The sequence below is a fragment of the Pseudomonas sp. PA-5-4B genome, from assembly GCF_021606215.1.
GTDB classification, from domain to species: Bacteria; Pseudomonadota; Gammaproteobacteria; order Pseudomonadales; family Pseudomonadaceae; genus Aquipseudomonas; species Aquipseudomonas edaphica.
The window spans coordinates 1-57,508 of record NZ_WKDB01000027.1 but is presented as its reverse complement, the minus strand read 5'-3'; the positions used below and the strand labels follow the sequence as shown (position 1 = coordinate 57,508).

General features: G+C 59.1%; 50 protein-coding genes and 2 tRNA genes (1 of these 52 cut by a window edge). 33 read left to right on the top strand and 19 right to left on the bottom strand.

The annotated features are described in order from the left end of the window. The 3 genes in view from carB to GIW28_RS15330 are tightly spaced (at most 28 nt apart) and all read left to right on the top strand, a layout consistent with a single transcriptional unit that may run on beyond the window. Positions 1-1,576 carry the final stretch of a carbamoyl-phosphate synthase large subunit gene (carB, locus tag GIW28_RS15340; protein WP_017139259.1) on the top strand. The gene continues 1,646 nt to the left of window position 1, outside the view, so the window shows 1,576 of its 3,222 coding nt (coding positions 1,647-3,222); its start codon lies off the left edge, out of view; its stop codon occupies positions 1,574-1,576. Beyond that, positions 1,573-2,049, top strand: a complete 477-nt coding sequence (gene greA / locus GIW28_RS15335) for a transcription elongation factor GreA (protein ID WP_017139258.1) — start codon at positions 1,573-1,575, stop codon at positions 2,047-2,049. The genes carB and greA overlap by 4 nt, the downstream gene beginning before the upstream one ends. A gap of 28 nt (positions 2,050-2,077) precedes the next feature. Beyond that, the gene (locus GIW28_RS15330; RefSeq protein ID WP_026013857.1) at positions 2,078-2,482 is read left to right on the top strand and encodes a hypothetical protein; all 405 of its coding nucleotides are present in this window, start codon (positions 2,078-2,080) and stop codon (positions 2,480-2,482) included. Between the two features lie 8 nt (positions 2,483-2,490). Here GIW28_RS15330 and GIW28_RS15325 read toward each other — a convergent pair whose 3' ends face one another. After that, positions 2,491-2,799 (bottom strand): YhbY family RNA-binding protein, encoded by a 309-nt coding sequence (locus tag GIW28_RS15325; RefSeq protein WP_017139256.1) that lies wholly within the window; start codon positions 2,797-2,799, stop codon positions 2,491-2,493. A gap of 105 nt (positions 2,800-2,904) precedes the next feature. On the opposite strand from GIW28_RS15325, the gene rlmE reads away from it, so the two are divergent. The 16 genes from rlmE (at position 2,905) to GIW28_RS15245 (ending at position 19,103) form a co-directional block, all read left to right on the top strand. After that, positions 2,905-3,555, top strand: a complete 651-nt coding sequence (gene rlmE / locus GIW28_RS15320) for a 23S rRNA (uridine(2552)-2'-O)-methyltransferase RlmE (RefSeq protein WP_017139255.1) — start codon at positions 2,905-2,907, stop codon at positions 3,553-3,555. A 200-nt stretch (positions 3,556-3,755) separates the two neighbouring features. Beyond that, the gene (ftsH, locus tag GIW28_RS15315; RefSeq protein WP_032865933.1) at positions 3,756-5,666 is read left to right on the top strand and encodes an ATP-dependent zinc metalloprotease FtsH; all 1,911 of its coding nucleotides are present in this window, start codon (positions 3,756-3,758) and stop codon (positions 5,664-5,666) included. An 8-nt stretch (positions 5,667-5,674) separates the two neighbouring features. Further along, positions 5,675-6,526, top strand: coding sequence for a dihydropteroate synthase (folP, locus tag GIW28_RS15310; protein ID WP_017139253.1), 852 nt, complete (start codon positions 5,675-5,677; stop codon positions 6,524-6,526). A 16-nt stretch (positions 6,527-6,542) separates the two neighbouring features. Continuing rightward, positions 6,543-7,880, top strand: a complete 1,338-nt coding sequence (glmM, locus tag GIW28_RS15305) for a phosphoglucosamine mutase (RefSeq protein ID WP_017139252.1) — start codon at positions 6,543-6,545, stop codon at positions 7,878-7,880. A gap of 66 nt (positions 7,881-7,946) precedes the next feature. Then, positions 7,947-8,702, top strand: a complete 756-nt coding sequence (gene tpiA / locus GIW28_RS15300) for a triose-phosphate isomerase (RefSeq protein WP_003194193.1) — start codon at positions 7,947-7,949, stop codon at positions 8,700-8,702. A 4-nt stretch (positions 8,703-8,706) separates the two neighbouring features. Beyond that, positions 8,707-9,090, top strand: coding sequence for a preprotein translocase subunit SecG (secG, locus tag GIW28_RS15295; RefSeq protein WP_010206600.1), 384 nt, complete (start codon positions 8,707-8,709; stop codon positions 9,088-9,090). Positions 9,091-9,111: 21 nt separating this feature from the next. Beyond that, positions 9,112-9,197: transfer RNA gene (locus GIW28_RS15290), tRNA-Leu, on the top strand. Between the two features lie 96 nt (positions 9,198-9,293). Next, positions 9,294-9,370, top strand: a tRNA-Met gene (locus GIW28_RS15285). A 140-nt stretch (positions 9,371-9,510) separates the two neighbouring features. Beyond that, entirely contained in the window at positions 9,511-9,969 is a 459-nt protein-coding gene (gene rimP / locus GIW28_RS15280) for a ribosome maturation factor RimP (protein ID WP_032865935.1), read from the top strand. A 47-nt stretch (positions 9,970-10,016) separates the two neighbouring features. After that, the gene (nusA, locus tag GIW28_RS15275; RefSeq protein WP_017139250.1) at positions 10,017-11,498 is read left to right on the top strand and encodes a transcription termination factor NusA; all 1,482 of its coding nucleotides are present in this window, start codon (positions 10,017-10,019) and stop codon (positions 11,496-11,498) included. A gap of 27 nt (positions 11,499-11,525) precedes the next feature. Continuing rightward, positions 11,526-14,045 (top strand): translation initiation factor IF-2, encoded by a 2,520-nt coding sequence (infB, locus tag GIW28_RS15270; RefSeq protein ID WP_017139249.1) that lies wholly within the window; start codon positions 11,526-11,528, stop codon positions 14,043-14,045. A gap of 159 nt (positions 14,046-14,204) precedes the next feature. Next, positions 14,205-14,600, top strand: a complete 396-nt coding sequence (gene rbfA, locus GIW28_RS15265; protein ID WP_003176137.1) for a 30S ribosome-binding factor RbfA — start codon at positions 14,205-14,207, stop codon at positions 14,598-14,600. A gap of 3 nt (positions 14,601-14,603) precedes the next feature. Then, a complete protein-coding gene (gene truB / locus GIW28_RS15260) occupies positions 14,604-15,521 on the top strand; it encodes a tRNA pseudouridine(55) synthase TruB (RefSeq protein ID WP_017139248.1) in 918 nt (305 codons plus the stop codon). A gap of 115 nt (positions 15,522-15,636) precedes the next feature. Continuing rightward, a complete protein-coding gene (gene rpsO, locus GIW28_RS15255) occupies positions 15,637-15,906 on the top strand; it encodes a 30S ribosomal protein S15 (RefSeq protein ID WP_003176135.1) in 270 nt (89 codons plus the stop codon). Between the two features lie 195 nt (positions 15,907-16,101). Continuing rightward, complete coding sequence (gene pnp / locus GIW28_RS15250) at positions 16,102-18,207, top strand: polyribonucleotide nucleotidyltransferase (RefSeq protein WP_236445758.1); 2,106 nt, start codon at positions 16,102-16,104, stop codon at positions 18,205-18,207. Positions 18,208-18,503: 296 nt separating this feature from the next. Then, positions 18,504-19,103 carry a BON domain-containing protein gene (locus GIW28_RS15245; RefSeq protein WP_017139246.1) on the top strand — a complete coding sequence of 200 codons (600 nt, stop codon included), beginning with the start codon at positions 18,504-18,506 and terminating at the stop codon, positions 19,101-19,103. Positions 19,104-19,456: 353 nt separating this feature from the next. On the opposite strand, the gene GIW28_RS15240 is transcribed toward GIW28_RS15245, so the two are convergent. The 14 genes from GIW28_RS15240 to dksA form a co-directional block, all read right to left on the bottom strand. Continuing rightward, the gene (locus tag GIW28_RS15240; protein WP_236445755.1) at positions 19,457-22,390 is read right to left on the bottom strand and encodes a DUF748 domain-containing protein; all 2,934 of its coding nucleotides are present in this window, start codon (positions 22,388-22,390) and stop codon (positions 19,457-19,459) included. 87 nt (positions 22,391-22,477) lie between these two features. Continuing rightward, on the bottom strand, positions 22,478-23,494 hold the full coding sequence (locus tag GIW28_RS15235; RefSeq protein WP_017139244.1) for a class I SAM-dependent rRNA methyltransferase: 1,017 nt from the start codon (positions 23,492-23,494) through the stop codon (positions 22,478-22,480). A 56-nt stretch (positions 23,495-23,550) separates the two neighbouring features. After that, a complete protein-coding gene (locus tag GIW28_RS15230; RefSeq protein ID WP_099547641.1) occupies positions 23,551-24,420 on the bottom strand; it encodes an oxygenase MpaB family protein in 870 nt (289 codons plus the stop codon). Positions 24,421-24,438: 18 nt separating this feature from the next. Continuing rightward, positions 24,439-26,376, bottom strand: a complete 1,938-nt coding sequence (acs, locus tag GIW28_RS15225; protein ID WP_017139242.1) for an acetate--CoA ligase — start codon at positions 26,374-26,376, stop codon at positions 24,439-24,441. A gap of 105 nt (positions 26,377-26,481) precedes the next feature. Further along, positions 26,482-28,146 carry a glucose-6-phosphate isomerase gene (gene pgi, locus GIW28_RS15220; RefSeq protein ID WP_017139241.1) on the bottom strand — a complete coding sequence of 555 codons (1,665 nt, stop codon included), beginning with the start codon at positions 28,144-28,146 and terminating at the stop codon, positions 26,482-26,484. A 224-nt stretch (positions 28,147-28,370) separates the two neighbouring features. Next, positions 28,371-29,222, bottom strand: a complete 852-nt coding sequence (panC, locus tag GIW28_RS15215) for a pantoate--beta-alanine ligase (protein WP_017139240.1) — start codon at positions 29,220-29,222, stop codon at positions 28,371-28,373. After that, a complete protein-coding gene (panB, locus tag GIW28_RS15210) occupies positions 29,219-30,019 on the bottom strand; it encodes a 3-methyl-2-oxobutanoate hydroxymethyltransferase (protein ID WP_017139239.1) in 801 nt (266 codons plus the stop codon). Before panB ends, panC begins: the two co-directional genes overlap by 4 nt. A 315-nt stretch (positions 30,020-30,334) precedes the next feature. Then, positions 30,335-30,820 (bottom strand): 2-amino-4-hydroxy-6-hydroxymethyldihydropteridine diphosphokinase, encoded by a 486-nt coding sequence (folK, locus tag GIW28_RS15205; protein ID WP_017139238.1) that lies wholly within the window; start codon positions 30,818-30,820, stop codon positions 30,335-30,337. A 2-nt stretch (positions 30,821-30,822) separates the two neighbouring features. Beyond that, the gene (locus tag GIW28_RS15200) at positions 30,823-32,226 is read right to left on the bottom strand and encodes a polynucleotide adenylyltransferase PcnB (RefSeq protein WP_017139237.1); all 1,404 of its coding nucleotides are present in this window, start codon (positions 32,224-32,226) and stop codon (positions 30,823-30,825) included. A 708-nt stretch (positions 32,227-32,934) separates the two neighbouring features. Further along, positions 32,935-34,365 carry a sigma-54-dependent transcriptional regulator gene (locus tag GIW28_RS15195; protein WP_099547645.1) on the bottom strand — a complete coding sequence of 477 codons (1,431 nt, stop codon included), beginning with the start codon at positions 34,363-34,365 and terminating at the stop codon, positions 32,935-32,937. Between the two features lie 22 nt (positions 34,366-34,387). Next, on the bottom strand, positions 34,388-37,342 hold the full coding sequence (locus tag GIW28_RS15190; protein WP_017139235.1) for a sensor histidine kinase: 2,955 nt from the start codon (positions 37,340-37,342) through the stop codon (positions 34,388-34,390). Beyond that, the gene (locus tag GIW28_RS15185; RefSeq protein ID WP_003176118.1) at positions 37,326-37,502 is read right to left on the bottom strand and encodes a hypothetical protein; all 177 of its coding nucleotides are present in this window, start codon (positions 37,500-37,502) and stop codon (positions 37,326-37,328) included. Before GIW28_RS15185 ends, GIW28_RS15190 begins: the two co-directional genes overlap by 17 nt. A gap of 62 nt (positions 37,503-37,564) precedes the next feature. After that, positions 37,565-38,452: a tRNA glutamyl-Q(34) synthetase GluQRS gene (gluQRS, locus tag GIW28_RS15180; RefSeq protein ID WP_236445753.1), complete on the bottom strand. Its 888-nt coding sequence runs from the start codon at positions 38,450-38,452 to the stop codon at positions 37,565-37,567. Positions 38,453-38,547: 95 nt separating this feature from the next. Next, entirely contained in the window at positions 38,548-38,991 is a 444-nt protein-coding gene (dksA, locus tag GIW28_RS15175; RefSeq protein ID WP_025857127.1) for an RNA polymerase-binding protein DksA, read from the bottom strand. A gap of 320 nt (positions 38,992-39,311) precedes the next feature. Between dksA and GIW28_RS15170 the strand changes: the two genes are divergently transcribed. Then, positions 39,312-40,484: a pyridoxal phosphate-dependent aminotransferase gene (locus GIW28_RS15170; RefSeq protein ID WP_017139232.1), complete on the top strand. Its 1,173-nt coding sequence runs from the start codon at positions 39,312-39,314 to the stop codon at positions 40,482-40,484. Continuing rightward, positions 40,484-41,197, top strand: a complete 714-nt coding sequence (gene sfsA / locus GIW28_RS15165; RefSeq protein WP_099547647.1) for a DNA/RNA nuclease SfsA — start codon at positions 40,484-40,486, stop codon at positions 41,195-41,197. The genes GIW28_RS15170 and sfsA overlap by 1 nt, the downstream gene beginning before the upstream one ends. Here the strand turns inward: sfsA and GIW28_RS15160 are convergent. After that, positions 41,194-41,511, bottom strand: a complete 318-nt coding sequence (locus GIW28_RS15160; RefSeq protein ID WP_017139230.1) for a Rieske (2Fe-2S) protein — start codon at positions 41,509-41,511, stop codon at positions 41,194-41,196. The genes sfsA and GIW28_RS15160 overlap by 4 nt on opposite strands. Positions 41,512-41,667: 156 nt before the next feature. Between GIW28_RS15160 and GIW28_RS15155 the strand changes: the two genes are divergently transcribed. The 3 genes from GIW28_RS15155 to GIW28_RS15145 are packed head-to-tail and all read left to right on the top strand — an operon-like array spanning position 41,668 to position 44,347. Next, positions 41,668-42,546: a heme/hemin ABC transporter substrate-binding protein gene (locus GIW28_RS15155; protein ID WP_186617060.1), complete on the top strand. Its 879-nt coding sequence runs from the start codon at positions 41,668-41,670 to the stop codon at positions 42,544-42,546. Then, a complete protein-coding gene (locus GIW28_RS15150) occupies positions 42,543-43,580 on the top strand; it encodes a FecCD family ABC transporter permease (protein WP_099547649.1) in 1,038 nt (345 codons plus the stop codon). The genes GIW28_RS15155 and GIW28_RS15150 overlap by 4 nt, the downstream gene beginning before the upstream one ends. After that, entirely contained in the window at positions 43,580-44,347 is a 768-nt protein-coding gene (locus GIW28_RS15145; RefSeq protein ID WP_017139227.1) for a heme ABC transporter ATP-binding protein, read from the top strand. The genes GIW28_RS15150 and GIW28_RS15145 overlap by 1 nt, the downstream gene beginning before the upstream one ends. A gap of 243 nt (positions 44,348-44,590) precedes the next feature. Here GIW28_RS15145 and GIW28_RS15140 read toward each other — a convergent pair whose 3' ends face one another. From GIW28_RS15140 to GIW28_RS15130, 3 genes are all read right to left on the bottom strand, one after another. After that, positions 44,591-44,863: a TfoX/Sxy family protein gene (locus GIW28_RS15140; protein ID WP_017139226.1), complete on the bottom strand. Its 273-nt coding sequence runs from the start codon at positions 44,861-44,863 to the stop codon at positions 44,591-44,593. A 202-nt stretch (positions 44,864-45,065) separates the two neighbouring features. Further along, on the bottom strand, positions 45,066-45,410 hold the full coding sequence (locus GIW28_RS15135; protein ID WP_017139225.1) for a pentapeptide repeat-containing protein: 345 nt from the start codon (positions 45,408-45,410) through the stop codon (positions 45,066-45,068). Between the two features lie 93 nt (positions 45,411-45,503). Next, a complete protein-coding gene (locus GIW28_RS15130; protein WP_169987293.1) occupies positions 45,504-47,060 on the bottom strand; it encodes a bifunctional aminoglycoside phosphotransferase/ATP-binding protein in 1,557 nt (518 codons plus the stop codon). A gap of 118 nt (positions 47,061-47,178) precedes the next feature. Between GIW28_RS15130 and mrcB the strand changes: the two genes are divergently transcribed. The 9 genes from mrcB to msrQ all read left to right on the top strand — a co-directional run bounded on the left by mrcB (position 47,179) and on the right by msrQ (position 56,999). Continuing rightward, entirely contained in the window at positions 47,179-49,503 is a 2,325-nt protein-coding gene (gene mrcB / locus GIW28_RS15125) for a penicillin-binding protein 1B (RefSeq protein WP_099547652.1), read from the top strand. A 16-nt stretch (positions 49,504-49,519) separates the two neighbouring features. Next, entirely contained in the window at positions 49,520-50,257 is a 738-nt protein-coding gene (locus tag GIW28_RS15120) for a tetratricopeptide repeat protein (protein WP_017139222.1), read from the top strand. After that, on the top strand, positions 50,257-50,586 hold the full coding sequence (locus GIW28_RS15115) for a YqcC family protein (protein WP_017139221.1): 330 nt from the start codon (positions 50,257-50,259) through the stop codon (positions 50,584-50,586). The genes GIW28_RS15120 and GIW28_RS15115 overlap by 1 nt, the downstream gene beginning before the upstream one ends. Positions 50,587-51,017: 431 nt before the next feature. Then, positions 51,018-52,742 (top strand): acetolactate synthase 3 large subunit, encoded by a 1,725-nt coding sequence (locus GIW28_RS15110; RefSeq protein ID WP_099547656.1) that lies wholly within the window; start codon positions 51,018-51,020, stop codon positions 52,740-52,742. 2 nt (positions 52,743-52,744) lie between these two features. Beyond that, a complete protein-coding gene (ilvN, locus tag GIW28_RS15105; protein ID WP_003176102.1) occupies positions 52,745-53,236 on the top strand; it encodes an acetolactate synthase small subunit in 492 nt (163 codons plus the stop codon). 47 nt (positions 53,237-53,283) lie between these two features. Continuing rightward, the gene (gene ilvC / locus GIW28_RS15100; protein ID WP_003176099.1) at positions 53,284-54,300 is read left to right on the top strand and encodes a ketol-acid reductoisomerase; all 1,017 of its coding nucleotides are present in this window, start codon (positions 53,284-53,286) and stop codon (positions 54,298-54,300) included. Positions 54,301-54,444: 144 nt separating this feature from the next. Then, complete coding sequence (gene pssA, locus GIW28_RS15095) at positions 54,445-55,302, top strand: CDP-diacylglycerol--serine O-phosphatidyltransferase (protein WP_017139220.1); 858 nt, start codon at positions 54,445-54,447, stop codon at positions 55,300-55,302. Between the two features lie 63 nt (positions 55,303-55,365). After that, complete coding sequence (gene msrP / locus GIW28_RS15090) at positions 55,366-56,379, top strand: protein-methionine-sulfoxide reductase catalytic subunit MsrP (RefSeq protein WP_017139219.1); 1,014 nt, start codon at positions 55,366-55,368, stop codon at positions 56,377-56,379. Next, complete coding sequence (gene msrQ / locus GIW28_RS15085; RefSeq protein WP_017139218.1) at positions 56,379-56,999, top strand: protein-methionine-sulfoxide reductase heme-binding subunit MsrQ; 621 nt, start codon at positions 56,379-56,381, stop codon at positions 56,997-56,999. Before msrP ends, msrQ begins: the two co-directional genes overlap by 1 nt. The last annotated feature ends 509 nt before the right edge of the window (positions 57,000-57,508 follow it).

Genomic DNA, 57,508 nt, shown 5'->3' with positions numbered 1-57,508 from the left:
AGAGTGCGAGGCCGCGCCGTCGGGCCGCGACAAGATCATTATCCTGGGCGGCGGTCCGAACCGTATTGGCCAGGGTATCGAGTTCGACTACTGCTGCGTACACGCCGCCCTCGCGCTGCGCGAAGACGGGTACGAGACCATCATGGTCAACTGCAACCCGGAAACTGTTTCGACTGACTACGACACTTCCGACCGTCTGTACTTTGAGCCGGTAACCCTGGAAGACGTGCTGGAAATCTGCCGCGTCGAGAAGCCGAAAGGCGTGATCGTGCAGTACGGCGGCCAAACCCCGCTGAAGCTGGCGCGTGCCCTGGAAGCGGCCGGCGTGCCGATCATCGGCACCAGCCCTGACGCCATCGACCGTGCCGAAGACCGTGAGCGCTTCCAGCAAATGGTCGAGCGCCTGAACCTGCGTCAGCCGCCAAACGCCACCGTGCGCAGCGAAGACGAAGCCATCCGCGCCGCCAGCAAGATTGGCTACCCGCTGGTGGTGCGTCCGTCCTACGTATTGGGCGGCCGGGCGATGGAAATCGTCTACGAAGAAGAAGAACTCAAGCGCTACCTGCGTGATGCGGTGAAAGTGTCGAACGACAGCCCGGTGCTGCTGGACCACTTCCTCAACTGCGCCATCGAAATGGACGTGGATGCGGTGTGCGACGGTACCGACGTAGTCATCGGCGCGATCATGCAGCACATCGAACAGGCTGGCGTTCACTCCGGTGACTCCGCTTGCTCGCTGCCGCCGTACTCGCTGCCAGCGCACATCCAGGACGAGATGCGCGAACAGGTCAAGAAAATGGCCTTGGAACTGGGCGTGGTCGGCCTGATGAACGTTCAGTTGGCGCTGCAAGGCGAAGACATCTACGTCATCGAAGTGAACCCGCGTGCTTCGCGTACCGTGCCATTTGTTTCCAAGTGCATCGGTGTGTCCCTGGCCATGATCGCTGCCCGCGTGATGGCGGGTAAGACCCTGAAGGAAATCGGCTTCACCAAGGAAATCATTCCTAACTTCTACAGCGTGAAAGAGGCGGTGTTCCCATTCGCCAAATTCCCTGGTGTGGACCCGATCCTGGGCCCAGAGATGAAGTCCACCGGTGAAGTGATGGGTGTGGGTGACACTTTCGGTGAAGCATTCGCCAAGGCCCAGATGGGCGCCAGCGAAGTGCTGCCGACCGGCGGTACTGCGTTTATCAGCGTGCGTGATGATGACAAACCACTGGTTGCAGGCGTGGCCCGTGATCTGATCAACTTGGGCTTTGAAGTCGTGGCAACTGCCGGGACCGCCAAGCTGATCGAAGCTGCCGGCCTGAAAGTACGTCGCGTGAACAAGGTGACGGAAGGCCGTCCGCACGTGGTCGACATGATCAAGAATGACGAAGTCACGCTGATCATCAACACCACCGAAGGTCGCCAGTCGATCGCGGACTCCTATTCCATTCGTCGTAATGCCTTGCAGCACAAGATCTACTGCACCACCACCATTGCTGCTGGCGAAGCCATCTGCGAAGCGCTCAAGTTCGGTCCGGAAAAGACCGTGCGTCGCTTGCAGGATCTACACGCAGGATTGAAGGCATGACCAAATACCCAATGACCGTCCAGGGCTTCAAGGCCCTGGAAGAGGAGCACGCCCATCTGACCAAGGTCGTCCGTCCAAAGCTGAGCCAGGACATCGGTACGGCCCGCGAGCTGGGTGACTTGAAGGAAAACGCCGAATACCACGCTGCTCGAGAGCAGCAGGGTATGGTTGAGGCGCGGATCCGTGATATCGAAGGCCGCCTGCAGAACTCGGTGGTGATCGACGTAACGACCATTCCTAAAACCGGCAAGGTGATTTTCGGCACCACCGTGGAAATCGCCAACGTCGAAACGGACGAAAGCGTGGTTTACCACATCGTCGGTGAGGACGAGGCTGACTTCAAACTCGGCAAGATCTCCGTCGGTTCGCCACTGGCCCGCGCCTTGATTGCCAAGGAAGAGGGTGATGTGGTGACCGTTAAGACGCCAGGTGGCGTTACCGAGTACGAGATTGTTGAAGTTCGTCACGTCTGAAAGGCGGCGCCCGCTTCGTGCGGGCGCCATGCTTTGGCAGCTCGCCCAGATGCTTTGGGTGGGTGGCCTATGGTTGTTGCACATCGGTGTGCTGCCGGTGTTGGGCCTGATTGGCCTGGCACCGCTGCTGATCGATGAGCTCAACGGAATGCTGAGTGCGCTGCTGGTGGGTTTTTCAGCGGCGTGCGTGACGCTCCAGGCATTGGTGCTGGTCAAGACCGAGGGTTTGAGGAGCTTGTGGCGGGATATTCGCGGCCAACTGCTGTTGATGGCGCTGTATGCGTGCGCAATGTTTTGCGTGGTGCATGTGTGGCTGCCGCAAGCGTTGCGCTGGCAGCTATTCAGCTATCTTGTGCTAGGGTTCTCCGGCCTGGTGCTGGTTATACAGCCGGCACCGGGATGGAGCGGCGGGGCGCGCGAAGCACGCCCGTGACCCTTGTATTACTTGAAGCGGTGTACGTTCGACAGCTGCTTGTTGACGCTGAAGTTCTTGCGATACAGCAGTGCCATCTTGCCGATGACCTGTACCAGGTCCGCTTTGCCGACCTTGCACAGTTCTGCAATGGCGGCCAAACGCGCTTCGCGGTCAAGGATGTTGACCTTGATCTTGATCAGTTCATGATCGCCCAATGCGCGTTCCAGTTCGGCTAACACACCTTCAGTCAAACCGTTGTCTGCCACAATCAGAACTGGTTTCAGATGGTGGCCAATGGATTTGTACTGTTTCTTCTGCTCTTGAGTGAGCGGCATAATCTGACCCCTGCGTCTGATCTTGTAAAAAGCGGCGGCCAGTTTACCCGAGCGAGTCCGGGACCGCCCAGTTAATCACGACCCGTTTTATTTTCGAGGTGGCCCGTGGCCCGTTCCAAAACCAGCCTTAAGTGGCTACAAGAACATTTCAACGATCCTTACGTCAAAAAGGCGCAAAAGGACGGCTACCGTTCCCGGGCCAGCTACAAACTGCTGGAGATCCAGGACAAGGATAAATTGATTCGTCCAGGCATGAGCGTTATCGACCTTGGCGCAGCCCCTGGTGGCTGGTCCCAAGTGACCAGTCGTCTGATTGGTGGGCAAGGTCGATTGATCGCTTCAGACATCCTTGAGATGGACAGCATCCCGGATGTGACCTTTGTACACGGCGACTTCACCCAGGATACGGTGTTGGCCGAGATCCTTGAGGCTGTGGGAAATTCGCAGGTAGACCTTGTGATTTCCGACATGGCCCCCAATATGAGTGGATTACCGGCCGTTGATATGCCGCGAGCCATGTTCCTGTGCGAGTTGGCACTGGATCTGGCGGGTCGGGTTTTGCGTCCCGGTGGTGATTTCCTGGTGAAAGTCTTCCAGGGCGAAGGTTTTGACGAGTACCACAAGAACATTCGCAAATTGTTCGACAAGGTACAGACGCGCAAACCAGACTCTTCGCGAGACCGGTCACGCGAGCAATACCTGCTGTGCCGCGGCTTCCGTGGTGTCGAAGGGGCGGAGAGCGAAGAGCGTTTTTGAGGAATTCGAGGAGGGCGATAGGTTTTTTTATATCGCTTTCGTCACGAAGCTTTACGAATATTGTGTAGTCAAAGTTTCACAAAGGGTTACAGACGGCGCCTGCCAGAGTTGTAGGTAATGTAGTAAGTTAGGACGGTGAATATCATGCGAAGCGCGCGCCAGTAGCGGAGCTTGCTTCAGAGGGTAGTTAATTGAACGATATGGCAAAGAATCTGATCCTGTGGTTGATCATCGCGGCTGTCCTGGTGACGGTGATGAACAACTTCTCCAGCCCTAACGAGCCGCAGACCCTCAACTATTCCGACTTCATCCAGCAAGTTAAGGATGGCAAGGTCGAGCGCGTAGCGGTTGATGGCTACGTGATCACCGGCAAGCGCAACGATGGCGACAGCTTCAAGACCATTCGTCCGGCAATCCAGGACAACGGTCTGATCGGCGACTTGGTGGATAACCACGTAGTGGTTGAAGGCAAGCAGCCTGAACAGCAGAGCATCTGGACTCAGCTATTGGTAGCGAGCTTCCCGATCCTGGTGATTATCGCCGTGTTCATGTTCTTCATGCGCCAGATGCAAGGTGGTGCGGGAGGCAAGGGCGGGCCGATGAGCTTCGGCAAGAGCAAGGCGCGCCTGCTCTCTGAAGATCAGGTGAAAACCACCCTGGCTGACGTCGCAGGTTGTGATGAAGCCAAGGAAGAAGTCGGTGAGCTGGTTGAATTCCTGCGTGATCCGGGCAAGTTCCAGCGCCTGGGCGGCCGCATTCCTCGCGGCGTGCTGATGGTCGGTCCTCCGGGTACCGGTAAAACCTTGCTGGCCAAGGCGATTGCCGGTGAAGCCAAGGTGCCGTTCTTCACCATTTCCGGTTCTGACTTCGTCGAGATGTTCGTCGGTGTTGGTGCCAGCCGTGTTCGCGATATGTTCGAACAGGCCAAAAAGCACGCACCGTGCATCATCTTCATCGACGAAATCGACGCCGTGGGTCGCCATCGTGGCGCCGGCATGGGTGGTGGTCACGATGAGCGTGAGCAGACCCTCAACCAATTGCTGGTTGAGATGGACGGCTTTGAAATGAATGACGGCATCATCGTCATCGCCGCGACTAACCGTCCCGACGTGCTCGACCCAGCGTTGCTGCGTCCAGGCCGTTTCGACCGTCAGGTTGTGGTGGGGCTGCCGGATATTCGCGGTCGCGAACAGATCCTGAAAGTACACATGCGCAAAGTGCCAATGGGTGACGACGTGGCTCCGGCCGTGATTGCCCGTGGTACGCCAGGCTTCTCCGGTGCCGACCTGGCCAACCTGGTCAACGAGGCTTCGTTGTTCGCTGCCCGTACAGGCAAGCGCATTGTTGAAATGAAAGAGTTCGAACTGGCCAAGGACAAGATCATGATGGGCGCCGAGCGCAAATCCATGGTCATGTCCGAGAAAGAGAAGCAGAACACCGCTTATCACGAAGCCGGTCACGCCATTGTTGGTCGCGTTGTGCCTGAGCATGACCCGGTCTACAAAGTGTCGATCATTCCTCGTGGCCGTGCGCTGGGTGTGACCATGTTCCTGCCGGAAGAGGATCGTTACAGCCTCTCCAAGCGTGCGCTCATCAGCCAGATCTGTTCTCTGTATGGCGGCCGGATTGCTGAAGAGATGACGCTTGGCTTCGACGGTGTGACCACCGGTGCTTCCAACGACATCATGCGTGCCAGCCAGATTGCGCGGAACATGGTGACCAAGTGGGGCTTGTCGGAAAAACTCGGTCCTTTGATGTATGCCGAGGAAGAAGGCGAAGTGTTCCTGGGTCGTGGCGGCGGCGGTCAAGCTGCCAGCTTCTCCGGTGAGACGGCCAAGCTGATTGACTCCGAAGTGCGCAGCATCATTGACCAGTGCTACGGCACGGCCAAGCAGATCCTGACGGATAACCGCGACAAGCTCGATGCAATGGCTGATGCGCTGATGAAGTACGAAACCATTGATGCCGATCAGATTGACGACATCATGGCGGGTCGCGCACCGCGTGAGCCTCGTGATTGGGAAGGTGGTTCGGGTACTTCGGGCACCCCGCCTGTGGTACAGAACGAACGTCCTGAAGCCCCAATCGGCGGCCCCGCAGCTGATCACTAAGGTTTGAAATGACTTCTGCGCTGTCCTCCACCCGGTTGCCTTGCGGCAACCGGGTTCTTGATTTGGCCCATACGCATGTCATGGGCATTCTTAATGTAACCCCCGATTCTTTTTCTGACGGCGGCCGCTTCAATCAGCAGGATGCCGCGTTGCGTCATGCCGAGGCGATGGTGGCGGCCGGCGCGACCTTGATTGATGTCGGTGGTGAGTCAACTCGACCGGGCGCTCGCGTGGTTTCTCCCTTGGAGGAGCTGGAGCGGGTCGCGCCAATCGTCGAGCGGATTGCCCGTGAGCTGGATGTGATCATCTCGGTGGACACCTCGACTCCCGCAGTAATGCGCGAGACAGCGCGCCTCGGTGCGGGGCTGATCAACGATGTGCGCTCCCTTCAGCGTGATGGCGCGCTGGATGCGGCGGCGGCAACCGGACTGCCGGTGTGCCTTATGCATATGTTGGGAGAACCCGGCAATATGCAGGACAGCCCGCATTACGATGATCTGGTTGGTGAGGTGAGTGGGTTTCTTGCGCAAAGAATGACTCAATGCGCCAAGGTGGGCATCGCAGCCGAAAAGATTATCCTGGATCCCGGGTTTGGCTTCGCCAAGACCCTGCAACACAACTTGAGCCTGTTCAAGCATATGGAAGCTTTGCACGCCCTTGGTCGACCCTTGTTGGTCGGCGTGTCGCGCAAGAGCATGATAGGGCTGGCCCTGAATCGCCCTGTGGGTGAGCGGTTGTACGGTGGCCTGGCGTTGGCGGCACTTGCCGTGACCAAGGGCGCGCGTATTTTGCGGGTGCATGATGTCGCCGAGACGGTTGATGTGGTGCGCATGCTGGCCGCGGTAGAATCAGCCGAATAAGAATGATGGAGCACTTATGACTAAAAAATATTTTGGCACCGACGGTATTCGTGGTCGGGTCGGCGAATTCCCGATTACTCCTGATTTCATGCTCAAGCTGGGTTGGGCGGCCGGTATGGCGTTCCGCAGCATGGGCGCTTGCCGCATCCTGGTGGGCAAAGACACTCGCATCTCGGGTTACATGTTCGAATCTGCGCTGGAGGCGGGGCTGTCTGCCGCAGGCGCCGATGTCATGCTGCTGGGGCCCATGCCGACGCCGGCAATCGCTTACCTGACGCGTACCTTCCACGCTGAAGCCGGTATCGTGATCAGTGCCTCGCACAATCCCCATGATGACAACGGCATCAAGTTCTTCTCGGGCCAGGGCACCAAGCTGCCGGACGAGATCGAGCTGATGATCGAAGAGTTGCTGGACGCGCCGATGACCGTGGTTGAGTCCAGCAAGCTGGGCAAGGTCTCGCGTATCAATGACGCCTCAGGCCGTTACATCGAGTTCTGCAAGAGCAGTGTGCCGACCAGCACCAACTTTGCCGGCCTCAAAATTGTTGTCGACTGTGCTCACGGTGCAACCTACAAAGTGGCGCCCAGCGTATTCAAGGAGCTGGGTGCCGATGTGACGGTGCTGTCGGCCCAGCCAAATGGTTTGAATATCAACGATAACTGCGGCTCGACGCATATGGAGCAGCTGCAGGCTGCTGTCCTGGCCGAGCACGCTGACCTCGGTATTGCCTTCGATGGCGACGGTGACCGCGTATTGATGGTGGATCACACCGGTGCGGTGGTTGATGGCGATGAGCTGTTGTTCATCATTGCCCGCGACCTGCATGAGCGTGACAAGCTGCAAGGCGGTGTGGTTGGCACGCTGATGAGCAATCTCGGGCTTGAGTTGGCCTTGGCCGAGCTGGGGATTCCGTTTGTACGCGCCAATGTCGGTGACCGCTATGTCATCGCCGAGCTGCTGGAGCGTAACTGGCTGGTGGGTGGAGAGAACTCGGGGCATGTGGTTTGCTTCCAGCACACCACCACGGGTGATGCCATTATTGCTGCGCTGCAGGTATTGCTGTCCTTGCGTCGTCGCAAAGAGAGTCTCGCTCAAGCGCGCCAGGCGCTGCGCAAGTGCCCGCAGGTTCTACTGAATGTGCGCTTTGCCGGTGGCGAAAACCCTATCGAGCACCCTGCTGTCAAAGACGCCTGCGAGCGTGTGACCCTTGCAATGGCTGGGCGTGGCCGCGTGTTGTTGCGCAAGTCCGGCACAGAGCCGCTGGTGCGTGTCATGGTCGAAGGCGAGGACGAAACACAGGTTCGCGGCCACGCCGAAGACCTGGCAAAACTGGTAACTGAAATTTGCGCCTGAATTCGGCTTGCCAGTGATGGTGTGGTTGGGTAACATCTGCGCCCACTTTGACCGACGAGGTACAGCATGCGTCGCACTATGGTAGCTGGTAACTGGAAGATGCACGGTACCCGCGCCAGTGTCGCTGAGCTGATCAATGGCCTTCGTCACTTGGCCTTGCCTAGCGGTGTTGATGTTGCGGTTTTCCCGCCTTGCTTGCATATCAACCAGGTGGTTGATGGTTTGAAAGGCAAGTCGATTCAGGTCGGCGCGCAGAACTCTGCGGTGGAACCCATGCAAGGTGCGTTGACCGGTGAGATTTCACCGAGTCAGCTGGTTGATGCGGGTTGTTCCTATGTGCTTGTCGGGCACTCCGAGCGCCGTCAGATGATGGGCGAGCGTGATGGGACACTCAACCGCAAGTTCGCAGCGGCACAGGCTTGTGGCTTGATTCCAGTGTTGTGCATAGGGGAGACCCTGGAGCAGCGTGAATCGGGCAAGACTCTTGAAGTTGTCTCGCGTCAGCTGGGCAGCATCATCGAGGAGCTGGGTGTTGGTGCATTTGCAAAGGCAGTAATTGCTTACGAGCCGGTCTGGGCCATTGGCACCGGGCTGACTGCTACGCCGCAACAAGCGCAGGATGTGCATGCAGCCATCCGCGCGCAGTTAGCGGCAGAGAATTCTGAAGTCGCGCAAGGTGTGCGGCTTCTATACGGCGGCAGCGTGAAGGCGGCCAATGCGGTCGAACTGTTCGGCATGCCGGATATCGATGGGGGGCTCATTGGTGGAGCTTCCCTGAATGCAGATGAGTTCGGTGCGATCTGTCGCGCCGCGGGAAACTGAAAAAATGCTGGAAACAGTCGTAGTCGTTTTTCATCTGTTGGCTGCCCTGGGCGTAGTTGCCCTGGTTTTGTTGCAACAGGGTAAAGGTGCGGATGCTGGTGCGTCTTTCGGTGCAGGTGCTTCAAATACTGTGTTCGGAAGCCAAGGTTCCTCTACCTTTCTTAGTAAGTTTACTGCTATACTTGCCGCCGGTTTCTTCATAACCAGCTTGGGGTTAGGTTACTTTGCTAAAGAGAAAGCTCATGTGCTGACTCAGGTAGGTCTCCCAAACCCAGCAGTGTTGGAAGTACCAAAAGCAAAACCGGCTTCTGATGATGTCCCGGTGCTTCAAGAGCAAAAGTCGGCTACTCCAGCGACTGACGTACCTCCAGCTCAAGAGCAGAAGTAAGAAGGTTGTAAACGCTGTATTGCCGAGGTGGTGGAATTGGTAGACACGCAACCTTGAGGTGGTTGTGCCCATAGGGTGTAGGGGTTCGAGTCCCCTTCTCGGTACCAATTATCAGGAGAGCCCGCTGTTGCGGGCTTTCTTGTAGGTGGAAGGTTACATTGACCCTGTAAGGGATCGGTCGTATACTTCCGCCCCAGCTTTGTCGCGGGGTGGAGCAGTCTGGTAGCTCGTCGGGCTCATAACCCGAAGGTCGTCGGTTCAAATCCGGCCCCCGCAACCAGTTTTAGCGGAGCCCCTTTTAAGGGGCTTTTTGTTAGCTGGACACTTTCAACGCCGCTGTTCGACGGCGTTTCAAGGATGGGCGTTTCGCCCATTTTTTTATTTTGCACAGCATGCACATACATGCACGAGGGGGTTCAGGTGTCGAGCAAGCTAGAAGAGTTGCAGGCCTTGCTGGCCCCGGTGGTCGTGGCCCTAGGCTATGAATGCTGGGGTATTGAGTTTTCGGCTCAAGGTCGCCACTCAATGTTGCGCGTTTATATCGATAAAGAGGGCGGCGTGCTGGTGGACGATTGTGCCATTGTCAGCCGTCAGATCAGCGGTGTGCTGGATGTTGAAGATCCAATCGCCGTTGAATACACCCTCGAAGTTTCCTCGCCAGGCATGGAACGCCCACTGTTCACTATTGATCAGTTTGCAAAATTTGCCGGTGAACAAGTGAAGATCAAGCTGCGCTCACCCTTTGAAGGGCGACGCAACTTTCAGGGCCTTCTGCGCGGTGTAGAAGAACAGGATGTCGTGGTGCAGGTAGAAGACCATGAGTTCCTGTTGCCGATCGATATGATCGACAAGGCCAACATTATTCCCAGTTTTGACTGAGACGCGGATCCCGCGGATCCAATGGCTTGCGAAAGGCGAGGCGTACGATGAGCAAAGAAGTACTGCTGGTTGTTGAGTCGGTATCCAATGAAAAGGGCGTACCGGCAAACGTGATTTTTGAAGCGCTGGAGCTGGCCCTGGCCACTGCTACCAAAAAGCGTTTTGAAGACGAAGTTGATCTGCGTGTGGAAATCAACCGCCACACCGGTGCCTATGAGACTTTCCGTCGCTGGACGGTCGTCGAAGAAGCCGATCTTGATGATCCGGCCATCGAAACCTGGCCGAGCAAGGTTGCGCAAACGCATCCGGGCGCCCAGGTCGGTGATGTCGTCGAAGAAAAGATCGAGTCGATCGAATTCGGCCGTATTGCTGCACAGACTGCCAAGCAAGTCATCGTGCAGAAGGTTCGCGAAGCTGAGCGCGCTCAAGTCGTTGACGCTTATCGCGAGCGCCTGGGTGAAATCATCTCCGGCACCGTGAAAAAAGTTACTCGTGACAATGTGATCGTTGACCTGGGCAACAACGCTGAAGCGTTGCTGGCCCGCGAAGACATCATCTCTCGCGAAACCTTCCGTGTTGGCGTGCGTCTGCGTGCGCTGCTCAAGGAAATCCGCACCGAGAACCGCGGCCCTCAGTTGATCCTGTCGCGTACCGCGCCGGAAATGCTGATCGAACTGTTCCGCATCGAAGTGCCGGAAATCGCCGAAGGCCTGATCGAAGTCATGGCTGCGTCCCGCGACCCGGGTTCGCGCGCCAAGATCGCGGTCCGCTCCAAGGACAAACGCATCGACCCGCAGGGCGCTTGCATTGGTATGCGCGGTTCGCGCGTCCAGGCAGTGTCGGGCGAGTTGGGCGGTGAGCGTGTGGATATCGTGCTGTGGGACGATAACCCGGCGCAGTTCGTGATCAACGCCATGTCGCCAGCTGAAGTGGCGGCAATTATCGTTGACGAAGATGCCCATGCAATGGACATCGCTGTTGGCGCAGACAATCTGGCTCAGGCCATTGGTCGTGGTGGTCAGAACGTGCGTCTGGCCAGCCAACTGACCGGCTGGACCCTGAACGTGATGACCGAATCGGACATCCAGGCTAAGCAGCAAGCTGAAACCGGTGACATCCTGCGCAACTTCATCGACGAGCTGGAAGTCGACGAAGACCTGGCGCAGGTGCTGGTAGATGAAGGCTTCACCAGCCTGGAAGAGATTGCCTACGTACCGTTGGAAGAAATGCTCAACATCGACGGCTTTGACGAAGACACCGTCAACGAGCTTCGCGCTCGAGCCAAGGATCGCTTGTTGACTAAAGCCATCGCTACTGAGGAAAAGCTGGCAGACGCCCATCCGGCCGAAGACCTGCTCTCGCTTGAGGGTATGGACAAGGATTTGGCGATGGAACTGGCGGTGCGCGGCGTAATTACCCGCGAAGACCTGGCCGAGCAGTCTATTGACGATCTGCTCGACATCGACGGCATTGACGAAGATCGTGCCGGCAAGTTGATCATGGCCGCCCGAGCCCATTGGTTCGAGTAACTAGGCGCGGCCTGAGGAGAGAAGTGCATGACGCAAGTCACGGTGAAACAACTGGCCGATGAGGTCAAAACACCGGTAGAGCGCCTGTTGCAGCAGATGCGTGAGGCAGGTCTGCCGCACACCGCCGCCGATGAAGGTGTGAGCGATAGTGAGAAGCAGTCTTTGCTGACTCACTTGAAGAGCAGCCACAAGGCGAAAGTGGAAGAACCGCGCAAGATTACATTGCAGCGCAAAACCACCAGCACCCTGCGTGTTGCTGGTAGCAAAAGCATCAGCGTTGAAGTGCGCAAGAAGAAAGTCTTCGTACAGCGCAGCCCGGAAGAAATCGAAGCCGAGCGCAAGCGCGAGCTGGAAGAACGTCGCGCAGTAGAAAATGCTGCTCGTCAGAAGGCTGAAGAAGAAGCCAAGCGTCGCGCCGAAGAAGAAGCGCGTCGCCAGCCTGCTGCTGCGCAACCTGCTGCCACTGAAGCAGCCGCTGCGCCTAGCGCGCCAGTTGAAGCTGTGCGTGAGGCCGCCCCGGTTGCCGCAGCTCCTGCAGCTGACGCTCGCAAGCGCGACGAACCTCGTCGTCCGGACAAACCACGTGCCGACGATAACAATCGTCGCGGTGGTGGTGGCGATGGTGAGCGTAAAAACGCTCCGCATCGTGCTTCGGTCAAAGAGAAAGCGCCTGCTCCACGCGTTGCCCCACGTACTACCGACGAAGAAAGCGATGGCTTCCGTCGTGGTGGTCGCGGCAAGGCCAAGCTGAAAAAACGCAACGCCCACGGTTTCCAGAGCCCAACCGGCCCTGTCGTGCGTGAAGTGAAGATCGGCGAGACCATCACTGTTGGCGATCTCGCCCAGCAGATGTCGGTCAAGGCAGCTGAAATCATCAAGTTCATGTTCAAGCTGGGCACTCCAGCCACCATCAACCAGGTACTGGACCAGGAAACTGCCCAGTTGGTTGCTGAAGAGCTGGGCCACAAAGTGACCCTGGTCAGCGACACCGCCCTGGAAGATTCCCTGGCTGAGTCCCTGAAGTTTGAAGGTGAGGCTGTTTCCCGTGCACCGGTTGTGACCGTAATGGGCCACGTTGACCACGGTAAAACTTCCCTGCTCGACTACATCCGTCGTGCCAAGGTTGCTGCAGGCGAAGCCGGCGGCATTACCCAGCACATCGGCGCGTACCACGTTGAAACCGAGCGTGGCATGGTGACTTTCCTCGACACCCCTGGTCACGCTGCGTTTACCGCAATGCGTGCCCGTGGTGCCAAGGCCACCGACATCGTGATCCTGGTAGTTGCAGCGGACGACGGCGTGATGCCGCAAACCATCGAAGCCGTTCAGCACGCGAAAGCGGCTGGCGTACCGCTGGTGGTTGCAGTGAACAAAATCGACAAGCCGGGCGCTGATCTCGATCGCATCCGTAGCGAACTGTCGGTTCACGGCGTGACTTCTGAAGAGTGGGGTGGCGAGACGCCATTCGTGTCGGTATCCGCAAAAATGGGTACTGGCGTTGACGAACTGCTCGAAGCTGTTCTGCTGCAAGCCGAAGTTCTCGAGTTGACCGCTACTCCATCGGCCCCTGGTCGTGGTGTTGTGGTTGAATCGCGTCTGGACAAGGGCCGTGGCCCGGTTGCGACCGTTCTGGTTCAAGACGGTACCCTGCGCCAAGGCGACATGGTGCTCGTTGGTTCGAACTACGGCCGTGTACGTGCCATGCTCGACGAGAACGGCAAGCCAATCAAGGAAGCCGGCCCGGCTATCCCGGTCGAGATCCTCGGCCTGGACGGTACCCCGGACGCTGGCGACGAGATGAGCGTAGTTGCCGACGAGAAGAAAGCCCGTGAAGTGGCTCTGTTCCGTCAAGGCAAGTTCCGCGAAGTCAAGCTGGCCCGTGCTCACGCCGGCAAGCTGGAAAACATCTTCGAGAACATGGGCCAGGAAGAGAAGAAGACGCTTAACATCGTCCTCAAATCTGACGTTCGTGGCTCCCTCGAAGCGTTGAACGGCGCCTTGAACGGCCTGGGTAACGACGAAGTGCAAGTGCGCGTTGTGGGTGGCGGTGTCGGTGGTATCACCGAATCCGACGCCAACCTGGCACTGGCTTCCAACGCTGTACTGTTCGGCTTCAACGTGCGTGCCGATGCTGGCGCTCGCAAGATCGTCGAGCAGGAAGGCCTGGACATGCGTTACTACAACGTCATCTACGACATCATCGAAGACGTCAAGAAAGCCCTTACCGGCATGCTTGGCAGCGATGTCCGGGAGAACATCCTGGGTGTTGCCGAGGTGCGTGACGTGTTCCGCTCGCCGAAATTCGGTGCGATCGCCGGTTGCATGGTTATCGAAGGTACTGTGTACCGTAACCGTCCGATCCGTGTACTGCGTGAAGACATCGTTATCTTCGAAGGCGAGCTGGAATCCCTGCGCCGCTTCAAGGATGACGCTTCCGAAGTACGTGCCGGCATGGAATGCGGTATCGGCGTCAAGAGCTACAACGACGTCAAGGCTGGCGACAAGATCGAAGTCTACGAGAAGGTCCAGGTTGCTCGCAGCCTCTAACTCGCGCACTTCCGGAGCCACGCCGCGTGTGGGCATGCAAATGCCCCGCGCAGCGTACGGACTCTAAACGCAACGCCCGGTCTGGCTTTTGTCAGGCCGGGCGTTTGCCGCTTTCAGACCCCACGGGTTTCACCGTGTGGCAGTAACAGGTAACAAGACATGGCAAAAGAATACAGCCGTACCCAACGTATCGGCGATCAGATGCAGCGTGAGCTGGCCCAACTGATCCGTCGCGAAGTCAAAGACCCGCGCGTTGGCCTGGTCACCATCACCGCCGTTGAAGTGAGCCGTGACGTGGGTCACGCCAAGATCTTCATCACCGTGATGGGGCAGGACAACAGCGAAGAAATCGCGCAAAGCATCAAGGTGCTCAACTCGGCTGCAGGCTTCCTGCGTATGCAGTTGGCCCGTGAAATGAAGCTGCGCAGTGTTCCCCAGTTGCACTTCCACTACGACGAAAGCGTCGTGCGTGGTGCGCACCTGTCGGCATTGATCGAGCGCGCCGTGGCTGAAGACAGCCAGCACCCGTCCACACCTGAAGACGCCAAGGAGTAAGCGGTGGCTCAGGTCAAACGTATCCGTCGCAACGTCAGCGGCATCATTCTGCTCGACAAGCCCATTGGCTTTACCTCCAATGCCGCGCTGCAGAAGGTTCGCTGGCTGCTCAATGCCGAGAAGGCCGGGCACACCGGCAGCCTCGACCCATTGGCCACCGGTGTACTGCCGTTGTGCTTTGGCGAGGCCACCAAGTTCTCGCAATACCTGCTCGATTCCGACAAGGGTTACGAAACCCTCATGCAACTGGGCAAGACCACCACCACGGCCGATGCCGAAGGTGATGTTCTGCAGGTTCGCGACGTGACCGTTGGTCGTGCTGATATCGAGGCCGTTTTACCCGCTTTTCGTGGGCAAATCAGTCAGATACCGCCGATGTACTCGGCGCTCAAGCGTGATGGCCAGCCTCTTTACAAGCTGGCACGTGCGGGCGAAGTAGTGGAGCGTGAACCGCGTTCTGTTACTATTGCGCGGCTTGAATTGCTCGCCAGTGAGGGCGACACCGCACGATTGTCGGTGGACTGCAGCAAAGGCACCTATATTCGTACCCTGGTGGAAGATATCGGTGAGCAACTGGGCTGTGGTGCATACGTTGCAGAGCTGCGACGTACTCAAGCCGGACCTTTCACCCTGGCCCAGACGGTCACGCTGGAAGAGTTGGAAGCGGTACATGCCGAAGGCGGCAATGAAGCGGTTGATCGCTTCCTGATGCCATCGGACAGCGGTTTGCTGGATTGGCCATTGCTGCACTTCTCGGAGCACAGCGCGTTCTACTGGCTAAACGGTCAGCCGGTACGTGCCCCGGACGCTCCGAAGTTCGGTATGGTGCGGGTACAGGATCATAACGGTCGCTTTATCGGTATCGGTGAAGTGAGCGAAGACGGGCGTATAGCGCCGCGTCGACTGATTCGGTCAGAATGACCGAACGAGTGTGGCTGTTAACAGGCACGGTCAACACTCATTTTTAGATACAGGGATTTGTCCCTGGCCTGTTGAAACTGCCCTTTGGGTGGTTTCCTGAAAAAAGGATTGCCTCATGGCTCTCGACGTTCAAGAAAAAGCACAAATCGTTGCTGACTATCAGCAAGCTGTTGGTGACACTGGTTCGCCAGAAGTGCAAGTTGCACTGCTGACCCACAACATCAACAAGCTGCAAGGTCACTTCAAGGCCAACGGTAAAGATCACCACTCCCGTCGTGGTCTGATCCGCATGGTAAACCAGCGCCGTAAGCTGCTGGACTACCTGAAAGGCAAGGATCTGGGTCGTTATCAGGCTCTGATCGGTCGCCTGGGTCTGCGTCGCTAATAAGCGATTGCGCTAGAGGTTGGTTGTCTGCCGTGTGTCAGTGGGATTTCCGCTGGCCCATGGCAGGCTCCCAGCCTCAAGTTTTATCTGGATACACGTTTTACCCTGGACGAGCGTCGGGCCGATTCCCGGTATTGCCCAAGAATTTCGCAAGAAGACAAGTTCCCCCAAGAGCCACAAAGAAGGTAGGACACCGTGAACCCGGTTATCAAAAAATTCCAGTTCGGTCAGTCGACCGTTACCCTCGAGACAGGCCGTATCGCCCGTCAAGCCTCCGGCGCAGTGCTGGTTACCGTTGACGACGACGTTACCGTATTGGTGACCGTTGTTGGCGCAAAGACCGCAGACCCGAGCAAAGGCTTTTTCCCTCTGTCCGTTCACTACCAGGAAAAGACTTACGCTGCCGGTAAGATCCCTGGCGGTTTCTTCAAGCGTGAAGGCCGTCCTTCCGAGAAAGAAACCCTGACTTCCCGACTGATCGACCGTCCGATCCGTCCGCTGTTCCCAGAAGGCTTCATGAACGAAGTGCAGGTTGTCTGCACCGTCGTTTCCACCAGCAAGAAGACCGATCCGGACATCGCTGCGTTGATCGGTACCTCGGCTGCCCTGGCCATCTCCGGCATTCCTTTCGATGGCCCGATTGGCGCTGCGCGCGTTGCTTTCCATGAAAGCACCGGCTACCTGCTGAACCCGACTTACGAGCAACAGAAAGCTTCGAGCCTGGACATGGTCGTTGCCGGTACCTCTGAAGCCGTATTGATGGTTGAATCGGAAGCCAAAGAGCTGACCGAAGACCAGATGCTGGGCGCTGTACTGTTTGCTCACGACGAGTTCCAATCCGTGATCAAGGCCGTTAAAGAACTGGCTGCCGAAGCTGCCAAGCCAACGTGGGCCTGGGCTCCACAGGCTGAAGCGACTGAACTGCTGGGCGCTATCCGCTCCGAGTTCGGTGCTGCCATCTCCGACGCCTACACCATCACCGTCAAGGCCGACCGTTACGCGCGCCTGGGCGAGCTGAAGGATCAGGTTGTAGCCAAGCTGTCCGGTGAAGAAGGCCAGCCTTCTTCCAGCGAAGTCAAAGCGGCCTTCGGTGAAATCGAATACCGCACCGTTCGCGAAAACATCGTTAATGGCAAGCCACGTATCGACGGTCGCGACACTCGCACCGTGCGCCCACTGAACATCGAAGTCGGCGTTCTGCCGAAGACTCACGGTTCGGCGCTGTTCACCCGTGGCGAAACCCAGGCTCTGGTCGTTGCAACACTGGGTACTGCCCGTGATGCACAGCTGCTGGACACCCTGGAAGGCGAGAAAAAAGACCCGTTCATGCTGCACTACAACTTCCCTCCGTTCTCGGTGGGTGAGTGTGGTCGCATGGGTGGCGCTGGTCGTCGCGAAATCGGTCACGGCCGCCTGGCTCGTCGTTCGATCTCCGCGATGCTGCCTGCTGCTGACGTGTTCCCGTACACCATCCGTGTTGTGTCGGAAATCACCGAGTCCAACGGTTCCAGCTCCATGGCTTCCGTTTGCGGTGCTTCCCTGGCACTGATGGACGCTGGTGTACCGATGAAGGCACCGGTTGCCGGTATCGCCATGGGCTTGGTTAAAGAAGGCGAGAAGTTCGCCATCCTGACCGACATCCTGGGCGACGAAGACCACCTGGGCGACATGGACTTCAAAGTAGCCGGTACCGCCAAAGGTGTTACCGCGCTGCAGATGGACATCAAGATCAAAGGCATCACCGAAGAAATCATGGAAATCGCCCTGGGCCAAGCCCTGGAAGCGCGCCTGAACATCCTCGGTCAGATGAACCAGATCATTGGTCAGTCGCGCACCGAACTGTCGGAAAATGCTCCGACCATGATCGCGATGAAAATCGACACCGACAAAATCCGTGATGTTATCGGTAAAGGCGGCGCGACCATCCGTGCGATCTGTGAAGAAACCAAGGCTTCGATCGATATCGAAGACGACGGCTCGATCAAGATCTTCGGCGAAACCAAGGAAGCTGCTGAAGCTGCACGTCAGCGCGTTCTGGGCATCACCGCTGAAGCCGAGATCGGCAAGATCTACGTGGGTAAGGTTGAGCGCATCGTCGACTTCGGCGCATTCGTCAACATCCTGCCGGGCAAAGACGGTCTGGTGCACATCTCCATGCTGAGTGACGCTCGCGTTGAGAAAGTGACCGACATTCTCAAAGAAGGCCAGGAAGTGGAAGTGCTGGTACTGGACGTGGACAACCGCGGCCGTATCAAGCTGTCCATCAAGGACGTAGCAGCAGCCAAGGCTTCGGGCGTTTAATCACCCGCAGGCTTTACGCTGAAAAAGAGGACTCTTCGGAGTCCTTTTTTTATGCCCACAGGAAAGTAGCGGGAAATCAGTCGCTTAGTAAACTCTAAAAGCCGCAACTTGCATGCAGGCACGATCGACTTCATGCAAGTTGCACGATTTCGAAAATTGCCTGTTTTTATAAGTTGTTGTTTATAAAGGGGTTATTCCGATTTCGCGACTTGGCACACTGCCTGCAATAACCCTGTTAACGCTGCAGCATCAAGGTTTACACGCTGCAGACTTTTAATAAAACAGGAGTTACTCGTATGAAGAAGTTCGCTCTCGCTACTGCTACCGCTCTGACTCTGGCCATGGGTGCTAACGTAGCCTTTGCTCAGACTTCCCAAGCCCCAATGACCCTGGCGGCCGGTGAAATGACCAAGGCTAAAGAGTCCACTTCGGACACTTGGATCACCACCAAAGTAAAAGCTGATCTGCTGACCGAGAAAGGCATTCCTGGTTCGGACATCAAGGTTGAAACCAACAAAGGCGTGGTTTCCCTGTCCTCCACCGTCGCTATCTCTGATTCCCAGAAAGCCACGGCTGTAGCGATCACCAAGAAAATCAAAGGTGTTACCGCTGTTTCTGCTGACGGCCTGATGGCTGGCGGCGTAGCTAAAGCCGACAACGTCGACAAAGCCAAGACCAGCACTTCGGACACCTGGATCACCACTAAAGTGAAATCCGATCTGGTTACTGAGAAAGGCATTCCTGGTACCGACATCAAAGTCGAAACCAACCACGGTGTAGTGTCGCTGTCGTCGACTGCTGCTGTGACCCAGTCTCAGAAAGACACCGCAGTTGCGATCACCAAGAAAATCAAAGGCGTTAAATCTGTATCGGCTGATGGTCTGACCGTTCAGTAACGCTAAAAGAATCGTCTGAGCTAGACGGCGGCGGCTTAGGGTGAGTTAGTTATCCACCCGATGCACCTCTAAAGTTCATGCGACCGACCACACGGATGTGGTCATTACAGGCCCCGGCACTTGTGTCGGGGCCTGTTCTATTGTGTGGGGAATAGGATTGCGCAGGGCAGCTGACGATCAACTGTGGGAGCTGGCTTGTGTGGGAGCTGGCTTGCCTGCGATGCAAACACCTCGGTTATTCAGTTAAACCCGGGTGATGCTATCGCAGGCAAGCCAGCTCCCACACAATCTATCTCCCACACAATCTATCTCCCACACAAGCCAGCTCCCACATTTTGATAGGGCCTTAGGGGTTACTCGGCATCCAGATGCATCGGCGTTACCACTCGACCGTCTTTCTCCGCCTGCCCCAGGCTGGCGTCAATGAAGTACACCCGGTCATCTTCCAGCTGGCCTTTGTCCACCAGGTAGTCCTTGATAGTGCTGGCACGGTCCTGCCCCAGTTGGCGCAGCAATACATCACTGGCACCCCAGAATTTGATCAAGCCATCACGCAGCTTCGCAGTGCGGTCATCGCTGCTCAGGTCTTTCCATTCGGCCGGTGGTTGTTGCTTAAGACGGGTGCGGTAGATGCCTTCGAGCAATGGCGCTTTTTCCTTCTCCGGCACCACCAGCAATGACGCCTGGGCTGGCACCTTGTCGCCGCGACGCTGGAGGATTTTGTAGTAGTTGTATTGGTATTCACGCTCCAGGCGATCTGCGGCGATGAACGGACCATCGCTGCTGGCCGCTGCCGTGCCTTCAATCTCAAGGCGCAGGGTAGGGCGCTCTTTCAGTGCCTTGGCCAAGGTATTCAGAGCACCCTCGGCCTCTTTGTTCAGTTCGCTGGAGCCTGCGGCAAACGACACGTTACCCAGGTCTTCCGAGCCGCCACCGCTGACCAGCCCGCCGATAAACTTGAACGGCGCCGTGGCTGCGCGCACCACCAGGTTGCGCAGGGTCTGCCACACAATCGGCATGACGCTGAACTGCGGGTTATTCAAGTCGCCGGTCACGGGGAGTTCGATGGAGATCTTGCCGTCAGTGTCCTTGAGCAGCGCAATGGCCAGGCGAATCGGCAAATCGACGGCATCGGCACTGTCGACCTTCTCACCCAGTTGCAATTGCTCAACCACCACCTTGTTTTCAGCCTTCAACTGACCTTTGGTGATCATGTAGTGCAAATCGAGGTTGAGACGGCCTTTGCGAATGCGGAAACCCGCGAACTTGCCGGAATATGGCGTCAACGTGGTCAGTTCGACACGCTTGAAGCTGGTGGCGATATCCAGCGCCGCCATCGGGTCAAACGGGTTGACGCTGCCCTTGATAGTGACCGGCGCGTAGCGATCCACCTTGCCCTTGATGTCGACGCTGGCCGGTTTGGCCTGGCGACTGTCGATAGTGCCAATCTGCCCATTGAGTTGCTGGATAGCCGTGGCGAAGTTGGGCGTGAGGCTGAAGTCGGCGAAGTTGGCCGAGCCGTCATTGATCGCAATCTGCCCGATATGAATACCCAACGGTTTGTCTTTGCTCGCCGCCGGTTTGGTTGCCGACTTGGCGCCACTGTCGGCCGGTTGCGGGATCAACAAGTCATCGATGTTGGTGGTGCGGTCATCGTTGATCATAAAGCGCGCATACGGCTGCAGCAGGTTGACCTTGTCGATCGACAGGCTGTCGCCGTGCTGGTAGTTCACACCTTCAAGCACCAGGCGCTGCCACTTGAGAAAGTCGCGGGTCTTGAGGGTGTCCAGGGTGTGCAACTGGTCGACCTGAGCGCGGCCGGTGACCTGCAGGGCCAAAGGCTCGGTGCTTTTGAGGTTCACATCGAGGTTGCTGCCCAGCATACCGCTGCGCAACTCCAGGCGAATAAACGGACTGATATAGGATTGCGCGACGCGCAGGTCGATGTCCTGGGTGTTCACTTTCAACTTGGCGCTGACCGGGTTGAGGTTGACCTCGCCGGTTGCGCTGATCTTGCCTTGCTTGCCCAGGCCGGAGTCGACCTTCAGGGTAAAGGGGCTGCGGTTGAGGCTGTCGAAGTTCTGCATATCGACATTCAGCGGGCCTAGCTCCAATGCAACTGCCGGTTTGGCAGCTCGGTCCGCCAGGTGTACTTGATAGTTGCGCAGTTGCACGTCCTTGAGCAGCACTTGCCAGGGTTTGCTCGGTGCGGCAGGTGGGGCGTTTGGCGTATCGGCGGTTGCAGGCGCGCTGGCAGGCTTGAGTTCCTTGGCCGGTTTGCTCGGTTGGCTGGCAAACAGTTTCTGCCAGTCCAGTTGCCCATCGGCTTCGCGGGCGGCCCAGGTTTCCAGTTTGTTGCTGCGGATCTTGCCGACCACCACTTGCTGCTTGGCCAGGTCCACCGTGGTGTCGCTGACGTCCAGGCGCTCCAGGCGCACCAGTGGCCGGCCATCCGGCGCCTTGATCGCAAAGGGCGCGATGCTGGCGGCGGTGTTGGTCAGGTTCAGTTCGGTTTCTTTGGCCAGGCTGAATTTATAGTCGGTGCTGAAGTTCAGCACGCCGTCTTCAAGCACCAGCGGCAGGGCATCCCGCACATAGGGCCACCAGGCTTTCATCTTGCCATCGGTGACTTTCAAGGTGCCTTCGGAAGTGATCGGCACCAGGCTGAAATTGCCTTTCCAATCGATCTGACCGCCCTCGGGGCCGGCGGCCACCAGGGTCATGTCGGCATTGTCTTCGGGCAACGTGCTGAGGTTTTTCAGCTCGAAGTCGAGTTTGTCGTAGAGAAATTCGATTGGCTCGCTGGGGCGCAGGTCGCGAAAGTACACATAGCCGCCGGCCAGCTTGATGCTGTCGATGCGCAGCGGGAACGGCTTGGCATTCGGGTCGACCGGGGTCGGCTCACTCGGCGGCAGCTTGAACAGCTGCGCCAGGTTCAACTGGCCTGTTTTGTCGAACAGCACTTCGGTCTTCGGCTGGTCCAGTTGTACGTCTGCCAGGTGCAGCGCGCGCGTCCACAGGCTGTCGATCTGCAGGTTGGCGTACAGGCGCTCGAAACCGACTTGCTCCTTACCCGGCTCGCCGAGCTTCAGGCCCCACACCGTCAGTTCCAGGCTGAACGGGTTGAGCTCGATACGCTCGATACGGGCCGGCACCGTGGCGTAATTGGCCAGTTGTTGGTTGGCAATGCGAAGGGCAATGCCCGGCAGAATCAGAAAGCCCAGCAAGCTGTACAGAGCCAGGGCGGTCAACAAGGCGCCAGCGGCGCGGATCAATCCTTTGGGCATGAGTGACGCCATCTATGTAGAACGAGAGTGCCTTGGAGTATGGCACGGGTTTTCGGTTCCGAAGTACTGGACTCCTTGGGAAAAGTACTACAACTGCAGGATCAGTGTTTTTAACGGTGGCTGCTGATCCAGGGACGGGAAGTCAGCCCCAGGCGTCATGATTTGCCACTCGCGTACCGGGCGGCCGGCTTTTTCGGCGCAACGCAGCACCTGCTCACGCCAGTCATCCATGCTGACTTTTGCCAGGTTGTTGCAGCAGATCAACACGCCATTGTCGGCGGTGGTCAGCAGTGCGGGCTTGAGCAGGCTCTGATAATCGCGCAACAGGTCGACGGTGCCGAAAGCACTCTTGGCCCAGGCCGGTGGGTCGAGCAGCACCAGGTCGAACTGGCGCTGCTCAAGGCGTGGATAACTCGGCAGCTTCTGGCCACGACGCTGGGTGATCGGCAAACCGGCCAGTTGGCGAATCGCCGGGAAGTAGTCGGACTGCACGAATTCCATGGTCGGCAAGTGCGGGTTGAGCAGGCCGTTTTCGCGCCCGACCGCCAGGTTGCCTTCGGCGAAGTCCAGGTTGCACACCTCATGCGCGCCCCCGGCTGCGGCGCTCAAGCCTACGCCACAGGTGTAGGCGAACAGGTTCAGCACGCTTTTGCCGGCGCTGTGGTCCTTGACCCAGCCACGGGTGTTGCGCAGGTCCAGGAACAGCAGCGGGTCTTGCCCGGCATGGCGGCCGCGTACACGGTAGTTGAGGCCCCATTCGTGGCCGACCTGATCTGCCAATGCCGCAGGCTCGGCGCGGTACACCGTGTCTTCACGGTCGATGCGCGAGTTGCCACGGGAGCGGTCGTTGTACACGAGCTGCAATTCCAGCCCCATGAACTGGTTGACCTGTTGATGCAGGTCCAGCAGCTCCTCGGTTTGTAGCGACTGGTGGAAGCTTTGCACCAGCAATTGCGGGCCGTAACGGTCAATGGTCAAGCCGCCGGCGCCTTCCTGGCTGCCATGGAACAGCCGGTAGCAGTCTGTGCCTTGGACGTGCAACTCGTTGATCAGGTCTTGGCGATGGTTGAGAGCGGCGCGCAGCGCCTGATTCAAGGGAGTCATGGAGCGCGCCTTGCGGGTAAAAGAGGGCGCGAAGTTTAACAGCTATGGGCCGCCGTCTACATCAACCCCATCCGCCGCTGGGCGCGTTGCACCGAACCGTTGCGCATCGCCCAGCGCAGCAAGGGCGCGCTGCGCTTCACACCCGCGCGGATCACCAAGCGTTGCATCGAGCTTTGGTGTTGCCCGAGCATAGCGCTGGCCCAGTCCGGCAACAGGTCGATGCCGGCCTGCATCATCAAGCTGCCAAAGGGTTTGGCCAAGGTGCTGGGCGCAGGTGCATTGACCAGCAGGCGCAGCACTTCGCGGCTGCGATCGTCGCACAGCAGTTGTGGACGAATGCGCGCCAGATAATCGGAAATTTCCTGGCGTGAACGCGGCACGTGCCGTGCGCCCAGTCGCTCGGCAACCAAGGCAATTTCACTGTAGTAGCGGTCCTGGTCGCGCCCAGACAGATGCGGGTTGCGATAACGCAGGTGTGCCGCCAGAAAGTTGCTGACCTCCGCCACGTGTACCCACGTCAGCAGCTCCGGGTCACTGGCCGCATAGGCTCGCCCATCCGGCGCATGCCCGACCACTTGCAGGTGGATGGTGCGCACCTTCTCAATCAGCCATTCGGCGTCCTGGCGCGAGCCGAACGTGGTGCCGGAAATAAACTGCGAAGTGCGGCGCAGGCGCCCGAGCATGTCCTGGCGAAAGTTGGAATGGTCCCACACGCCGGCCAGGGCCAGCGGGTGCAAGGCTTGCAGCATCAACGCGCTGATGCCGCCGATCAGCATGCTGCTGAAGTCGCCATGCACCTGCCAGCTCACAGAGTCCGGCCCGAACAGGCCGGGGTCGCCCTTGGGGTTTTCCAGGTCCAGTTGGCCGAGTGACAAGCCGGTGAGGCTCATCAACTGGGTTTCGATACGGCTGCGGATAAATTCCATGGCGACTCTGGGTGGCTCCTATCGGTTCAGGCGTTTATCGATCAGGCCGTCCACCACGCTCGGGTCGGCCAGGGTCGAGGTGTCGCCGAGGCTGTCGAGTTCGTTGCAGGCGATTTTGCGCAAAATGCGTCGCATGATCTTGCCCGAGCGGGTTTTCGGCAAGGCCGGCGCCCATTGGATCAGTTCCGGCTTGGCAAAGCTGCCGATTTCCTTGCTGACCAGCGCCAGCAAGTGTTTTTTCAGCTCATCGCTGGGCTCGACGCCATTCATTGGGGTGACAAACGCATAGATGCCCTGGCCTTTGACGTCGTGGGGGTAACCGACCACAGCGGCTTCGGCCACTTGATCATGCAGCACCAGCGCGCTTTCCACTTCGGCGGTGCCGATGCGGTGGCCGGACACGTTGATCACGTCATCGATGCGGCCGGTGATCCAGTAGTCGCCATCCTCATCGCGGCGCGCACCGTCGCCGGTGAAGTAGTAGCCGGGATAGGGTTTGAAATAAGTGTCGAGCATGCGCTGCGGGTCACCGTAGACGCTGCGGATTTGCCCCGGCCAACTGGCCTTGATAGCGAGCACGCCACTGCCGGCACCGCTGAGTTCCTTGCCATGTTCATCCAGCAGCACAGGTTGTACGCCAAACATCGGTTGGGTCGCGCAGCCAGGTTTGATCCGTTGCGCGCTGACCAGCGGGCTGAGCATGATGCCGCCGGTTTCGGTCTGCCACCAGGTATCGACAATCGGGCAGCGCTGCTCGCCCACAGCGTTAAAGTACCAATCCCAGGCCTCCGGGTTGATCGGCTCGCCGACGCTGCCCAGCAGGCGCAGGCTGGCGCGCGAGGTGTTCTGCAGTGGCCCGTGGCCCTCACGCATGAGCGCGCGCAATGCGGTGGGCGCGGTGTAGAAGATATTCACCTGGTGTTTATCGATGACCTGCCAGAAACGCGAGCTGTCCGGGTAGCTCGGCACGCCTTCGAACATCAGTGACGTCGCACCGTTGGCCAGCGGGCCGTACACGATATAGCTGTGGCCGGTGACCCAGCCCACGTCGGCGGTGCACCAGAACACTTCGCCGTCACGGTAGTCGAGCACGTACTTGAAGGTCATCGCCGCTTGCAGCAGGTAGCCGCCGGTGGTGTGCAGCACGCCTTTGGGTTTGCCGGTGCTGCCGGAGGTGTAGAGGATAAACAACGGGTCTTCGGCGTCCATCGGCTCGGGCGGGCAATCAGCGCTGGCGGCGTCCAGGGCGGCTTGATACTTGAGGTCGCGGCCTTCTACCCAGTCAAGTTTCGCCCCCGTGCGCTCCACCACCAGTACCGTGCTGACGTTCGGGCAACTGGCCAGGGCTTTGTCGACATTCTTTTTCAAGGCCACCGGCTTGCCGCCGCGCACGCCTTCATCGGCGGTGATCACGGTGCGGCAGTCGGCATCGAGGATGCGGTCGCGCAGGGCATCCGGAGAGAAGCCGCCGAACACCACCGAGTGCACCGCGCCAATCCGGGTGCAGGCCAGCATCGCGTAGGCGGCTTCCGGGATCATCGGCATGTAGATGCACACCCGGTCGCCTTTTTTCACCCCACGGCTTTTCAGCACATTGGCCAGGCGGCTGACGTTTTGATGAAGTTGGCGGTAGGAAATTTTGGAGGACTTTGCAGGATCATCGCCTTCCCAGATAAAGGCCGGCTGGTCGGCGCGTTGTGCCAGGTGACGGTCGATGCAGTTGTAGCTGACGTTCAGTTGGCCGCCGGCAAACCACTGGGCTGCGCCGGTAGTGATGTCCGAGTGCTGCACGGTGTGCCAGGGTTTGATCCAGTCGAGGAAACCCTTGGCCTGTTCGGCCCAGAACGTATCGGGTTGCTCAATGGATTGGCGGTAGAGGCGCTGGTACTCGTCTTGACTGAGCTGCGCGGCCTGGCGGACGTCATCGGCGCGGGGGAATGTGCGGATATCGAACATGAGCGGTCCTTATTCTTGTTTTAGCGACAAGGCATAAAGATGCACGCTGTGGGGAGAGGGTTCAAGGCCAACGTCCAAACGGACGTTGGCCTTGGTGTACCGGCCTCAGCCGCGGTGACGACCGCGGAAGTAGTTGATCAGGCCCTGGGTCGACGCATCGTCAGCCAGGGTTTCTTCGGCGCCGGTCAGGCGGTTGTAGACACCTTTGCCCAGCTCTTTGCCCAGCTCCACGCCCCATTGGTCGAAGGCGTTGATGCCCCAGACCACGCTTTGTACAAACACTTTGTGTTCATACATGGCGACCAGTGCGCCCAAGCGACGTGGGCTGATGCGCTCGACCACGATGGTGTTGCTCGGACGGTTGCCCGGGATCACCTTGTGAGGCGCCAGTTTCTGCACTTCGGCTTCCGGCAGGCCTTTTTCGCGCAACTCAGCCTCGGCTTCACTGCGGGTCTTGCCGAGCATCAGTGCCTGGCTCTGGGACAGGCAGTTGGCGTACAGCCACTGGTGATGGTCGGACACCGGGTTGAAGCTGACGATCGGCACAATGAAGTCGGCCGGGATCAGTTGAGTCCCCTGGTGCAGTAACTGGTGGTAAGCATGCTGACCGTTGCAACCTACGCCACCCCAGATCACCGGGCCCGTATCGGTGGACACCGGTGTGCCGTCCTGGCGCACGCTTTTGCCGTTGGACTCCATGTCCAGCTGTTGCAAGTGTTTGGTGATGTTACGCAGGTAGTGGTCATACGGCAGGATCGCATGGCTCTGCGCACCCCAGAAGTTGCCGTACCACACGCCCAGCAGGCCCAGCAGCACCGGCATGTTTTGCTCGAACGGCGCGTTCTGGAAGTGCTGGTCCATGGTGTAGGCACCGGACAACAGCTCTTTGAAGTTGGACATGCCGATGGCCAGAGCGATTGGCAAGCCAATGGCCGACCACAGCGAGTAACGGCCGCCGACCCAGTCCCACATCGGGAAGATGTTTTCTTCACGGATACCGAACGCCACGGCCGCCGCGTTGTTGCTCGATACGGCGATAAAGTGACGGTACAGTTCGGCTTCCGAGCCACCCTGGGCCAGGTACCAGGCGCGGGCGGCCTGGGCGTTTTTCAGGGTTTCGAGGGTGTTGAAGGATTTGGACGAAACGATAAACAGCGTGGTCTCGGCGCGCAGCTTCTGGGTCAGTTCGTGGAACTCGCTGCCGTCGATGTTTGCCAGGTAGTGGCAGCGCACGCCTTTGTGAGCGTAGGACAGCAATGCCTCGGAGACCAGCTCCGGGCCGAGGAACGAACCACCGATGCCGATATTCACTACGTCAGTGATCGGCTTCTCGGTGTAACCACGCCACAGGCCGTCGTGGATGCGGCCGACCAGGTCAGTGATCTGGTTCAGCACCTTGTGCACGTCCGGCATGATGTTTACGCCGTTGACCGACAGCTTGTCGCCCACTGGGCGGCGCAGCGCGGTGTGCAGGGCGGGGCGACCTTCGGAAGAGTTGACCGGCTCGCCTGCGTACAGCGCGTCAATCGCGGCTTTAAGGTTGACTTCTTTGGCCAGGCCCACCAGCAGGTCACGGGTTTCGCTGGTGATCAGGTTTTTCGAGTAATCGAGGAAAAGCCCGCAGCTGCTCAAGGTGAACTGGGAAAAGCGCTGGGGATCGGCATTGAACGCGTCGCGCATGCTGAAATCCTGCATGGCTTGGCGATGTTGATTGAGCGCTTGCCAAGCGGGCAGAGCGGTAACGTCATGAGGAGTGCGGTAGTACGCCATCGCTGCGGGTTTCCTTTTATTACGGGGACTTGCCTTTAGGACACTTCTAAATCCGGAACGTTGAGTCTTTCATCAGGCGTTTGAGTCCGGTCAGCGCCAACAATGGCGCAGGGCGATTACATTAAACCTAGCGTGTCGATATGTCTTGGCTTTGTCTGCGCTGTTGCCGGTACTTTTTTATACCGGCACAGCGATCAGGGCAACAGGCGAAGTGCCTGGCGGGGTCAGTTGAGGGTCAAATGCAGGTTGTCGATCAGGCGTGTCGCACCCAGATAGGCCGCCACGAGGATGACGATATCCCGATCCTCAGGCGTGGCCGCACGCAGGTGCACGCCTTGGCGCACTTCCAGGTAATCCATGCGCAGCCCGGCAGCTTCAATCTGCGCGATCTGCTCGGCACGCAGCTTGGCGAAATCCTGCTCGCCGCCTTTTATAGCCGCCGCAATCTGGCTGAGGCTGCGGTAGAGCACCGGCGCAATAGCGCGCTGTTCTTCGTTGAGGTAGCCGTTGCGTGACGACAGCGCCAGGCCGTCGGCGGCACGCACGGTGGGCTCGCCGATGATCTGGATGGGCATGTTCAAGTCATGCACCATGGCGCGGATGACCGCCAGTTGCTGGTAGTCCTTCTGGCCAAATACGGCCATGTCCGGCTGGACCATGTTGAACAGCTTGCTCACCACCGTCGCCACACCTTCGAAGTGCCCGGGTCGGCTGGCACCGCACAGGCCCTCGGACAGTTGCGGAACGCTGACGCGGGTTTGGCCGGTCATGCCGCCGGGGTACATTTCGTCGACGGTGGGCGCAAACAACAGATTGCAACCGGCTTGCAGCAGCTTTTCCTGGTCGGCCGCCAGCGTGCGCGGGTACTTGTCCAGGTCTTCGCCAGCGCCGAACTGCAACGGGTTGACGAAAATGCTCGCCACCACAAAGTCCGATTGCTGTGCGGCCTTGGTCACCAAGGTGGCGTGGCCGCTGTGCAGGTTGCCCATGGTGGGCACAAAGCCAATGCGTTTGCCGGCACTGCGCGCGTGGGCGACGGCGGCGCGTAGTTCTCTTACGGTTTTAACGGTGTTCATGCAGAGAACCCATGTTCTTCGCCAGGGAACGTCACGGCTTTGACTTCACTCACGTAGGCGGCCAGGGCTGCCTGGATGCTGTCCTGGCCTGCCATGAAGTTTTTCACGAATTTGGGCGCACGGCCGGTCAGCGACAGGCCGAGCATGTCGTGTACCACCAGCACTTGGCCGTCGGTGGCCGAGCCTGCGCCAATGCCGATCACCGGCACTTTGACTGCCTGGGTAATTTCTGCCGCCAGTTCGCTGGGCACGCATTCGAGCAGGATCATCGCGGCGCCGGCTTGCTCCAGGGCAATGGCATCCGCACGCATCTGGCGCGCCTGGGCTTCATTGCGGCCTTGCACCTTGTAGCCGCCGAAGATGTTCACCGACTGCGGCGTCAGGCCCATGTGCACGCACACTGGAACGCCGCGCTCAGCCAGCAGCCGGATCGACTCCGCCAGCCATACCGCGCCTTCGACTTTGATCATGTGTGCACCGGCTTGCATCAGCTTGCCGGCGTTCTGGAAGGTTTGTTCAAGGGTGGCGTAACCCATGAACGGCAGGTCAGCGATGATGAAGGCGCCGTTGTTACCGCGTTTGACGCTGGCCGTGTGGTACGCAAGTTCGTCAGTGGTGACCGGCAGGGTGCTGTCATTCCCTTGAAGAACCATGCCCAGTGAATCGCCAATCAACAGCACTTCAACCCCGGCCTCGCAACTGGCGTGGGCGAAGGTGGCGTCATAGCAGGTCAGCATGGTGATTTTTTCACCTTTGAGCTTCAGGCTCTGCAAGGTGGTCAGGGTAATGTCTGGCATGGAAAGGGTCCTCGTTCAGGCGCTTGGAAACAGCGAGTAACGCGCGTGAGTCTTCGTTTATACAGGCGCACTGTCTTGAGAGCAGTGCTTATAAGGCCTGGATTGCGCCCTTCAGCGCCGGGTTGGCGGCAGCGGGACGCCTATAGTCGTGATGAGGACACGGGAAGTCAATTGGATGTGTTACCGCATTGTTACGAGTGGGGTGTTACCCCTGTTACGGGTGGGAGCTGGCGTGCCTGCGATGGCAGCATCGCGCAATAGCGGGTGTACCGAGTTGCCCGCATCGCGGGCAAGCCAGCTCCCACATTGACCGAGTCAGTCTCGGGGCACGCGCTCCAGGCCAACAAACGGGCAGGCGGCCAGCAAGTCGCTAAGTGTTTGGCCATTGGGCAGTTGCAGGTCGGCGGGTGCCAGCTCTGCCAGCGGGTACAGCACAAACGCGCGCAAATGCATCTGATAGTGCGGCACCTTCAGCCGCGGCGTGTCGATCAGGCGATCGCCAAACAACAGGATATCCAGGTCCAGGGTGCGCGGGCCCCAGCGTTCAAGGCGCTCGCGGCCCTGGTCGTTCTCGATGGTTTGCAGGGCATCGAGTAAATCCAGTGGCGCAAGATCGCTGTCCAGGGCGGCGACCGCATTGGTGTAGCGCGGTTGGCCCGGGAGCAGGGAGTCACTTTGATAGAACGCCGACACGCCAACGAGGGCCGTGCCGGGCAATTGCGCCAGGGCTTCGACAGCGCTGCGCAATTGCTGGTCCGGGGCAGCCAGGTTGCTGCCCATGCCAATGTAGACACGTTCCACGTTTATTCGCCCGCAGCGCCCGAGGCGTCGGCCGCGCTGCGTTTGCGCTTGGTGCCGCTGCGACGACGTTTTTTCGGGCCAGTGCCTTCGCCATCGCCTTTGCTGCCGAGGTCGCGAATCATCTCGCGGCGCTGGCTGTCATTGGCATCCTGGTAGTCGGTCCACCATTCGCCCAGGCCGTCGGTCTGCTCGCCGGCGCTTTCGCGCAGCAGCAGGAAGTCGTAGCCGGCACGGAAGCGCGGGTTATCCAGCAACAGGTCGGCGCGTTTGCCACTGCGGCGCGGCAGGCGCTCCTGCATGTCCCAGATCTCGCGGATCGGCATGGTGAAGCGTTTGGGAATGGCGATGCGCTGGCACTGCTCGGCGATCAGCTCATGTGCGGCTTCCTGCATGGCCGGAATCGGCGGCATGCCACGGTCTTGCAGGCGCAATACGCGTTTGGGCAGGGCAGGCCACAGCAGGGCGGCAAACAGGAACGCCGGCGTTACCGGTTTGTTCTGCTTGATGCGCAGGTCGGTGTTGATCAACGCTTCGCTGATCAGCGTGTGGGTGTACGTGGGGTTGTATTCCAGTGCCTCGGCGCTGGCCGGGAACAGCGGGTCGAACAGTTGCAGGTCGACCAGCATTTCGAACGTATCGGCGGCATAACCCGAGAGGAACAACTTCAGCACTTCTTCGAACAGGCGTGCCGAAGGAATTTCCCGCAGCATCGGCGCCAGCTCGCGAATCGGCGCGGCGGTGTGTTTCTCGATGCCGAAGTTCAGCTTGGCGGCAAAGCGCACGGCGCGCAGCATGCGTACCGGGTCTTCCTGGTAACGCTGCGTCGGGTCGCCGATCAGGCGGATCAGGTTGTTGCGAATGTCGTGTACGCCGTTGGCGTAATCGAGAATGCGCTCGCTGACCGGGTCGTAATACAGGGCGTTGATGGTGAAGTCGCGGCGCTGCGCGTCTTCTTCCAAGGTGCCGTACACGTTGTCACGCAGGATGCGGCCGCTCTCGTTGCGGGAAGACTGATTGGTGTCTTCCTCATCATCGTTTTGCGGATGGCCTGCGCGGAACGTCGCGACCTCGATGATTTCGCGACCAAAGTGGATATGCACCAACTTGAAGCGGCGACCGATGATTCGCGCATTGCGAAACTCGGCACGCACCTGCTCCGGCGTGGCGCTGGTGGCGACGTCGAAATCCTTGGGCGTGATATTGAGCAGCATGTCACGTACGCAGCCGCCCACCAGATAAGCCTGGTAGCCGGCGTTCTGCAAACGTTCGACGATGTTCACTGCATAGCGGCTGAATTGAGCGCGCTGCAATGAATGCTGATTGCTGTTAAGCACTTCAGGCGTGCTGCGAATGTGTTGCGTACGACGCAAGGGGGAACGGAATGACTGGAACAACTTCTTCAGCATGGGATGCACTGTTTGAAGGAATGTTCGGCCATAACGAAGAATGACCGCATGATGGGCCGGGATTCTAGCATTTAGTCGAGGGATGGTGTAGGAACAAGCTGCAAGGCTTGAGCCAGAAGCTTAAAGAAGGGTGTGAGCGGGTCAAATGCCGGAAACTACAAGGGGAGCCGAAGCTCCCCCAGAAGTAGTTGCGTGCTCTATTTTTATTATGGTTGCGGGCTTTTTGTTTTTGTTGATCGCCCTCGCCATGAAGTTTCACCTTCATGACACTCCCAATCGGGAGCCAAGAGCAAACGGATTGCTTTGGTCGCTGTGTTGCTGATCTACGATCCAACCAGTTCAGGCTCTGCCTTAGGGCAGTTTTTGTTGTTCTCGGCCTGGTTGCGGGGCAAGCCCCAAATGCAACGCCTCTCCAAAAGAATCAGTTAGCTGCGCCTCCGCCGTGTTGTTTTTGTTATGCGTGAGTCGATTCGTCTTATTTTTATTGTCTTGTACAAAGCTTGTTATTGTTTTTGTACTAAGCATATAGCAGGGTGCGTGCCAACTTTTGTGCCGCCCAGCAAAACCGGGGGGTTGAGCTGGTTCTGGCTTTTGGAAGGGCGAAAAAAAGCCGGGGCTTCGTTACCGTAAGCCCCGGCTTCTGTTACGTGAAAAGGCTGCGGTAACAGTTTTTTCACATCTGAGGGTGTTACCTGTGGGGGCGCGCCCTCAGCTTTCGCTGGCCACCCCGGTCTTGCGCCGTGGAATGCCCAGGCGTTGGCGGCGTTCCCACAGGCATTTGCGACTTACGCCCAGCTTGCGAGCCAGCTCGGTCTCGGTCATATGGTCCTGATGCTCAAGCACGAAGTGCTGGAAGTAGTCTTCCAGTGACAGGTCTTCGGTCGGCTCATGGCTGGTATTGCTGCCACCGCCCTGTTGCGGGGCCAGGCCGATGAAGTCGTCGTCTTCCAGGTCGCTCAACTCGATATCGATACCCAGCAGCTCGGCAGAAATTTCCGGGCTCTCCGACAGAATCACCGCGCGCTCGACCGCGTTCTCCAGTTCGCGGACGTTACCCGGCCACGAGTAATGCCGAATCGCCTGCTCGGCGTCGGCGGCAAACTTGAGGTCGGTACGGTTGATGCGCGCGCTCTGGCGCAGCAGAAACGCGCTGGCGATCTCATTCACGTCGGCGCCACGCTCGCGCAAGGCCGGCAGCTTGAGGGCGATTACGTGCAGGCGGTAATACAAGTCTTCCCGGAACTGGCCGATCTTGGCCAGGCTCTTGAGGTCACGGTGGGTCGCGGCGATCAGGCGCACATCGACCTTCTGTGATTGCACCGAACCGACACGGCGAATCTCGCCTTCCTGCAACACGCGCAGCAAGCGCGCCTGGGCTTCCAGGGGCAGTTCGCCAATTTCGTCGAGGAACAAGGTGCCGCCGTCCGCCGCTTCGACCAACCCCGCACGCCCGGCGCTGGCGCCGGTAAATGCGCCTTTCTCGTGCCCGAACAGTTCGGACTCGATCAGCGATTCGGGGATCGCCGCGCAGTTCACCGAAATCATCGGTGCCTTGGCACGCTTGGACAGGTTGTGCAGAGCGCGGGCCACCAGCTCTTTACCGGTGCCCGACTCGCCCTGGATCAATACATTGGAGTCGGTCGGCGCCACTTTGCGGATCTTGCTGTACAGATCCTGCATCGGTGGGCAAGAGCCGATGATGCCGATCTCGCCGTTGCTGTTGTCGGCCCCCGGCTTCTCGGCAGCCTTGCCGGCAGGACGCTGTTCGGCCGGCGTACTGCCAGCCGACTGACGGTCACGCAGAATGCGCGCCACGGCCTGGAGCATTTCGTCGTGATCGAAAGGCTTGGCGATGTAGTCCACCGCGCCCATCTTCATCGAGTCCACCGCCGAGCGCAGGCTGGCGTAGCTGGTCATGATCAGCACGGGCGTGCCCTGGCCAAGCTTGATCAGCTCGGTCCCCGGCGCGCCCGGCAGGCGCAGGTCGCTGACAATCAGGTCGAACGTGGGAATGCTGAAACGCTCTTGGGCTTCCTGCACCGAGCCGGCTTCGCTGACCTGGTACTGATTACGTTCAAGCAGGCGACGCAAGGCAGAGCGGATAATGGTTTCGTCTTCGACGATCAAAATGTGCGGCATTGATTCAATTCTCTCGACGGTCTCAGTTCACAGCGGACGTCGCTTCGACATGACGCGGCAAGGTCACCCGAATACGGGTGCCGCGTTGGCTTTCGGTGTCAGCCGGGCTGTCGATGGTGATTTGTCCATAATGCTCTTCAACGATGGAATAGACCAGTGCAAGGCCCAGACCGGTACCTTCACCCGGGTCCTTGGTGGTGAAGAAAGGTTCGAACAATCGATCCATGATGTTCTGTGGAATACCGCTGCCTTCGTCCTCCACGATCAGGTCGACCGTGTGCTCGAAAGCCTCGCTCTTGACGCGTACCGCACTGCCGGCGGGCGTTGCGTCACGGGCGTTTGAAAGCAGGTTGATCAGCACCTGCGCCAAGCGTTGGGAGTCGCCGTCAACCCAGTGGTCCGGGTCGCACAGGTTAAAAAACTGTACTTCGAAATTGCGCCGGTTCAAGGCCAGCAGCCCAATGGCATCCTGCGCCACTTCCGCCAGGCACACCGCTTCGTCATGGTTCTGATGCGCGCCGGCGTGGGCGAAGCTCATCAGCGACTGCACGATGCGTGACACGCGCTTGGTCTGCTCGAGGATCTGCCCGCTGATTTCGGTGATTTCAGCGTCTTCTTCGCGCTCTTCGCGCAGGTTTTGCGCCAGGCACGCGATACCGGTGATCGGGTTGCCGATTTCATGGGCCACACCCGCGGCCAGGCGACCGATGCTGGCCAGGCGTTCGGAGTGCACCAGCTTGTCTTCGAGCATCTGGGTTTCGGTCAGGTCCTCCACCAGCAGCACCAGGCCACTGTTGCCCGGCGCCAGCGGCTCGTCGATCGCCGCTTTGTGCAGATTGAGCCAGCGGGTCTGGCCGTCCAGCGCCAGGTGCTGTTTGTGCAAGTGCTCGTCGGGCAGGTTGATAAAGCCTTGCAACAGTTCTTTCCAAGGGTCGCCCAAGGTATTCAGGCGCGAACCCACAACACGTTGTGCGGCGATGCCGGTGAGTTCTTCCATCGCCTTGTTCCACATCAGGATCTCTTGATCCTTGGCCAGGGAACACACGCCCATCGGCAGTTCCTGAAGGGTTTGACGGTGATAGCGGCGCAGGGCATCGAGTTCGGCGGCAAGGCCGGTGAGGCGTGAGTGGTAATCCTCCAGCCGGCTCTCGATGAAATGGATGTCTTCGGTGACGTAGTTTTCGCCGCCGGCCTTGTAGGGCAAGAAGGTTTCCACCATGTCCTGGGACACGCTCGGTCCCATCAGGCCGGACAGGTTGGCCTCAATGCGGTCGCGCAAACGGCGCAGGGCGTAGGGCCGGCGCTCGTCAAACGGCAGGTAAAGGTCGCGCAGTGCCTGCTCGACTTCCTTTTGCGCAGCCTTGGCGCCCAGCGGCTTGGCCAGTTGGGTGGCGAACTCTTGCGGTGAGGCGGCGTGCAGCTCGCGGCGTTGCGGGCGGCGCACGTTGTCCACCGCGCAGGCTTCGGCGGCGCTGGTTTCTTCGGGGCTGGCGTTGGTGAACAGCGAGATCAGGGTAAACATCAGCACGTTGGCGGCCAACGAGGCGATCGCTGCCATGTGCCAGCTGGTGTCATCCAGCACGTAGATCATGTTCAGCAGCGGAATGTAGAAACCCTGCAGGTTGCCGACCAGCGGCAGCAGCATGGTCACCATCCACACCAGAATGCCTGCCAGCAGCCCGGCGATAAAGCCGCGACGGTTGGCGGTTGGCCAGTACAGCACCGACAACACACCCGGCAAGAACTGCAAGGTCGCCACAAACGCGACGATGCCGAGGTTGGCCAGGTCTTGCCCAGCGCCCAGCAGCAGGTAGAAGCCATAGCCGGCCATGATGATGGCGACGATCAGCGCGCGGCGCGTCCATTTCAGCCAGCGGTAGATATTACCTTCGGCTGGCGGCTGATACAGCGGCAGCACCAGGTGATTGAGCGCCATGCCGGAGAGTGCCAGCGTGGTGACGATGATCAAGCCACTGGCCGCCGACAAACCGCCTACGTAAGCCAGCAATGCCAGGGATTTGCTGTTGGCGGCAATACCGACGCCAAGGGTGAAGTATTCGGGGTTGGTGGTGGCGCCGAGCTTGAGGCCGGCCCACAGGATCAGCGGCACCGCCAGGCTCATCAGCAGCAGGAATAACGGCAAACCCCAGCTGGCGCTGACCAATGAGCGCGGGTTGAGGTTCTCGGTGAAGGTCATGTGGTACATGTGCGGCATCACGATGGCCGAGGCAAAGAACACCAGCAGCAGCGTGCGCCATGGGCCTTCCTGCAACGGCGTGTGCAAAGCGGCGAGGGCGGTCTGGTTTTGCAGCAACCACAACTCCAACTGTTGCGGCCCGTCGAATACGCCATACAGCGCATACAGGCCGACACCGCCGATGGCGATCAGCTTGATCACCGACTCAAAGGCAATCGCAAACACCAGGCCTTCGTGTTTTTCGCGGGTGGCGATATGGCGTGAACCGAAGAAAATCGTGAACAGCGTGATCAGTGCGCAGAAGGCCAGGGCAACGCGGTGCTGCACCGGTTCGCGGGTGAGGATGCTGATGGAGTCCGCCACCGCCTGGATCTGCAGGGCCAGCAACGGCAGCACGCCGATCAGCATAAAGATCGTGGTCAGCGCGCCGGCCCAGGTGCTGCGAAAGCGGAAGGCAAACAAGTCCGCCAGGGACGACAGCTGATAGGTGCGGGTGATTTTCAGGATCGGGTACAGCAACACCGGCGCCAGCAAAAACGCGCCGGACACGCCCAGGTAGCTGGACAGAAAGCCGTAGCCATACTGATAGGCCAGCCCCACCGTGCCATAAAATGCCCAGGCGCTGGCGTAGACGCCCAGGGACAAGGTGTAGGTCAACGGATGGCGAATGATCGCCCGCGGAATCATTCCGCGCTCACTGATCCAGGCAACCCCGAACAACGCGGCCAGGTAGGCGGCGCTGATCAGCAGCATCTGGGTGAGGCTAAAGCTCATCGGCATCTTTTTGGCTCTGCAGGATGAAGGTCACGACGATCAGGATCAACCACAGCAGATAAGGGCGATACCAGGCGCCCGTGGCGTCGATCCACCAATCCATGATGGCCGGGGAAAACAGGTAGATCCCGACGACCAGCAGCAGGACCAATCGATAGATGTACATGTTGGCCTCTGATTAAAAAACTGCCGCGATGGTAACGGATGCTTGGCAAGCTGCAAGCGCCTTCAGCTCAATTGCGCTTCGGCCAGCGTGAGTGTGGGCGGAATCTGGCTGGCGTCCCAGTGTGCAATGCCCCAATCCAGCAGTTCCCGTGGGCTGGCGTGCAGCAGTTCGCTGCCGGGTTGCTGGCCGAGGGCGCGCAACGCTCTCAATAGCAAAGGTGTGGCCTGGTCGGGTGTCAACGGCGGCGAGCGGTAGGATTTGCCCAGCTTGTTGCCGTCCGGCTGGGTGATCAGCGGCACGTGCAGGTAGCGCGGTTGGCGCAGACCCAGCAGTTCCTGCAGGTAAAGCTGGCGCGGCGTGGAATCGAGCAGGTCGGCGCCGCGCACGATGTCGGTGACACCTTGCCAGGCATCGTCGAGTACCACTGCCAGTTGGTAGGCATACAGGCCATCGCGACGGCGGATGATGAAATCGCCCACATCACGGCCCAGGTGCTGTCGGAATTCGCCTTGCACGCGGTCGGTAAAGTGATACTCCAGCTCCGGAACGCGCAGGCGGATCGCCGCGTCTTGCTGATCGTGCCCGAGGTTTCGGCACAGGCCTGGATAGATCCCGTGGTAGGGCTCCAATTGTTTACGCGAGCAGGTACAGGCGTAAGCCAGGCCGTGGTTGAACATGTCGTTCAAGACTTTGGCGTAGGCATCATGCCGCTCGCTTTGCCGGACCAGTTCCTCATCCCACTCAAAGCCATAGCTTTCCAGGGCGTGCAGGATCGCCGCCTGGGCGCCGGGTTCTTCACGGGGTGGGTCGAGGTCTTCCATGCGCATCAGCCAGCGGCCGTGATTGGCGCGGGCATCGAGGTAGGAGGCGAGGGCGGCAACCAGCGAACCGAAGTGCAGGTGGCCGCTGGGCGTGGGGGCGAAACGCCCGATATAGGTAGAGGCTGTCATGGGCCGGATACTACTGGAAAACCGCTGAACGCCAGAAACAAAAATGGAGCGTTTGCACGCCCCATTTTTTGTTTGTCGCGTTCAGCCCGGCAGGGTTACTTGCCGACCTGTTTTTCCTTGATTTCAGCCAAGGTCTTGCAGTCTACGCACAGGTCCGCGGTTGGGCGGGCTTCCAGGCGGCGAATACCAATCTCGACGCCGCAGGATTCGCACCAGCCGTATTCCTCGTCCTTGATCAGTTGCAGGGTCTTGTCGATCTTCTTGATCAGCTTGCGCTCTCGATCACGCGCTCGCAGTTCAAGGGCGAACTCTTCTTCCTGGCTCGCACGGTCGGCCGGATCAGGAAAGTTGGCTGCTTCGTCCTTCATGTGGTCAACGGTACGATCAACCTCCTGCATCAAGTCCTGTTTCCACTTGTTCAGGATCTTGGTGAAGTGCTCGCGCATGGGCTCGCCCATGTACTCCTCGCCCTTTTTTTCCACATAGGGTTCGAAGCCATTGAGGCCTTGAGTCTGCTGTTGCTTTGCTTGGGTGGACATGAATAGACCGCCTCTCACTCTTCTAATCCATTGCGCAGGATTGCAACGTCACCGACACCTGCCGGCCCTGCGGCTGCAAGCGGGCGAACTTACCAGATAGATTCGGGGTGCGCCACTCCCGGTTGTCGAGGCCCAACGTGGCAGGCTTGCAAACTGTCATGGCCCGCCATGGCTGGGTATAGCGTGCCTCGAATGTTGATTTTAGTCGTTTTGCAGGCGCTTGCCCGGTTCATCACGGAGGACCGAGCAGGCAATAGAGCATGTTTTACCGCGCGGGTTCGGTAGAATCCGAATTTTGTCCTCACCGTTAAGGAAGGCTAATGGCCCAGCCCTACAGTGCGCGCAGTCGCGCCATCGAACCTTTTCACGTTATGGCGTTACTGGCGCGAGCCAATGAGCTGCAGGCGGCTGGCCATGATGTTATCCACCTGGAGATCGGCGAGCCGGATTTCACCACGGCCGAGCCGATTATCCAGGCCGGCCAGGCCGCACTGGCTAACGGCAAGACGCGCTATACCGCGGCCCGTGGGCTGCCCGAGTTGCGCCAGGCCATCAGTGGTTTTTACCAGCAGCGCTACGGCCTGAGCGTCGACCCCGAGCGCATTCTGATCACGCCCGGTGGCTCTGGCGCGTTGCTGCTGGCCAGCAGCCTGCTGGTCGATCCGGGCAAGCACTGGCTGTTGGCCGACCCAGGCTACCCGTGTAACCGACATTTCCTGCGGCTGGTGGAAGGCGCGGCGCAGTTGGTGCCGGTTGGCCCGGACGTGCGCTACCAATTGACCGCTGAGCTGGTGGCCAAACACTGGAATGCAGACAGCGTTGGCGCGCTGGTGGCCTCACCAGCCAACCCGACCGGCACCATTCTGACCCGCGACGAACTGGCGGGGTTGTCGAGTGCAATCAAGGCGCGTAACGGCCATTTGGTGGTGGACGAGATCTATCACGGCCTCACCTACGGCACCGATGCCGCCAGCGTGCTGGAAGTCGACGACGATGCCTTCGTCTTAAATAGTTTTTCGAAGTATTTCGGCATGACCGGCTGGCGCCTCGGCTGGCTGGTGGCGCCCCCGGCGGCAGTGGGCGAATTGGAGAAGTTGGCGCAGAACCTCTACATCAGCGCGCCGAGCATGGCCCAATACGCGGCGTTGGCGTGTTTCACCGAGCAAACCCTGAGTATTCTGGAAGAGCGCCGCGCCGAGTTCGGGCGCCGCCGGGATTTCCTGCTGCCAGCCTTGCGCGAGTTGGGTTTCGGCATCGCCGTAGAGCCCGAAGGCGCGTTCTATTTGTACGCCGATATCAGCGCGTTCGGCGGTGATGCCTTCGCGTTTTGCCGTCATTTCCTTGAAACCGAGCATGTGGCGTTTACGCCGGGCCTGGATTTCGGTCGTTATCAGGCCGGCCACCATGTGCGTTTTGCCTACACGCAAAACCTCGATCGGCTACAGGAGGCGGTGGAACGCATCGCCCGTGGCTTGCGGAGCTGGCAAGGCTGATGCGCTTTAATCCTCCCCTCGAAGAAGGGCGGCTGATCCGCCGCTACAAGCGCTTTCTCACCGATATCGAAACGCTGACCGGCGAGTTGCTGACCATTCACTGCCCCAACACCGGCTCGATGCTCAATTGCATGGTGGAGGGCGGCCAGGTCTGGTTCAGTCGCTCCACAGACCCCAAGCGTAAATTGCCGGGTACCTGGGAAATTGCCGAAACCCCCCAAGGCCGGCTGGCATGCGTCAACACCGCGCGTGCCAACCAACTGGTGGAGGAGGCGTTGCGTGCCGGGGTGATCACTGAACTCAACGGTTTTACCGCCTTGAAGCGCGAAGTGCCTTACGGCCAGGAAAAAAGCCGTATCGATTTTCGCCTGGAGTACCCACACGGCGCGGCGTATGTGGAGGTCAAGAGCGTCACCTTGGGCTTTGATGGCTCGCCGGTGGCAGCGTTTCCCGACGCGGTGACCCAACGTGGCGCCAAGCATTTGCGCGAGTTGGCACACCTGGCGCGTGAGGGCGTGCGTGCGGTGCAGTTGTATTGCGTGAACCTGTCGGGGATCGACGCTGTACGCCCGGCGGTGGAAATCGATGCGGGCTACGCCGCTGCGCTGCGCGAGGCCAAGGCGGCCGGCGTGGAGGTGTTGGCCTACGGTGCGCGGGTCACGCCGCAGGAAATTATCATCGACCGGCGCCTGGACGTGATGATCGGCGACTAGAGTTGCACCCACAGGCCTTGCGCGTCTTCACGGCCGGGCAGGGCTTTAAGGCTTTGGCCCGCGCACGGCCCGGCAATGCACTCGCCGCTTTCGATCAGGAACAAGGCGCCGTGGGTGGCGCACTGGATCAGGCTGGCGCTGCTGTCCAGGAACTGGTCGGGCTGCCATTCCAGCGGGATGCCGCGATGGGGGCAGCGGTTGAGGTAGAAGTACGCCACGCCGTCACGGCGCACGGCCAACACTTTGCAACCGTCTATTTCAAAACCACGGCTGCTGTTGGGCGCCAGGGCATCTGAGGGGCAGAGAAGCTTCATAACAATCCTTAAGTGCCTTGACGTTCAAATGCAAACAATTATCAAATGCCGGCTTCGCCCGTTAGCTGATTGGGTGCTCTGTACGATGCCAGACAGGGTTTATCTGTCACATCCATGAGTGCTTGAGTGGCCCCGCCCTTGGAAGGAAACCCTGTTATGCGCCTGAGTACCAGCGCTATTGCGCTTGCTGCCTCACTGCTGGTCAACCACGGGGCGCAAGCCTCTGAACTGCCGCAACGCTGGGTCAGCGCCGGTGGGGCGCTATCGGAATGGGTGACGGCGCTGGGCGGGGAGTCAAAGCTGGTGGGGGTGGATACCACCAGCCAGCATCCAGAATCGCTCAAGGCGTTGCCGAGCATCGGTTACCAGCGCCAGTTGTCGGCAGAAGGGATTTTGAGCCTGCGTCCGCAGGTTCTGGTCGGGACTGAAGAGATGGGCCCACCGACGGTGCTGGCGCAAATTCGCGGCGCGGGCGTGCAGGTGGAGATGTTCTCGGCAGAGCCGGATTTGCCGACCTTGAAAGGCAACCTTCAGCACTTGGGCAAGCTGTTGGGTGATGAAGCCAAGGCCAACGAATTGTTTACCGGATATGAACAAAAGCTGGATCAGCAGCAAGCCTGGGTCACCAAGGCCCAGGCCACGCAAAAGGCGCCGGGTGTGCTTTTGTTGCTAGGGCATGCAGGTGGCAAACCCCTGATTGCAGGCAAGGACACGGCCGCCGATTGGATGTTGCAGCAGGCGGGCGGGCATAACCTGGCGACTCACACGGGCTATAAGCCGTTTTCGGTGGAGTCGCTGGCCGGGCTGAGCCCTGATGTGCTGGTGTTTGCTGATCGCGCACTCACTGGCGATGCCGCTCGGGCGGCCTTGTTCAAGGAAAACCCGATTCTGGCGTCGACCCCGGCCGCCAAAAACGGCCGCGTGTTTGAGCTGGACCCGACCCTGCTGGTCGGCGGGCTCGGGCCGCGTCTGCCGCAAAGCCTGGTGCAATTGTCTGCCGGGTTTTATCCGTCCCAGGCTAAACCTGCCCCATGACGACTCTGGTTAAACCGAAAACGCTGTTTATCGGGCTGGCGCTGTTATGCCTTCTGGCAATCTGGCTTTCACTGGCCCTGGGGCCGGTCAGCCTGCCGTTGCTGGATACGCTCAAGGCCGCCTTGCGCCTGATGGGCGTACCGATTGAAGCCCAGGGCCTGGAGCAGGCCGAATTGATCCTGGGGCAGATTCGTTTGCCGCGAACCTTGCTGGGTTTGGCGGTAGGTGGTGTGCTGGCATTGTCGGGTGTGGCGATGCAGGGCTTGTTTCGCAACCCGCTGGCCGATCCGGGGTTGGTCGGTGTGTCCAGCGGCGCGGCGCTCGGGGCGGCGATTGCTATCGTCGGCGGTTCTTTTTTTGGTGGCCTGCCGGATGCGTTCGGGCCTTATCTGCTGTCGTTGTGCGCGTTTCTTGGCGGTTTGGGCGTCACTGCCCTGGTCTATCGCCTGGGGCGCCGCAACGGCCAGACCAACGTTGCAACGATGCTGCTTGCCGGTATCGCGCTTACCGCCCTGGCCAGTTCGGCGGTGGGGTTGTTTACCTATCTGGCCGATGACGCCACCTTGCGCACGCTGACGTTCTGGAATCTTGGCAGCCTCAATGGCGCCAGCTATTCGCGGTTGTGGCCATTGCTGTTGGTGAGCGCCGGTGTGGCGCTGTGGTTGCCGCGCCGTGCAAAAGCCTTGAATGCATTGTTGCTGGGTGAGTCCGAAGCCAATCACCTTGGCATTGATGTTGAAGGGCTCAAGCGTGAACTGGTGTTTTGCACGGCCCTCGGTGTGGGCGCGGCGGTAGCGGCGGCGGGCATGATCGGGTTTGTCGGGCTGGTGGTGCCGCATCTGGTGCGCTTGTTGGCCGGGCCGGATCATCGGGTGTTGTTGCCGGCGTCTGTGCTCGCGGGCGCGAGCCTGTTGCTGTTTGCTGACCTGGTGGCACGCCTGGCGCTGGCGCCGGCTGAACTGCCGATCGGCATCGTGACGGCCTTTATCGGTGCACCGTTTTTTCTTTATTTGTTGCTGCGAGGGCGCGCCTGATGCTGCGAGTAGAAGCGTTGCAGGTCCGGCGTGGCGATAAAACCGTGCTGGCGGATGTCACCCTGGACTTGCTGCCGGGTGAAGTGCTCGGTGTGCTCGGCCCTAACGGAGCAGGCAAGAGCACGCTGCTCGGTGCGTTGTGCGGCGAGCTGAAGCCGGATCAGGGCAAGGTGTGGCTGGATCAGCAAGCCTTGACGGACTGGAGCGGGCCGCAACGTGCCCAACGTTTGGCAGTGTTGCCGCAGACTTCCACGCTGGATTTCGCATTTCGTGTCGAGGAGGTTGTAGGCATGGGCCGTTTGCCCCATCAGACCGGACGCGTGCGTGATGACGAAATCATCGAGGCGGCGCTGCACGCGGCAGACGTGGGCCATTTAAGCGGGCGCAGCTACCTGGCGCTGTCGGGTGGTGAACGCCAGCGTGTGCATCTGGCGCGAGTGTTGGCGCAGTTATGGCCGGGGGAAGCCGGGCAGACGCTGCTGTTGGATGAGCCGACCTCGATGCTTGACCCCTTGCACCAACACACGACCCTGCAAGCTATACGTACTTTCGCGGATCGCGGCGCTGCGGTGCTGGTGATTCTCCATGACCTGAACCTGGCGGCGCGTTATTGCGACCGGATTCTGTTGCTGGAGCAGGGGCGCCCACACGCGTTGGATACGCCGGCGCAGGTGATGCGGCCCGAGCCACTTAAGGCGGTGTTTGGTTTGGAGGTGCTGGTACAGCCGCACCCGGAGCGTGGGCATCCGTTGATCATTGCGCGCTGAATCGGCTTTTTTACAGGTAAAAAAAGACCCGGCAAGAGCCGGGTCAAATAACCGTGATTAGCCTGATGAGGAGATAATCTGAGAGTCCGAACCAATGGTCTTTCAGTTATCGGCTGATCTCGCGACCAGTTGTGATAATCGTAACGATTCTCATTTGAGAGTCAACATCTGTTTTTCAACGATCTGCCGTTTTTCTCAAACACGTGTTCGAATTTCCCATAAACATTGGGGATTCTTGCAGACCTAAATTTTCTGACGCGCTGAAATCGCTTCCAACTGACGGTTCAATGCCTCCTTGCGTTCCGTCGGGATGTCGTTCCAATGCACGTCCATCAAGGCTCCCTCGATTGCATACAGCAGCACTTTCGAGGCCCGAAACCCGCGAGTGCGCACGGCTCGGTAGGCATCGACAGCTCCCAGGCGACGTAAGTCGGACGCGCTGTGGATGCCCACCGCATGCAGCCACTGCGCCGACGTCTTGCCCAGGTTTTTCAGGTGTTGCAGCTCATCGTTCATCAAGCCTCCTTGCGACGGCCGAATGGTGCGGTGGGTATCGTGACCAGGCAAGCCTGAAAAGGAGTGTAGCGCTCAGTAGGAAAAGCGTGGTTCTTTGGTCAGGAACGGCTGAAAAGCTTATAAGAATTCTTGAGGGTGTTGCCGACAAGCAGGCAGGAGGCGCCGCTACGCGTGAGGCGTAGCTGGGGCCCGAAAGATGAAGTTACTTGGTGCGGTAGCGCAAACGAGTGCCGAAATTGACCGACATGAGGATTTCGTCAGCCGTCAGTTCGGGGGAGAAGTAGGTGCCGGAAATCTGCGCATGGGCCAGGCTGGCGCCTTCCAGCGAGCACTCGCGCAGGTCCAGGCCGCGCAGGTCGGCAGAGCGGAAGTAGGCGTCGGTGAAATCCACGCCCGTGGCGTTCAGGTCACGCAGGTCCAACCCCCGGAAGTCGCCACCACGCATGTCGATGGGGCCGTCTTTGGGGCGTTCCTGGTTGAAGCCGCGGATGTCGTCTTTATGCAGGAGTGCGTAGAGCGGAGTATCAAGAAGCTTGGGCTGACTCATGACGGCGACTCCTGTTGGAATTATGACGCCATTATAGTGCCACTATTGCTCGGTCGTGCACCGAAGATCGGTGACACGACCAAGAAATATTTCTTACAGACCGGGCAGGCGCTGGCGAATGTGCGCTACCAGAGCGTCGAGTGTGCCGCTTTCGTTGGTTTCCACGCGTTTGCTCAGCAGCAGCTCTTCGGCGGTCAGCGGGTCACGGTTGGCCTGTTGTTCTTCGATAATGGTGAGCGTCGCGTCGGAAGGATCGTTTTTATCCGCCTGACGTTGCGCCAGCCAGCTGGCGATAACGGCTTGCGGTGCGTTGCAATCGAGGATCAGGAAGGGCGCGCCCGTTGCCTCGGCAATCCTGGCGGCGGCGTCGCGTTGTGCGCCTTTCAGGAAGGTCGCGTCCAGCACTACCGGGTAGCCGGCACGCAAGACGGTATCGGCGATTTCGTTGAGCCGAGCGTAGGTGGCAGCGCTGGCTTCGGCGGCGTAGATACCGGCTTGCGGGGTGTTCTCGACCTTTTGTTCGCCAAACAGGCGCTTGCGTTCCACATCCGAACGCAGGCGCACGGCACCCAAGGCTTCCACCAGACGCATGGCCACGTGGCTTTTACCGACGGCCGAAACACCGTGGGTTATCGCCAGGAAGCGCGATGGAATAGTGCTGTAGCTTTCCGCCAGGTTCGCATAGTTGCGGTATTGGCGCAGGGTGGTGGCGCGTTGCACCGGGCTGGCCTCGCTCGGCATGCTGAACAACGCCACCTTGGCGCGCACCAGTGCACGGTAGGCTTTATAGAAGTTCAGCACTTCCAGGCCCTGATAGTCGCCGGTCAGCTCCAGGTACTGGCTGATAAAACGGCGCGCCAGGGATTTGAGGCCGCGGTCTTCCAGGTCCATCGCCAGAAAGGCCGTGTCGGCATACACATCGGTGAAGCGGAACGGCTCGTTGAACTCGATGCAGTCGAAGATCACCACCTGGCCATCGATCAGGGTGGCGTTGCCCAAGTGGATATCACCGTGACACTCACGGGTGAAGCCTTCGAGTTTGCGCTGGGCCAGCAGTGGCTTGAGGCGTTCGAAGCTGGCTTCGGCCCAGGCTTGCAGGGCTTCGAGTTGAGCCAGGTCGGCTTTGTCGCTGAGGAACGGGCGGATCTGGTCGAAGTTCTGCCGAACCGGTGCCATCACCTCATCCGGCGTGCCAGCAGGGTGGTCTTGCGGCACTTTCGGCGCAGTGAGGTGGAAGTGCGCAATCTGCTTGGCCATATCATCAATGTGCGCGCTGGTAACCTCGCCATTGGCTTGCAGTGTGCTGAGCAACTGGCTCTGCGGGAATTGGCGCATTTTCAGCGCGTATTCGATGATTGGGCCATCACCGCCCAATTGCGGGGCTTCGGCGCTGCCGGTGATTGGCAACACGTCAAGATACAAATCTTCGGTCAGGCGCTGATTGAGGCGCAGCTCTTCGCGGCAGAAGTGGCCGCGGTCATCCAGTTGGGTGAAATCCAGAAAGCCGAAGTTCATCGGCTTCTTCAGCTTATAAGCATAGGGGCCGGTCAGTATGACCCAGGAAATATGGGTCTCAATGACTTGAAACGCTTCAACCGGATGGGGATACAAAGCCGGGTTTTGCAGGGCAGCGATCAGGGACTGGCTCACGGGCGATCCTTCAAAGTCTGGGGGGAATCATGGCCGGCATTATGGCGGTTACGGTCGGTCGTGCAAACCGCTGTCCGGCTCATGTTGATCCTCAATAAAGTGCGTATAATCCGCCGCCATGACTCGAACCCGATCTCCCCGTTCCCGTAAAAAACCTCCTTCACGCGGCCTGCGCCCGTGGCTGGGCTGGGCCATCAAGCTGAGCCTGGTAGGCCTTGTGGTGCTCGCAGGCTTCGCGGTGTACCTCGACGCCGTGGTGCAGGAGAAATTCTCCGGCAAGCGCTGGACCATCCCGGCCAAGGTATACGCACGCCCGTTGGAATTGTTCACCGGCCAAAAGCTGAGCAAGGAAGACTTCCTTACCGAACTCGACGCCTTGGGCTATCGCCGCGAACCCGTGAGCAATGGCCCCGGCGCCGCTGCTGTCAGCGGCAATACCGTCGATTTGAATACCCGTGGCTTCCAGTTCTATGAAGGCCTGGAGAAAGCCCAGCCGGTGCGCGTGCGCTTCTCCGGCGATTACGTTGCCGAACTGTCGTCGCTCAATGGCTCCAAGTTGCCCGTGGTGCGCCTGGAACCGCTGTTGATCGGCGGTATTTACCCCAAGAACCTCGAAGATCGCATCCTGATCAAGCTTGATCAGGTGCCGCCGTACCTGCTCGATACGCTGATCGCCGTGGAAGACCGCGATTTCTACAGCCACTGGGGCGTGTCGCCCAAGTCGATTGCCCGCGCCATTTGGGTCAACACCTCCGGCGGCAAGATGACCCAGGGCGGCAGTACGCTCACGCAACAATTGGTCAAGAACTTCTACCTGACCAACGAGCGCAGCCTCACCCGTAAACTCACCGAAGCCATGATGGCCATGCTGCTGGAGCTGCATTACAGCAAGCAGGAGATTCTCGAGGCGTACCTCAACGAAGTGTTCGTCGGCCAGGACGGCCAGCGCGCCGTGCACGGTTTCGGCTTGGCCAGCCAATTCTTCTTTGGCCAGCCCTTGTCCGAATTGAAATTGCATCAAGTCGCGTTGCTGGTGGGGATGGTCAAGGGGCCGTCCTATTACAACCCGCGCCGCAACCCGGAACGTGCGCTTGAGCGCCGTAACCTGGTGTTGGATGTACTTGAACAGCAAGGCGTAGCCACCGCTGAACAAGTTGCGGCGGCGAAAAAAATGCCACTGGGTGTGACCACGCGCGGCAAGCTGGCCGACAGTTCATTCCCGGGCTTTATCGACTTGGTCAAACGCCAGTTGCGTGAAGATTACCGCGACGAAGACTTGACCGAAGAAGGCCTGCGGATCTTTACCAGTTTCGACCCGATCCTGCAGATGAAAGCCGAAGCGTCGGTCAACGACACCTTCAAACGCCTGACCGGCCGTAAAGGTTCGGATGAAGTCGAAGCAGCCATGGTCGTGACCAACCCGGAAACCGGTGAGGTGCAGGCCATGATTGGCAGCCGCCAGGCCAGTTTTGCCGGTTTCAACCGTGCGCTGGATGCGGTGCGGCCGATCGGTTCGCTGGTCAAGCCGGCGGTCTACCTCACGGCCCTGGAAAAACCAAGCAAATACACGCTGACCAGTTGGTTGTCGGATGACCCGCTGTCGGTCAAAGGGGCGGATGGCCAGGTATGGACGCCGCAGAACTTTGATCGTCGCTCCCACGGCACTGTGTTCCTGTACCAAGGCCTGGCGCATTCCTACAACATCTCCACCTCGCGCCTTGGGCTTGAAGTGGGCGTGCCGAATGTGCTGAAAACCCTGGGACGACTGGGCATCACCCGTGAGTTCCCGGCGTTCCCGTCTATGCTGCTGGGCGCTGGCGCCATGACCCCGATGGAAGTGGCGACGATGTACCAGACCCTCGCCAACGGTGGCTTCAATACCCCGATGCGCGGCATTCGCAGTGTGCTGACCGCCGATGGCGAACCGCTCAAGCGTTACCCGTTCCAGATCCAGCAGCGCTTTGACGCGGGTTCCATCTATCTGATCCAGAACGCCATGCAGCGCGTGATGCGTGAAGGCACCGGGCGTTCGGTCTACAGCGTGCTGCCGTCGAACCTGACGCTGGCGGGCAAGACCGGCACCAGTAACGATTCGCGCGACAGCTGGTTCGCAGGCTTCGGCCAGGATGTGCTGGCCGTGGTCTGGCTGGGCCGCGACGATAACGGCAAAACCCCGTTCACTGGTGCGACCGGTGCGCTGCAGGTGTGGACCAGTTTCATGCGCAAGGCCGATCCGTTGCCGCTTAACATGCCGCAGCCGGACAACATCGTGCAGGCCTGGATTGATCCGCATACCGGGCAGGGTTCCGATGCCAACTGTCCGGGCGCGGTACAGATGCCGTATATTCGCGGCAGCGAGCCACCCGCCGGTGCTGCGTGCGGTGGCAGTGCCCCCGCTGACGCGGATTCGGTGATGGATTGGGTCAAGGGCTGGATGCATTAAGCAAAGAGGGTTTCAAGTGAACAAGTTGTGGATTCCAGCTATTACCGCCTTGGTTATGCTCGGCGGTTGCTCCAGCGTGCAGCGCGGTTCGATTCCCGTGGTGGACTCAAGCACGAACGTTTCCAATAACGACCGTATCTCGGCCACTGGCGGTTTCCGTCAGACCGTGGTCAAGCGTCCTGCCCAAGCCACGCCTCAGGCCATACCGCAGGATTCGGGCGTGGTGGTGATGGTGCCGGGCGGCGGTGCTGCGACGTCGGCGCCGATCAGTGCCGAGCCTTGGACGCCAGGGCCAAGCACTTCGGGGCCGGCCAACTCCGCGCCGATCCAGACGGCGCCGATCAACCAGGGCACTTACAACATGCCGCCGTCCACGCCGAGCGGTATTCCGTCGTCGTCTAACGCGGGTGGCCTGTCGGCTGACGAGCAACTGGACGGGCCGGTGCTGGCTTTGCTGACCACCGCGCAGCAGCAACAGGCCGGTGGTGACCTGAACGGGGCATCGTCGAGCCTTGAGCGTGCCCAGCGTGTGGCGCCGCGTGAGCCGCAAGTGCTGTATCGCCTGGCACAGGTGCGCATGGCCCAGGGCGACGCGCCGCAAGCCGAGCAGTTCGCCCGTCGCGGCCTGACCCTGGCCAACGGTCGCCCCGACCTGCAAGCCAACCTGTGGGCTTTGATTGGTGACGCGCGTGCCGCACAAGGCGACGCCGCCGGTGCTGCCCAGGCGCGGCAAAAAGCCAAGGTCAGCCTCTGATGGATGCACGGTTTCCGGCAATTGCCGAACAGCTGTTGCTGATTGAGCGTGAGTTACGTGTGCAGGGTTGGTGGGACGAAGTGCCCCCCAGCGCTGAAGCGCTTAGCAGCGTCGAGCCGTTTTCGGTGGACACCCTGGACTTTCACCAGTGGCTGCAATGGATCTTCCTGGTGCGCATGAAGCAGATCCTCGAGCAGGACCTGCCATTGCCCAATGCTTCGGGGATCCTCGAGATGGCGGAGATGGTTTACGCCGATCGCCCGCTTGAAAGCATAGGCTTACGCAATGCGCTGAAAAAGTTCGACCAATTGATCGTCGACGCTCGTTAATTGCCTGACTGCCGGGTTTTTCGGCAGTCTTGCGCACATTTCTACCGCTTGACGACATTCAGGCGAGTTTTATCCCTCCTCAAGCCCCTTTAATCTTCGTTCTCATGCGCTTAGTTGGAAAAAAGCGCAATTATTGCTTGACTTGAAGGGGCTGAAACAGAAGAATCCAAAGTCCGCTGTATCGGGACTGCCAGAAGCAGGCCCGCTCAGCAGATCATGAGGCGCATATCCGCGCCGACCTGTAACACCCGCAACGCGTTACCTCGCGCTGGGTGGGAAAAGCCCGCAACACTTGGGACGATCCCAATACTTGCTCAGTCAGTGCTGACGTAGTCGGCGACCACCGTCGCTCATGCTCTGTTGAGAAGTAAACCTATTAAGACCCGTCGGTTTTTAACGGACGGTATTCTGGCGTTTTAGAGGTGAACAACGTGGAGCTTTTATCTGGCGGTGAGATGCTCGTCCGCTTTTTGCGTGACGAAGGCGTCGACTATATCTACGGGTACCCAGGTGGTGCTCTGCTGCATGTTTACGACGCACTGTTCAAGGAACCGGCTGTTACCCACATCCTGGTTCGCCACGAACAGGCCGCGACCCATATGGCTGACGGCTATGCCCGTGCCACCGGTAAAGCCGGTGTGGTACTGGTAACGTCCGGCCCAGGCGCAACCAATGCCATTACCGGCATCGCGACTGCCTATATGGACTCCATCCCGATGGTGATCATTTCTGGCCAGGTGCCTAGCACCATGGTCGGCACCGACGCATTCCAGGAAACCGACATGATCGGTATCTCCCGGCCGATCGTGAAACACAGCTTCATGATCAAGCACGCGTCGGAAATCCCGGAAGTCATGAAAAAGGCCTTCTACCTCGCACAGTCCGGTCGTCCGGGCCCTGTGGTGGTCGATATCCCGAAAGACATGACCAACCCGGCGGAAAAGTTCGAATACGTCTTCCCGAAAAAAGCCAAACTGCGTTCCTACAGCCCGGCCGTTCGTGGGCACTCGGGTCAAATCCGCAAGGCGGCAGAAATGCTCTTGGCGGCCAAGCGCCCAGTGCTGTACTCCGGCGGTGGCGTGATTCTGGGCGGCGGTTCTGCACCTCTGACCGAATTGGCCAAGCTGCTTAACCTGCCAGTAACCAACACCTTGATGGGCCTCGGCGCATTCCCGGGTACGGACCGTCAGTTCGTCGGCATGCTTGGCATGCACGGCAGCTACACCGCCAACCTGGCCATGCACCACGCCGACGTGATCCTGGCGGTGGGCGCGCGGTTTGATGACCGTGTGATCAACGGACCGAGCAAGTTTTGCCCGAATGCCAAGATCATCCACATCGACATCGACCCGGCGTCCATCTCCAAGACCATCAAGGCCGACGTGCCGATCGTAGGTCCGGTAGAAAGCGTGCTGACCGAAATGGTTGCGGCGCTCAAGGACATCGGCGAAACGCCGAACAAGGAATCGGTTGCCAGCTGGTGGAAGCAGATCGACGAATGGCGCGGCGACCGCGGCCTGTTCCCTTACGACAAGGGCGACGGCAGCATCATCAAGCCACAAACCGTGATCGAAACCCTGTGCGAAGTGACCAAGGGCGACGCCTTTGTGACCTCCGACGTGGGCCAGCACCAGATGTTCGCTGCGCAGTACTACAAGTTCGACAAGCCTAACCGCTGGATCAACTCCGGTGGCCTGGGCACGATGGGCTTTGGTTTCCCGGCGGCCATGGGTGTGAAACTGAGCTTCCCGGACACCGACGTCGCCTGCGTGACGGGTGAGGGCAGCATCCAGATGAACATCCAGGAACTGTCGACGTGCCTGCAGTACGGTCTTCCGGTGAAGATCGTGTGCTTGAACAACGGCGTGCTGGGCATGGTTCGTCAGTGGCAGGACATGAGCTACAACAGCCGTCACTCCCATTCCTACATGGAATCGCTGCCGGATTTCATCAAGTTGGTTGAAGCCTACGGCCACGTCGGCATGCGCATCACCGATTTGAAAGATCTGAAGCCGAAGATGGAAGAGGCGTTCGCCATGAAGGACCGCCTGGTGTTCCTCGATATTCAAGTGGACACCAGCGAGCACGTCTACCCGATGCAGATCAAAGACGGCTCTATGCGCGACATGTGGCTGAACAAGACGGAGCGTACCTAATCATGCGGCACATTATCTCCCTGCTTCTGGAGAACGAACCCGGCGCTCTGTCTCGTGTTGTCGGCCTGTTTTCGCAACGCAACTACAACATCGAAAGCCTGACCGTGGCGCCGACCGAAGACCCGACCCTGTCGCGCCTGACGTTGACTACTGTTGGTCACGATGAGGTGATCGAGCAGATCACCAAGAACCTCAACAAGCTGATCGAAGTGGTCAAGCTGGTCGACTTGTCGGAAAGTGCCCACATCGAGCGCGAGCTGATGCTGGTCAAGGTCAAGGCCACGGGTGCCCAACGTGCCGAGATCAAACGCACCACCGACATTTATCGCGGGCAGATCGTCGATGTGAGCGCCAGCGTTTATACCGTTCAACTGACCGGTACAAGCGACAAGCTGGACAGCTTCATCCAGTCGATCGGGACGGCCTCGATTCTGGAAACCGTACGCAGTGGTGTCACCGGGATTGCCCGTGGCGACAAAGTACTCAGCATCTAACCCAAATTAGCGAATGGCCTTACGGCCTGGATATATAGAGGAACCTCATGAAAGTTTATTACGATAAAGATTGTGACCTGTCGATCATCCAGGGCAAGAAAGTCGCCATCATCGGCTACGGTTCCCAGGGCCACGCCCAAGCGTGCAACCTGAAAGATTCCGGCGTTGACGTGACTGTTGGCCTGCGCAAAGGCTCGGCCACTGTTGCCAAGGCTGAAGCCCACGGCCTGAAAGTGACTGACGTTGCTTCCGCCGTTGCCGCTGCCGACCTGGTCATGATCCTGACCCCGGACGAATTCCAGTCCGCGCTCTACAAGAACGAAATCGAGCCAAACATCAAGAAAGGCGCCACCCTGGCCTTCTCCCACGGCTTCGCGATTCACTACAACCAGGTTGTGCCACGCGCTGACCTCGACGTGATCATGATCGCGCCGAAAGCGCCGGGCCACACCGTGCGCTCCGAGTTCGTCAAAGGCGGCGGCATCCCTGACCTGATCGCGATCTACCAGGACGCATCCGGCAACGCCAAGAACGTGGCACTGTCCTACGCTGCTGGCGTTGGTGGCGGTCGTACCGGCATCATCGAAACCACCTTCAAGGACGAGACCGAAACCGACCTGTTCGGCGAGCAAGCCGTACTGTGCGGCGGTACTGTTGAGCTGGTCAAAGCCGGTTTCGAAACCCTGGTTGAAGCTGGCTACGCGCCAGAAATGGCCTACTTCGAATGCCTGCACGAACTGAAGCTGATCGTTGACCTCATGTACGAAGGCGGTATCGCCAACATGAACTACTCGATCTCTAACAACGCCGAATACGGCGAGTATGTGACCGGCCCGGAAGTCATCAACGCCGAGTCCCGTCAGGCTATGCGCAACGCCCTGAAACGTATTCAGGACGGCGAATACGCCAAAATGTTCATCAGCGAAGGCGCTACCGGCTACCCTTCGATGACCGCCAAGCGTCGTAACAACGCCGCTCACGGTATCGAAGTGATCGGCGAGCAACTGCGCTCCATGATGCCGTGGATCGGTGCCAACAAGATCGTCGACAAAGCCAAGAACTAAGTCGTACGTATCCAGAAAAAACGCGGCTTAGGCCGCGTTTTTTCGTTTGGAGGCGGGTTCTGGTATAAAGCTGCATCGTTTGCGGGCGAACACGCGCTGCAAGTATTTGTCGAATTCTTTTCACACCGTTGCAAGGTAAAGTCCATGACCGAACGTCCCGAAGAGCCAAACCAGGCCTCTGACGCCGAAAGCCTGCTACCGATCGATGAGCATGTCGAAGAAGGGCATGATGCGGAAGGTCGCAAGGTCCGGCATCGTGGTATCTATCTTCTGCCCAATCTGTTCACCACGGCGAACCTGTTTGCCGGGTTCTACTCCATCATCAACTCCATGAGTGCGCAAAGCGCATTGGCGGCGGGTGATGCGGCGAGTGCCAGCAAGTATTTCGGCTTTGCGGCTATCGCCATCTTCGTGGCCATGGTGCTCGACGGCCTGGATGGCCGGGTGGCGCGCATGACCAATACCCAAAGCGCTTTCGGTGCCGAGTACGACTCGCTGTCGGACATGGTGGCTTTCGGCGTTGCGCCGGCATTGCTGGCATTTGCCTGGGCGCTGGGTGATATGGGCAAGGTCGGCTGGATGGTTGCCTTCATCTATGTCGCCGGCGCGGCGTTGCGTCTGGCGCGCTTTAACACCCAAGTGGGTACTGCTGACAAGCGTTACTTCATCGGCCTGGCCAGCCCGGCGGCGGCAGGTGTGGTGGCCGGTATCGTCTGGGCGTTCAGTGACTACGGCATCCAGGGTTCGAAGATGTCGTTCCTGGTGGCCTTGATGGTTGCAGCCGCCGGCATGCTGATGGTCAGCAATATCAAGTACAACAGCTTCAAGGAGTTTGACCTCAAGGGGCGCGTGCCTTTCGTGGCTATCCTGGTGGTGGTGCTGGTGTTTGCGGTCGTGTTCAGTGATCCGCCACGTATTCTGCTGCTGGCGTTCCTGGTGTATGCCGCGTCGGGGCCGGTTCAATACCTGCTGCACCTGCGCCGCGACAAAACATTGCCTTAATGTAATTTCCCCCATACTCCGCAGTCTATTGGTGCATCAGTTCTCCAATGCTGCGGAGTTGCCATGTTAATCAAGATCCCCAAAGCGTCCGATTGTCATGAATCGGATGTCACGCCTGAATCTTTCTATCTTTCGCGTCGCAGCTTGCTCGGTGGTGCGCTGGCCGGTGTTGCGGCCACTGCGTTGCCGCGTTGGGCGAGTGCCGAAGATGCCGCGCGTTATGCCGATGTCGAGCCGGGCAATGCCCCAGGCTGGTTTGCAGATAAGCTGCCCAGCACCCAATGGCAGGCGGTTACGGTAAAAGACGAAGCCATCACCCCGTTCAAGGACGCCACCCACTACAACAACTTCTATGAGTTCGGTACGGACAAGGGCGACCCGGCGAAGAACGCCGGTTCACTCAAGACCGAACCCTGGAGTGTGGTGATCGATGGGGAAGTCGGTAAACCTGGGCGCTATGCCCTGGAAGACTTCATGAAGCCTTATCAATTGGAAGAGCGTATCTACCGACTGCGTTGTGTCGAGGCGTGGTCGATGGTGATTCCGTGGATGGGCTTTCCTATTTCAGCCTTGCTCAAGCAGGTTGAACCAACCGCTAAAGCCAAGTACATCCGCTTTGAAACGCTGCAGGACCCCAAAAGCATGCCGGGACAGCGCTCCAGCTTCGGCTTGATCGACTGGCCCTATGTAGAAGGGCTGCGTCTGGATGAAGCAATGAATCCGTTGGCGATCCTGGCTGTGGGTATGTATGGGCGGGAGTTGCCGAACCAGAACGGTGCACCACTGCGTCTGGTAGTGCCGTGGAAGTACGGCTTCAAGAGCGTGAAGTCGATTGTGCGGATCAGCCTGGTCAGCGAGCAGCCAAAGACGACTTGGCAAAGCATTGCGGCCAATGAGTATGGGTTCTACGCGAATGTGAACCCGACCGTCGACCATCCTCGCTGGACCCAGGCGCGTGAGCGTCGTTTGCCGAGCGGTCTGTTCAGCCCGAATGTGCGAGAGACGCAGATGTTCAACGGCTATTCGGATGAGGTCGCTTCTCTCTATACGGGCCTCGACCTGCGGAAGAACTACTGATGCGTTATCCGATCTGGCGTATTGGCGTCTTTATAGCCGCGGCGATCTGGCCATTTTTCTGGCTGTATGAGGCGTGGAGCTCTGTGCTCGGGCCTGATCCAGGCAAAGTGTTGATGGATCGGTTGGGGCTTGGGACCCTGATCCTGTTGCTGGTAACGCTAGGTATGACGCCGTTGCAGAAACTCAGCGGGTGGGCAGGGTGGATTGCCGTGCGTCGGCAGCTGGGGTTGTGGTGTTTTGCGTATGTGGCACTGCACCTGGCTGCGTACTGCGTATTCATCCTCGGGCTGGATTGGTCGCAGTTCGGCGTCGAGCTGCGTAAGCGGCCCTACATTATTGTCGGTGCGCTGGGGTTCCTTGGCTTATTGGTGCTGGCAGTAACGTCCAATCGTTATAGCCAGCGCCGGTTGGGTAGCCGTTGGAAGAAGCTGCATCGCCTGGTGTACGTGATTCTTGGGCTTGGTTTGTTGCACATGTTGTGGATTGTGCGGGCCGACCTGAAGGAATGGGCGATCTATGCATCTATAGGCGCGCTGCTGCTAGTGCTGCGGATTCCGCCAGTGATGCGCCGGATTCCCCGTCTTATTGCGAAAAAACCACTTTCTGCGACAAAAGCGTAATTAAGGATTGACGGCGTTTTATATCTGTCTATAATTCGCCCCACTTCCGGCGCAGTCGAAACGGAAAACTCCTTGGTAAACAACGAGTTGCGAAGTTTTCGGCAGCAAGTTGCTTCAGTTCATCGAAGCCAAAAGGAAGTTGAAAAAGAGGTGTTGACAGCAGCGTGTAACGCTGTAGAATTCGCCTCCCGCTAACGAGAGATCGTAAGCGCAAGTGGTTGAAGTTGTTGAAGAATTCTTCGAAAGCTTCTGAAAATAATCACTTGACAGCAAATGAGGCTGCTGTAGAATGCGCGCCTCGGTTGAGACGAAAGATCTTAACCAACCGCTCTTTAACAACTGAATCAAGCAATTCGTGTGGGTGCTTGTGGAGTCAGACTGGTAGTCAACAAGATTATCAGCATCACAAGTTACTCCGCGAGAAATCAAAGATGTAACCAACGATTGCTGAGCCAAGTTTAGGGTTTCTTAAAAACCCAAAGATGTTTGAACTGAAGAGTTTGATCATG

Bases quoted from the DNA above. Each gene is read 5' to 3' on its own strand.
- greA (WP_017139258.1), top strand. From the start codon at position 1,573: ATGACCAAATACCCAATGACCGTCCAGGGCTTCAAGGCCCTGGAAGAG.
- GIW28_RS15330 (WP_026013857.1), top strand. From the start codon at position 2,078: ATGCTTTGGCAGCTCGCCCAGATGCTTTGGGTGGGTGGCCTATGGTTG.
- GIW28_RS15325 (WP_017139256.1), bottom strand. From the start codon at position 2,799: ATGCCGCTCACTCAAGAGCAGAAGAAACAGTACAAATCCATTGGCCAC.
- ftsH (WP_032865933.1), top strand. From the start codon at position 3,756: ATGGCAAAGAATCTGATCCTGTGGTTGATCATCGCGGCTGTCCTGGTG.
- folP (WP_017139253.1), top strand. From the start codon at position 5,675: ATGACTTCTGCGCTGTCCTCCACCCGGTTGCCTTGCGGCAACCGGGTT.
- glmM (WP_017139252.1), top strand. From the start codon at position 6,543: ATGACTAAAAAATATTTTGGCACCGACGGTATTCGTGGTCGGGTCGGC.
- tpiA (WP_003194193.1), top strand. From the start codon at position 7,947: ATGCGTCGCACTATGGTAGCTGGTAACTGGAAGATGCACGGTACCCGC.
- secG (WP_010206600.1), top strand. From the start codon at position 8,707: ATGCTGGAAACAGTCGTAGTCGTTTTTCATCTGTTGGCTGCCCTGGGC.
- nusA (WP_017139250.1), top strand. From the start codon at position 10,017: ATGAGCAAAGAAGTACTGCTGGTTGTTGAGTCGGTATCCAATGAAAAG.
- infB (WP_017139249.1), top strand. From the start codon at position 11,526: ATGACGCAAGTCACGGTGAAACAACTGGCCGATGAGGTCAAAACACCG.
- rbfA (WP_003176137.1), top strand. From the start codon at position 14,205: ATGGCAAAAGAATACAGCCGTACCCAACGTATCGGCGATCAGATGCAG.
- rpsO (WP_003176135.1), top strand. From the start codon at position 15,637: ATGGCTCTCGACGTTCAAGAAAAAGCACAAATCGTTGCTGACTATCAG.
- GIW28_RS15245 (WP_017139246.1), top strand. From the start codon at position 18,504: ATGAAGAAGTTCGCTCTCGCTACTGCTACCGCTCTGACTCTGGCCATG.
- GIW28_RS15240 (WP_236445755.1), bottom strand. From the start codon at position 22,390: ATGCCCAAAGGATTGATCCGCGCCGCTGGCGCCTTGTTGACCGCCCTG.
- GIW28_RS15235 (WP_017139244.1), bottom strand. From the start codon at position 23,494: ATGACTCCCTTGAATCAGGCGCTGCGCGCCGCTCTCAACCATCGCCAA.
- GIW28_RS15230 (WP_099547641.1), bottom strand. From the start codon at position 24,420: ATGGAATTTATCCGCAGCCGTATCGAAACCCAGTTGATGAGCCTCACC.
- acs (WP_017139242.1), bottom strand. From the start codon at position 26,376: ATGTTCGATATCCGCACATTCCCCCGCGCCGATGACGTCCGCCAGGCC.
- pgi (WP_017139241.1), bottom strand. From the start codon at position 28,146: ATGGCGTACTACCGCACTCCTCATGACGTTACCGCTCTGCCCGCTTGG.
- panC (WP_017139240.1), bottom strand. From the start codon at position 29,222: ATGAACACCGTTAAAACCGTAAGAGAACTACGCGCCGCCGTCGCCCAC.
- panB (WP_017139239.1), bottom strand. From the start codon at position 30,019: ATGCCAGACATTACCCTGACCACCTTGCAGAGCCTGAAGCTCAAAGGT.
- GIW28_RS15200 (WP_017139237.1), bottom strand. From the start codon at position 32,226: ATGCTGAAGAAGTTGTTCCAGTCATTCCGTTCCCCCTTGCGTCGTACG.
- GIW28_RS15195 (WP_099547645.1), bottom strand. From the start codon at position 34,365: ATGCCGCACATTTTGATCGTCGAAGACGAAACCATTATCCGCTCTGCC.
- GIW28_RS15190 (WP_017139235.1), bottom strand. From the start codon at position 37,342: ATGCCGATGAGCTTTAGCCTCACCCAGATGCTGCTGATCAGCGCCGCC.
- GIW28_RS15185 (WP_003176118.1), bottom strand. From the start codon at position 37,502: ATGTACATCTATCGATTGGTCCTGCTGCTGGTCGTCGGGATCTACCTG.
- gluQRS (WP_236445753.1), bottom strand. From the start codon at position 38,452: ATGACAGCCTCTACCTATATCGGGCGTTTCGCCCCCACGCCCAGCGGC.
- dksA (WP_025857127.1), bottom strand. From the start codon at position 38,991: ATGTCCACCCAAGCAAAGCAACAGCAGACTCAAGGCCTCAATGGCTTC.
- GIW28_RS15170 (WP_017139232.1), top strand. From the start codon at position 39,312: ATGGCCCAGCCCTACAGTGCGCGCAGTCGCGCCATCGAACCTTTTCAC.
- sfsA (WP_099547647.1), top strand. From the start codon at position 40,484: ATGCGCTTTAATCCTCCCCTCGAAGAAGGGCGGCTGATCCGCCGCTAC.
- GIW28_RS15160 (WP_017139230.1), bottom strand. From the start codon at position 41,511: ATGAAGCTTCTCTGCCCCTCAGATGCCCTGGCGCCCAACAGCAGCCGT.
- GIW28_RS15155 (WP_186617060.1), top strand. From the start codon at position 41,668: ATGCGCCTGAGTACCAGCGCTATTGCGCTTGCTGCCTCACTGCTGGTC.
- GIW28_RS15150 (WP_099547649.1), top strand. From the start codon at position 42,543: ATGACGACTCTGGTTAAACCGAAAACGCTGTTTATCGGGCTGGCGCTG.
- GIW28_RS15145 (WP_017139227.1), top strand. From the start codon at position 43,580: ATGCTGCGAGTAGAAGCGTTGCAGGTCCGGCGTGGCGATAAAACCGTG.
- GIW28_RS15140 (WP_017139226.1), bottom strand. From the start codon at position 44,863: ATGAACGATGAGCTGCAACACCTGAAAAACCTGGGCAAGACGTCGGCG.
- GIW28_RS15135 (WP_017139225.1), bottom strand. From the start codon at position 45,410: ATGAGTCAGCCCAAGCTTCTTGATACTCCGCTCTACGCACTCCTGCAT.
- mrcB (WP_099547652.1), top strand. From the start codon at position 47,179: ATGACTCGAACCCGATCTCCCCGTTCCCGTAAAAAACCTCCTTCACGC.
- GIW28_RS15115 (WP_017139221.1), top strand. From the start codon at position 50,257: ATGGATGCACGGTTTCCGGCAATTGCCGAACAGCTGTTGCTGATTGAG.
- ilvN (WP_003176102.1), top strand. From the start codon at position 52,745: ATGCGGCACATTATCTCCCTGCTTCTGGAGAACGAACCCGGCGCTCTG.
- ilvC (WP_003176099.1), top strand. From the start codon at position 53,284: ATGAAAGTTTATTACGATAAAGATTGTGACCTGTCGATCATCCAGGGC.
- pssA (WP_017139220.1), top strand. From the start codon at position 54,445: ATGACCGAACGTCCCGAAGAGCCAAACCAGGCCTCTGACGCCGAAAGC.
- msrP (WP_017139219.1), top strand. From the start codon at position 55,366: ATGTTAATCAAGATCCCCAAAGCGTCCGATTGTCATGAATCGGATGTC.
- msrQ (WP_017139218.1), top strand. From the start codon at position 56,379: ATGCGTTATCCGATCTGGCGTATTGGCGTCTTTATAGCCGCGGCGATC.